A 55,089-nucleotide genomic window follows, 5' to 3' on the forward strand; every position below is an offset into this window, starting at 1 on the left:
GTTGGAACCTGGTGACGTCGGACGCTGCTGCAGAGGCGCAAAATTTCGGCCGCGATGAACACGTGGGCCATGCCGAGCGCTACAGCCGCGCCCGCGAGTTTCATAAGGTGGTGACGGGCCTTTGGGACAGCTGGGAAGACGACGCCTTCGTGCGCGACAAAGCCAGCGGCACCTACTACGAGCCGACGAAGCGGCATGTGCTCGATCATGTGGGCGAACACTTCCGGGTCAAAGGCCCGCTGAACGTGGCGCGCTCGCCTCAAGGCCAGCCGGTGATCGTGCAGGCGGGTTCTTCGGAAACGGGCCGCGATTTGGCGGCACAGACCGCCGAGGTGGTGTTTACCGCACAGACTTCGCTGGCCAATGCCCAGGCATTTTATGCTGATCTCAAAGGGCGCCTGGACGGGTATGGACGTCAGTCGGATTCGCTGAAAATCATGCCCGGCGTGTTTGTGGTGGTCGGGCACACCGAGGCCGAGGCCCAGGCAAAATTCGAGGCATTCCAGGATCTCGTGGAGCCCGAAGTCGGCGTTGCCTTGCTGGGGCGCATGCTGGGCAATTTCGACCTGTCAGGGTACCCACTGGATGGGCCGTTGCCGGAGCTGCCATTGACCGACAGCGGGCAACGGAGCCGTCAGCAATTGCTCAGTGATTTGGCTCATCGCGAACAGTTGACCCTGGGACAGCTGGGCCGGCGCATCGCCGGTGGTCGCGGGCATTACAGCCTGATCGGCACGCCCGCGCAGATTGCCGATGAGCTGCAAAACTGGTTCGAAAACGGCGCGGCGGATGGTTTCAATATCCTGGTGCCTCATCTGCCCGGTGGGCTGGAGGATTTCGCCCAGTGGGTGGTGCCTGAACTGCAACGGCGTGGCCTGATGCGCACCGAATACACCGGCACGACCTTGCGGGAAAACCTCGGTTTGGCGCGCCCGGAAAATCGCTTCAAGGAGACTCCGGCATGAAGATCCCGGCACTGTTGTTGGCCTTACTGATGACCCAAACCGCTTGGGCGGCCGAGCCGGACACCCTGCGCATCGGCTACCAGAAAGGCTCCATCGCTTTGGTCCTGGCCAAGGAACATGGCCTGTTGGAAAAACGCTTCCCGCAGACGGATGTGAAGTGGATCGAATTCCCCGCCGGCCCGCAGATGCTTGAAGCGCTCAACGTGGGCGCACTGGATGTGGGCTCCACCGGCGACATCCCGCCGCTGTTCGCCCAGGCGGCGGGCGCCGACTTGGTGTATATCGGCGCCGAGCCGCCCAAGCCCAGCGCCGAAACCATACTGGTGCGCAATGACAGCCCACTGCATTCGGTGGCGGATTTGAAAGGCAAGAAAGTTGCCTTCCAGAAAGGCTCCAGCTCCCACAACCTGATCCTGCGCGCGCTGAACAAAGCGGGCCTTAGCTACAAGGACATCCAGCCGGTGTACCTGCCGCCCGCCGATGCCCGCGCGGCGTTCGAACAAGGCAGCGTGGATGCCTGGGCGATCTGGGAGCCCTACTCGTCCCTCGCCTTGAGCCAGAGCCCCAGCCATGTGCTGGCCAATGGTGAAGGCTTGGGGTTGTCGGGACCGGTGTACACCGCGCGGCGTGAATATGCCCAGGCCAACGGTGGATTTATCCATGATCTGCTGGGTGAGTTGACCAACGCCGAAGCACTGACCCGCAGCCAGCGTGAGGACAGTTTGAAGGTACTGACAGCCTTCATGGGCCTGCCCGGTGACGTGATCGCCCGCTATATGGATAACCGCCCGCCATCGCCGATTTTGCCGATTGATGAGGGGATTATTCAGGCGCAGCAAGCGACGGCGGATTTGTTTTTCCAGAACCGGTTGTTGCCCAAGGCGATTGAGGTGAAGCAGGCCGTGTGGAAATCCGAAGTCCACTGAAATCAAAATGTGAGAGGGGGTTTGCTCCCGATGGCGGTGTGTCAGTCACTTGATGTTTTGACTGTTGCACCGCCATCGGGAGCAAGCCCCCTCCCACAGTTGAGTGGATTCCAGTCCGGCAATGTGTTGATCGTGAATGCGTAAAGATAAAGCTAAGTAACTGCCCCCCTAAAGATCAAAATGTGGGAGGGGGCTTGCTCCCGATGGCGGGGTGTCAGTCACTTGATGTTTTGACTGTTGCACCGCCATCGGGAGCAAGCCCCCTCCCACAGTTGAGTGGATTCCAGTCCGGCAATGTGTTGATCGTGAATGCGTAAAGATAAAACTAAGTAACTGCCCCCCTGAAGATCAACATGTGGGAGGGGGCTTGCACCCGATAGCGCTGAGTCAGTCACTTGATGTTTTGACTGTTGCACCGCCATCGGGAGCAAGCCCCCTCCCACAGTTGAGTGGATTCCAATCCGGCAATGTGTTGACCGTGAATGCGTAAAGTTAAAGCTAAGTAACTGACCCCCTGAAGATCAATATGTGGGAGGGGGCTTGCTCCCGATGGCGGTGTGTCAGTCACTTGATGTTTTGGCTGTTGCTCCCGATGGCGGTGTTTCAGTCACTTGATGTTTTGACTGTTGCACTGCAATCGGGAACAAGCCCCCTCCCACAGTTGAGTGGATTCCAGTCCGGCAATGTGTTGATCGTGAATGCGTAAAGTTAAAGCTAAGTAACTGACCCCCTGGAGATCAATATGTGGGAGGGGGCTTGCTCCCGATGGCGGTGTGTCAGTCACTTGATGTTTTGGCTGTTGCACTGCAATCGGGAACAAGCCCCCTCCCACAGTTGAGTGGATTCCAGTCCAGCAATGTGTTGATCGTGAATGCGTAAAGATAAAACTAAGTAACTGACCCCCTGAAGATCAAAATGTGGGAGGGGGCTTGCTCCCGATGGCGGGGTGTCAGTCACTTGATGTTTTGACTGTTGCACCGCCATCGGGAGCAAGCCCCCTCCCACAGTTGAGTGGATTCCAGTCCGGCAATGTGTTGATCGTGAATGCGTAAAGTTAAAGCTCAGTAACTGACCCCCTGAAGATCAACATGTGGGAGGGGGCTTGCTCCCGATGGCGGTGTGTCAGTCATTTGATGTTTTGACTGTTGCACCGCCATCGGGAGCAAGCCCCCTCCCACAGTTGAGTGGATTCCAGTCCGGCAATGTGTTGATCGTGAATGCGTAAAGATAAAGCTCAGTAACTGACCCCCTGAAGATCAATATGTGGGAGGGGGCTTGCTCCCGATGGCGGGGTGTCAGTCACTTGATGTTTTGACTGTTGCACCGTCATCGGGAGCAAGCCCCCTCCCACATTTTTAACGCGTCAGGCTTGAGTGCGGGTGCTTTTTTCGACGACGCACATCGGCGTACCAGAAACCGGCTCATTGATGATCTGCACCTGCACCTCAAAGACCTCCCGCATCAACTGCGCACTGATCACCTGCCCCGGCGCGCCATCGGCGACCAGATGACCGCCGTGCATCACCGCCAAATGATCGGCATAGCGGCACGCCTGGTTGATGTCGTGGAGCACGGTGATCACGGTCTTGCCTTCGGCGGCCAGTTCGCACATCAAGTCCATGAGTTCGACCTGATGACTGATGTCGAGATAGGTCGTCGGTTCATCCAGCAATACCACCGGCGCGTTCTGCGCCAGCACCATCGCCAGCCACGCGCGTTGGCGCTGGCCACCGGACAGATCCGCCAGGGCGCGGTCGGCCAGGTTGTCCAGTTCCAGGCGCTGCAGGGCCTGGTTTACCTGGGATTGATCGCTGCCGCTGAGGCGTCCCCACAATGAGTTGTGAGGACTGCGGCCGTAGGCAACCAACTGGCGCACGCTGACGCCTTCCGGCACCGGCAATACCTGGGGCAGAAACGCGATCTGCCGTGCCAGCTGGCGGGCGGACAAGGCGCTGTAAGGCTGGCCGTCGAGCGTCAGTTCACCCTGCGTAGGTTTGAGAATGCGCGCAAAGGCCTTGAGCAACGTGGACTTGCCGCAGCCGTTGGGCCCGATCAGCGCGGTGACTTTTCCCACCGGTGGCGCAAACGAAAGCCCCTGCACGATGCGTGTGCCGCCGTAGCCGATATCAAGCTCGCGGGCCTGGAGAATACTCATGTCATCAACCCTTGAACCGTGCCAGCAACCAAAGAAAATACGGTGCGCCAATCACCGCCGTCAGCACCCCGGCGGGGATTTCGCTGGGCGCGATCAACGTGCGCCCGAGGGTGTCGGCCAGCACCAGCAACAGCGCGCCGACCAGCATCGCCGCCGGCAGCAGGTACTGGTGATGCCCGCCCACCAGCCGCCGCGCCATGTGCGGTGCGACCAGACCGATAAACCCAATCGGCCCGATCACGCCTACGCCCAGGCTGGTGAGCAGCACCGCGCAAGCCATCGCCAGCCAGCGCGTGCGACTCAATGCGGTACCCAGGCTGTGGGCCGCTTCATCACCGAGGGCGATCAGGTTCAGCGGTTTGGCCAGGCATAGCCCCAACGGGATCAGCAGCAGGAACGGCAACACCAGCGCCACATGGTGCCAGTTGCGGCTCCACAGGCTGCCGGTGAGCGCGAGCAGCGCGGTGTTGATATCCAGCGGATGGGACAGGATCAGAAACTCGGTGACGCTGGACAAGGTCACCGCAATCGCCACCCCGGACAGCGCGAAGCGCACACCGGAAAAACTCACGCCGGTGTTGTACAACGCCAGCAGCAAAGCGCCGCCGGCACCGCCCAGGCAGGCCACCAACGGCAGCCAGGCAATCGGCAGGTGCGGCCAACTGATGATCGCCACGGTCAGCGCCAACCCCGCGCCTTGGGTCACGCCGAGGATTTCCGGCGAGGCCAGCGGGTTGCGGATCACGCCTTGCACGATCGCACCGGCCAGGCCGAAGGCTGCGCCTGCGAGGATGGCGATCAGGCTGCGCGGCAGGCGGTGGTTCCACACTTCGAAGTCGAGAGCGTCATGGGCCAGCAGGCGATCGAAGACGGTCGCGGGCTTGAGCCACAACGTGCCGGCGCTGAGGCTGACGAAGGTCGCCAGCAGCAACAGGCCGAGCAGCAACCACAGGCGAAAACGTGGGCGGATCATAGGGCGCGCCTGGCAAGAAACAGAAAGAACGGTGCGCCGATCAGCGCAGTGACTACACCGGCCGGGGTTTCCACCGGAAAGGCCACGGCGCGGCTGAGCAGGTCGGCGCCGAGCACGATCACCGCGCCCAGCGCCGCACTCAGCGGGATCAGCCAGCGGTAATCATTGCCGAGAAACTGGCGCAGGATATTCGGCGCAATCAAGCCGACAAAACCAATCGGCCCCACCGCGCAGACACTGGCGCCCACCAGCAACAGGCTGGCAATGAACACTTGCAAGCGCAGGCTGGTGATGCCCACGCCCAACGAGCGGGCGGCGTCTTCGCCAAGGTTGATCAGGTTCAGGCGTGGCGCACACCACAGCGCCCACAGGCCACCGATCAAGGTGCACGGCCACAGCAGTTGCACTTGGGCAGCGCCCACATTGGCGAGGGAGCCGGCCAGCCAGTTCAATACGCTTTGTGCCTGAGCCTCCACCAGAATCACCGTGAGCCGGGTCAAGGCAGCGCACAACGCCGCCACCGCCACGCCGGCCAATACCAAGCGACCTTGGGCCGTGGTCGGCGACCAGGCGCCACCGAGGCTGAACACCGTGACCCAGGCCAACGCGCCACCGATGCAGGTCATCAGCAAGGCGCCACCGGCAAACGGCGGTGCAACCAATCCTGTCGAAAACAACGCCAGCCCCAACGCCGCTCCCGCCGTCACGCCAAATAACGACGGCGAGGCCAGGCGGTTACGGGTGATGCCTTGCATCAGTGCCCCGGCAAGGCCCAGGCAAGCACCCACCAGCGCCGCACACACCGCGCGCGGCACCCGCAATTGGGCAACGATATAAGCCATATTGCCGCCGACAGCACCTTGATGAACCAAGCCATTCCAGGCATCTGTCGCAGTCAGGGTGAACGGTGACCAGCTGTACAACGACAACCAGAACAGCACGGCGCCGAGCAGCACAATGCCCGCCGCCGCGAGACTACGCGCCATGTTTATTGGCTCAGTACGGCGTTGCCGCCCTTGAGAATCGCCAAGGCGTCTTCGGCGATCTGCTCCGAAGCGAGCACGCCACGGTTGCGCGCCCAGCTGTCGCCATCCACTTCGGCCACATGCTTGTTACGCACGGCACCGAGCACTTGCCAGAGTGGCTGCTTGCTCCACGTGTCGACGATGCTCGGGCGACGGTAATGGCCGACCAGCAACCAACCGGGGTCAAGGGCCAGCAGTTGTTCCAGGCTGACGAATTCGGTGGGGGCGGCATTGGCGCGCACCGAAGGCACTTTCAGGCCGATGGCTTGGAGCACGCTCCCGGCGTACGAATCCGGGCCGTGCACCGAAAAGCTGTCTTCGCGGGCGACACCGAACAGCACGCTGGCACCGGCGGGAATCTGTTGGGCAATTTTTGTCAGGTTCGCGCGGTTCTGGGCGATGCGCGCTTCCATCTGCGGGCTTTTGCCCAAGGCCTTACCGATCAGCTCGGCGGACTTGAGGCTGCCCTCATAGTCCTCACCGCGCGAAGGCAGCAACAAGGTTGGCGCGATGCTGGCCAAGTCGCTGTACAGCGCTTGATGGCGATTGAGGTCGGCGACGATCAAGTCCGGCTTGAGCCGGGCGATTTCCTCGATACTCGGCTGCGAACGCAGGCCCACTGACGTCCACTGGCCGATGGCCTGGCGCACACGGGGCAAAACGCGGTTGGCGTCGCCATCATCCGCTGCACCGACGGGGGTCACGTCAACGGCAGCAAGGCTATCGAGAAAGGAGAACTCCAGCACCACCACACGCTTGGGCGCATCGGGCAGATGCACAGCGTGCTGGCCGTCGTTGAGATCGATGGGTGCAGCACTTAACAGGCTTGAAGAGAACGCCAGCAGGCAGGCAGCAAGGATGGGGATGGAGCGCAACAGTTGCATGAAGGGACCTCGGCGTTAAAACACCCCGGCTGGACCGGCTGGGGAAAACGGCGGGTACTATTCCATATCAGCGCGGCGTGATCAAAAAACATTCTCATTTGTGGGAGGGGACTTGCCCCTCCCCCATTTGATCGGCGTCTAGAAGTCGACGGTGGCAGAGAGCAGATAGGTGCGCGGTGTCGACAGGGTCAGCCCCGGCTCGCTGTCATCCGACGCACCCGCCGAGCTCCAATAGCGTTTATCGGCGACGTTCTCCACATTCGCCCGCAGGGTGATGTGCTTGTCGTCGACCTTGAACCCATAGCGGGCACCCACGTCGATACGGTTCCAGGCGTCGATTTCCTTGACGTTGGACTGGTCCAGGTACTGCGAGCTGGAGTGGATGCCACGGCTGGTCAGGGTCAGGCCTTCGAGCATCGGCACGTCCCACTCGGCGCCAACGTTGACGTTGTACTTGGGCGTGGCCGGCGCGCGGTTGCCGTCGTAGGTGCCATTGGTGGTGTCCTTGAGTTTGCTGTCGATGTACATCACGCCGCCGAGCAGGCGCACACCCTTGAGCGGCTCGCCGAACACACTCAGTTCCGCACCGGAGTTTTCGCGCTTGCCGTTAGGCCCGAACAGCCTCGACGTGGCGTTGGTCTCGTAGGCCGGTTGCTTGATGCGGAACACGGCGGCCGTCACGCCGAAGGCACCGGCGTCGTACTTGGCGCCCACTTCCACCTGGCGACTGACAAACGGCGGGAAGATCTCGTCTTCGTTGCGCGACGTGGACGGCGCGATCTTGCCTTGGCTCAAGCCTTCCATGTAGTTGGCGTACAGCGACAGTTTGTCGGTGGCCTTGAACAGCAAGCCACCGGATGGCGAGAGTTTTTCTTCGTCGTAGTTGGTTTTGCCTTTGACCCCATCGCTCCAGTCGTCGACTTTCACCCGCTGCCAGCGCGCGCCAAGGGTCAGCAACAAGCGGTCTTCGAAGAAGCCAAGGGTGTCAGACAGGGCCACGCCGCTGAAACGGTTTTCGGTGTAGACCTTCGCATCCTGGCGCGTGGCCGTAGACGGCGTCGGGGTTTGCACAGGGTTGTAGAGATTGCTCGTGCCTTCTGGATAACGCGCGCCACCGTTAGTGAAGTCCATATAGAAGTCGCTGAGTGCCAGGTTGACCTCATGGCTCACCGGCCCGGTATGGAACCAGTTGCGTACACCCGCCGTGGCCGTTCGCACGTTTTCATCACGGGTGAAATCCCGGGGCTGCACGCGGAAGTCACCGGCCGCATTGCTCACCGACACCGCATGGCGCAGGAACTCGTGATTACTTTTACGCGCGCCTACACCGCCGTAGAGCATCACCGAATCGCTCAGGTCATATTCGGCATTCACCGTGCCGAAGGTGTCCTTGGTGCGGGCCTTGCTCCAGGATTGCGCGTAATTGCGGCGCACATCGTTGGCGCTCGGTACCGGCGCGGCGGCCGCTACCTGCACACGTTCCTGGGGCGCATCGGTATCGCGTTCGGTGCGGCCAATATCGGTGGACAACCGCAGGCGCTCGCCCCGGAAATCCAGGCCCAGCACGGCCATCTCGCGGTCGACACTCTGGTGATCCCATTCGGTGTCGCCGGACTGCTTCACGCCGTTGAAACGCAGGCCGAACTTGTTGTCCTCGCCAAAGCGCCGGCCCACGTCCACCGCCCCACCGGCTTGGCTATCCGAGGCCCAGGTGCCGGTAAACGAGGTGATGTCCTTGTCGGTGGCGCGCTTAGGCACCACGTTGATGCCGCCGCCCACACTGCCACGCGGCGAGATGCCGTTGATCAGTTGGGTCGGGCCTTTGAAGATGTCGACGCGGTCGGCCATTTCCATGTCGATGGTGTAGGTCGGCAATACGCCATAGAGGCCGTTGTACGACACATCACTGTTGAACAGGCTGAAGCCACGAATGGTGAACTGCTCATAACGCCCACCGGCCGGGTTGGTGGCGCGTACCGAGGGGTCGCTGTTGATCAGGTCGCCGAGGGTGCGCGCCTGCTGATTCTTCACCGCATCGGCGGTGTAGGTGGTCATGCTGAACGGTGTTTCCATGAAGTCCCGCGTGCCCAGCAAACCTTGGGAACCACGGCGCGCCACTTGGCCACCGGCGTAAGTATCGCCGTCGTACAGGCCGGTGGTGCCGAGGATAGAGGTCGGCGCCAGTTCCAGGGTGCCGCCGTCCGGCGCTGGCACCAACATGTAGGCCTGCTCGCCCATGGGTTGCAGTTGCAGGCCGGAGCCTTGCAGCAAGCGCGCGAAGCCCTCCTCCACGCCGTACTCGCCGGATAAACCACTGCTGCTGCGCCCGCTGACCAGCGCGGGATCCACTGACAGGTTGACGCCCGACAACCCGGCAAAACGGGTCAACGCTGCGCTCAGGCTGCCGGCCGGCACCTGATAGCTGCGACGCGCCGCGGCGTCTTCGGCAAAGCTTGTAGGCACAAACAATGGGCTGGCGCTGAGGCTCAGCATCAGGCTCAGTTTGAGCAACGGGCGCAAACGCAAGGGTAGGACTGCGGACATTGGAGGAAGCTCTCGATTTTGTTCACTTGCCTGGAATGACAGGCGAGGTGAAAAAAGGGGACAGGCTTCGAGAGTTATTTTTTAGCCAATGGGCACTTCCAGCCCTACCTTGACCCGATCCAGCGCCACCAATGTCTTGAACCACTTCACGTTGGGGTTTTCGGCGAACAGCCGGGCGGCGAGATCCTGGTATTCCTGCATGCTGGCAACGTTCAGCACCAGCACGAAATCCGCTTCGCCGGTGACGTAATAACACTGCTGCACCTGGGGCACGGAGAAGCTGGCCTTGGTCGTCGACAGCGCGTCGATGCTGGTACGTTCGACGGAAACCTCGGCAATGATGGTGATCGGCTTGCCGGCCTTCACCGGATCCACCAGGGCCACATTCGCGATAATCACTCCACCCTCTTCCAAGCGCTTGATGCGGCGTTGCACGGCGGCGGTGGAGAGGTTGACCTTCTCGGCGAGAGTACGCAGGGGCAAGGCGTTGTCGCGCTGCACCAGGGCCAGGATGGACCAGTCGAAGCCGTCCAGGTCAAGCGTGTAAGAAGCGGGTTTGGCCATTCGGTGCGTGCTCGACGGGGTGAGAAATTTTATCGAAAACAGCCTCGATTCAGAGACCAATGACGACCAGGGCCTCAATACTATCCCAACTCCTTCAGCATGCAGAAATGGAGCGTCTCATGGGGTTTTTGATTCACCTGTCGCCGGTGTTTCCGGTGATGTCGAAGGGTTCCGTCGCCCCGCAGCGGCCGGGCATGCTGCGCCTTACCACACCGCGATATGGGAATCCGCACGTGGTTCGGTGCCGCCACACAACACGCCGCTGACCGGGTCACGCAGGATAATCTGCCCGCGCCCGTAATCGGTCAGGTCGCTGTCGGTCTGCACGGTATGACCACGCCGCGCCAGTGCATTGACCAGGCCCCGCGAGGCGCCGTGTTCGATGCCAACCTTCATGTCACCCAGCCATTGCCAGCGCGGCGCATCCAGCGCGGCCTGGGGGTTGAGGCCGAAGTCCACCAGGTTCATCACCATCTGCACATGACCCTGGGGCTGCATATACCCCCCCATCACGCCGAACGGGCCGAGTGCCTGGCCGTCCTGGGTGAGGAAGCCGGGGATGATGGTGTGAAAGGTCTTCTTGCCCGGTGCCAGGTGGTTGGCATGGGCCGGGTCGAGGCTGAATTCCTGCCCACGGTTCTGCAGCGCAATGCCGCTGTCGGGCAACACAACGCCGGAGCCGAAGCCGTGATAGTTGCTCTGGATAAACGAGACCATATTGCCTTCGGCGTCCGCCGTGGCCAGGTACACCGTGCCGCTGGCGTGGGGGTCGCCGGGTTTGGGCGGCTGCGCCTGCTCGCTGATCTGGTCACGGCGGCGGCGGCTGTAGTCGTCGCTGAGCAGGTCGGCCACCGCCACGCGCATGTGCGCGGGGTCGGTGATGTAGTGCAGCCCATCGCTGTAGGCAAGTTTCATCGCCTCCAGTTGGCGATGCCAGGTCTGCTGGCTGTCGCGGTGATCGAAGGTGAAGCCTTCAAGAATTTTCAGCGCCATCAACGCCACCAGGCCCTGGCCGCTGGGCGGAATTTCCCAGACATCCACGCCACGGTAGTTGATATGGATCGGCTCCACCCACTGCGCGCGGTAATCCTTGAGGTCGCTGGCGCGCAGGTAGCCCCCACTGGCGCGCGAGTGGGCGTCAAGGCGCTCGGCCAGCGCGCCGCGATAGAGGCTTTCGCAGCAGGTAGCGGCCAGTTCTTCCAAGGTGCGGGCCTGGGCCGTGTTACGGAAGATCTCACCGGCGCGTGGCGCGCGACCGTCGATCAGGAAGGTATCGAACCACGCGTCCAGCACTTCGTCACGGTGCGGGCTGAATTCGTTCATGGATATCTGCCATTGATGGGCGACCACCGGCGACAGCGCAAAGCCTTCCCGCGCCAAGGAAATCGCCGGTTGCAGCAACTCGGCGAACGGCAACTTGCCGAAGCGTTGCGACAACTCAGCCCACGCCGACGGGCAACCCGGTACCGTGACTGGGGTCCAGCCATACAGGGGCATCTGTTCATGCCCGGCGGCCTTGACCGCCTCAATACTCAAGGCCGCCGGCGCGTGGCCGTTGCCGTTCAGGCCGTGCAACTGGCCCTTGCACCAGACCAGGGCAAACGCATCGCCGCCCAGGCCGCAACCGGTGGGTTCTACCACCGTCAGGGCGGCGGCCGTAGCGATGGCGGCATCGATGGCGTTGCCGCCTTTTTGCATGATTTCGATACCGGCCTGAGCGGCCAGGGGTTGCGACGCGGCGACCATGCCGCGACGGGCAAACACGCTCTGGCGTTGCGACGGATAAGGGTACTCGTGAGCAGAAAATTTCAACATGGCAAACGCTCTTCAAAAAGGGTCATAACACGCGACTGAGAAAGGCCCGGGTACGCGGATGGCTGGGGTGGCTGAAGATCTGTTCCGGCGGCCCCTGCTCGATGAGCTCGCCCTGATCGAGCACCACCACGCGGTCGGCCACTTCACGGGCAAACCCCATTTCATGGGTGACCACCACCATGGTCATGCCCTCCTCCGCCAGTTCCTTCATCACCTGCAAGACTTCGCCGACGGTTTCCGGGTCGAGGGCACTGGTGGGTTCGTCGAACAACATGGCCTGGGGCTTCATCGCCAGCGCGCGGGCAATCGCTACCCTTTGCTGCTGGCCGCCGGAGAGCATTGACGGGTAATGGTTGGCTTTGTCGGCCAGGCCGACCCGCGCCAGCAAGCCGCGCGCCTGTTCCAGCGCCTGGGCACGCGGGGTGCCGAGCACCTGGATCGGCGCCTCGATGATATTTTCCAGCGCAGTCATATGGGGGAACAGGTTGAAGCGTTGGAACACCATGCCGATGTCCCGGCGCTGACGGGCGATGTTGCGCTCCGAATCGCGTACCAGGCTGCCGTCGCTGCGTTCGCGATAGCCCATGGCGCGGCCGTTGACACGAATGCGTCCGCCCTGGATATCTTCGAGCAGGTTGATGCAGCGGATAAAGGTGGTCTTGCCAGAGCCGGAGGCACCGATCAGCACCACCACTTCGCCCCGCCGCACTTGCAGAGAGATGCCCTTGAGAATCTGCAACTCGCCGAACGACTTCTGAACATCCAAAGCCTCAATGATCAGCTCTTCACTTTGGTGCGCCATGGTTAACGTCCCCTCAGCAATTTCAGGGTGCTGCGACCGAACATACGGCTGGCGGCCGGCGGTGGCGAGGAAGGTCGATCGGACTGGCCGAAGCGATTTTCGAGCCAGCGCTGGAAGAAGCCCCACAGGGTGGTCAGCGTCAGGAAATACAGGGCGACCACCAGGTACAGCTCGAACACGCGGAAGGTCGCCGAGGTGATCATCTGCGTGCTAAGCAATAGTTCCTGCACGCCGATCACGCTGACCAGGGTGGTGTTCTTGAGCATGACGTTGAACTCATTGCCCAACGGCGGCACGATCACGCGGAACGCCTGGGGCAGCACGATGCGCCGCATCAGTTTGGCAAAGCCCATACCCAGGGAACGCCCCGCCTCGTATTGGCCCTTGTCCACCGCGCCGATACCGGCGCGGATGATCTCGGCCATGTACGCACCTTCGTTGAGGCCCAGGGCGATGATGGCTGCCTGGATATTGCCGGGAACGATCAGGCCGAACAGCTCGATGTCTTCGAAGCGGAAAATCCCGCCGGCCGCCAGTGCGGTGTACAAAAACACGATCTGCACCAGCAACGGTGTGCCGCGCATCAACCACACGTAAAAGCGCACCGGCAGGTGCAGCAGCGGATTCTTCGACAGGCGCAACAGCGCCGCCGCCAAACCCAATGCACAGCCCAGCAGCATCGCCAATATGCTGATCAGGCAGGTCAGCCACAGCCCGGTGAGGTACACCCCACTGGGCTGGAGCAGGTACTGCCAGAACACATCCCAATTGAAATTCATCGTCGGTGCGCCTCAGTCGAGTGTGTCGCTGCTGACATGCCATTTGTTAAGCAATTGCACGTAGCTGCCGTCGCTGCGCATGTCGCTGATCACCTGCTCTACGGCGGCGGTGAGCTGCGGGTCGTCCTTGCGCATGCCCAGGCCGGTGAGGATGCGGCTGAACGCGGGCACACCTTCCTGGAACAGATCCGGGGCCATTGCGGCGTAGTAGCCGGCGGTTTCCACGGTGGTGCCGTATGCGTCGACCTGGCTGATGCGCAGAGCCTGAAAGGCATCGGTGTCGGTGTTGTAGACCACCAGTTTCATCGGCGGCTTGCCGGCCTTGGTCAGGCTTTCATTCTGGGTATCGAGCAGGGTCTTGATGGTCGAACCGTTGAGCACCGCGACCTTGTGCCCGGACAAGTCATCCAGGGTCTTGATGCCCTTGGGGTTGCCCTTGGGCACCACCACCGACTGGCTGGAATACATGTAGTTGACGATGTCGATCACCTGGCGCCGCTCGGGTTTGTCGAACAGTTGGTCAACGATCATGTCGCACTGCTGGGCGAGCAACGCCGGCACCAGCCCGGAGAACGGAATCACCCGCCATTGCACGTGCTTATCGCCCAGGCGTTTGGCTATTTCCAGCCCCAGATCGACAGTGAGCCCGCGCGGTTGCTGGGTTTCGTCGAAGGACACCAGGGGCGGTGAATCCATCCCCGAGCAGTAGGTGAGTTTGTCGACTTTCTGCAGGCGCTCCGGCACCTGGGGCGCAGCAAAAGCCCATTGGGTACAGAGGCCGAGGGAGACAGCCATCAGCAAGGCACGGCGTTTATGCATGACCAGACACTCCAGTTCGTTAAGTAACGGGGGCAGGACTCAACGTCAACACACGACAGCTTTCTTATTGTTCGGATTGCAGGAATTGGATCAGGGCGGGCACGGTGCCTTCGATGTGTTCGCGCACCACCGCTTCAGCGCGTGCCCCATCACCGGCGCGGATCGCCTCAAGGATCACCGCGTGTTCCTGACGTGCGCTGAGGGGTTTTTCGCCGTGTTGCAACCACAAGCGCATGGGCGCCTCCACCAGCGAGTACAGCGCAGAGATTTGCTTCATCAGGCGCGGGCGACCACTGAGGCTGCACAGGTATTCGTGGAAGGCACGATGACGGCTGACCCACACGGCGCTTTCATCGCGGTAGTCGTCCATCTCGTCGAGCAGTCGCTCCAGCGCGGCGAGTTGCCGCTCACCGATACGGCCCACCGCGACGCGCACCGCCAGGCCTTCGAGGGCGCTGCGCATCTCGAACACTTCGTGCAGTTCATCGATATCCAGGCCGCTGACGATGGCGCCACGGTTGGGACGCAAGGTCACCAGGCCCTGGGCGTCCAGGCGACGGAACGCCTCGCGCACCGGCATGCGGCTCATGCCGATCTCGCTGGCGATATCCTCAGCAATCAGCCGGTCGCCCTTGTGGTAGCGGCCACCGCAGATGGCGTCGAGGAGGAACTTGTAGGCCTCCTCCTCGGCGGTGAGAGGCTGGCGGTCAACGTAAGCGGGGGCGAACTGCATCGGCTGCACCTTTTGAATTTTTGTATCCAATTATCCATAGATGCAAAAATGCAGAATGCGTGCCAATCGTTCAGGGGGTAAGCCAAGTGATTGATTTGGATGAAATAGGTCGCAAGTGCCTGACGGCACGCGCAAAGACGGTGTAGGAATGTGCTACCAAATGGCTCAGAAAATGCCCCGTGCCGGGGCAGTGCGGTCGCCGGTAACAGCCACCTGCCCGTGCAGAATCAGACGGATTCGGCCGAATAGATGATGGTTTGTGCGGTGTCTTGCGCAACGGTCTGACGGGTGAAGTAGGTGTCGCCTTCGTCAGTCAGGATCTCGTAGTCGACGTTGCGGGTGGCGCTGGCGTGCTTGATGATCTTCAGCACGCGCTGGAATTTCACGCTCTGCGTTCCGTTCTGGCTGGGTCCGGTGAGGACGCTGACACTTTGAAACCATCCGGCGTGCTGCTTGTTGCTCAACAGGGCGCCGGTCATTGCTTCAAAACGTTCGAGCCGGGTGAAACCCCATAAAGTCTGCTCCTGCACGGTCGCATCCGGCGTGGCCGCGCCGGTAAACACAAACAGATTGATCGCCGGACTGTCTTCACAAAAGAAGTCATAGGGGACCAGGCCATCGACCATTTTCCTGCAGGGCACAAAGCCTTTTTTATGCACCTGAAACATCGCCACCTCCACTCAATCAATGGTGACCAGTCTAAAGAGGTGCGACGTACAGGGCGGTCAAGCCAATGTAATGTCGTGTAAAGATCGCGCGCTGTGCAGGTTAACCTCTACCGTCAGTCCCCCGGTCGGCTCGTTGCGCGCCACAATGTTGCCGCCATGCATTTGCACTGCCCTGGCCGCAATGGCCAAGCCCAGGCCAAAGCCCACGCTGGCGTCCCCTGCACCGCGCTCAAACGGGTTAAAAATGCTACGCAGCCGGCGGTTTTCGACGCCCGGCCCCTGGTCGGTGATGTGCACGCAGAGGCGGTTCCCATCGCTGCTGATCCGGGCCGACACCTGCACCGTGGTGCCAGGCCGTGTGTAGCGCACAGCGTTGCGGATCACGTTTTCGAAGCAGCGGTACAGCAATTCGCCGCTGACACAGGCAATAAATGGCGGACATGCCCCAAGGTGCACGCGGCAGCCTTTGATGCCGGCTTCGAATTGCGCATTCTCGACAATCATCCCCAGCAACTCGACGATGTCCACGGCGTCACGCTCAATGCTTTCGGGGCGCCCCTGCAGACGAGCCAGGGTGAGCAGCGCCTCGATCAGCGTGTCCATGCGCTCGGATTCGCGCTCGATGCGTTCGAGCATTTCCACGCGCGCCACATCCTGGCGCAACAACCCGATGGCGGCCTGTATGCGCGTGAGGGGTGAACGCAGCTCATGGGAGATATCGTGCAATAAGTGCTGCTGGGCCTCCACCAGCACTTTCAGTTGGTTGGCCATGCGGTCGCAGTCTTCGGCCAGGTCGACGATTTCATCTCGGCGCTTGCCCATGGCGGGCTTGACCCGGGTTTCAAAACGCCCTTGGGCCGCGTCGCTCATGGCCCGCTTAAGATGAGCCAGGGGCCAGGCCAGGTAATACGCCATATAACCGCTGAACAACGCACTCATCAGCGTACCGATAATCAGCGGGATCTGGCGCCAGGGCCTGCCGTGATCGTCGGGGGCATGGGTGGACTTGACCGACAGCGACAGCCCTTCCTTACTGATGATTGATCGCTCATAGACCGGGTTCAGCACCGTTGAACCGGCCACCAGGTGGCCCGCGCTGTCATACACCCCAATGGCCTCGTCCGAGGGATGCTCCCACACGTTAAGCAGTTGGGTGGCCGCTTCGACACCGAATTGCTCCAGCAGTCTTTCTTCGCTGGTAAGAATGGCTTCCACGTGCGGATCACCCGCGCGAAAACTGCCCAATTCAATCACGCCGACCCCCGCCAGGAACGTCAGGCTGGTGGCCAACCAGAAGGCCAGGAACAGCTTCCAGAACAGCAGGCTGGGCTTGGTCATTCGGCAATCAACAGGTAGCCGAGGCCGCGCACACTTTGAATCCACGCCTTGGCATCCGCGCGTGGCCCGAGTTTTTGCCGAATGCTGCTGATGTGCACGTCGATACGCCGGTCGTAGCGGGTCAACGGGCAACCCAAGGCGTTCAACGACAGGTCCTTTTTACTCACCACCTGCCCGGCACTGCGGGCGAGCTCTTCGAGCAGGCTGAACTCGGTGCTGGTCACGCCCAGCTCAACCCCTTTCCATATTGCCTGGCGCTTGCCCGGCCACAACACCAGCGAGCCGGTCTTGATCATCTCCGAGGTCGGCTGGCCGGCTGGCTGCACCCTGCGCATGATGGCGCGCAGGCGAGCGACCAACTCACCGGGTGAGCTGGGCTTGGGTACATAATCATCGGCACCTAGTTCCAGGCCGGTGATGCGGTCGATGTTGTCGCCACGGGCGGTGAGCAAGACCACCGGCACCTGGCTGACGGCGCGAATGCGCCGGAGCACCTCGATCCCCGAGCGCTGGGGCAGCATGACGTCCAGCACCACAATGCTGTAGCGCCCCGACAACGCCTCTGCTTCACCCTCCTCGCCCGTGTGCACGGCGGTCGCAGCAAATCCTTCGCGCTCCAGGTATTGGCTCAGCATTCCAGTGAGTTCCTGGTCATCGTCGACTAACAGTACGGAGATCATCGCGAGCTCGTCAGTGGGTGGTCGCGCATTATTGGCCCTGGCGCGTTTTTGCAGGCCAACCTTTACCTAACTTGACATTCGGTTAACCGCACCAAACGCCGCAAGCTCTTAAGCTGCCTGTTCACCCGTCCGGCTGCGCCGGCGCTGTATTCTGGAAAAGATCTTGATGAATTTTTCGCGCCTGCTCTGCTCGGTTGCGCTGCTGCTCAATACCTCACTGGCGCTCGCCCAGGGTTTCAAAATCTCGGATATCCGAATCAACGGCCTGCAACGGGTCTCTGCTGGCAGTGTGTTTGGCGCATTGCCGCTGAACGTAGGCGATGAAGCGGATGACCGGCGCCTGGTGGACTCGACCCGCGCGCTGTTCAAGACCGGGTTCTTCCAGGACATTCAACTTAGCCGCGAAGGCGACGTGCTGATTATTAATGTAGTTGAGCGGCCTTCGGTTGCCAGTATCGAGTTCGAGGGTAACAAGGCGATATCCACCGACGACCTGATGAAAGGCATGAAGCAGTCCGGCCTGGCTGAGGGCGAGATTTTCCAGCGAGCCACGCTGGAAGGCGTGCGCAACGAATTGCAGCGCCAATATGTTGCCCAGGGCCGCTACTCGGCCTCGGTCGACACTGAGGTCGTGCCCCAACCGCGCAATCGCGTGGGCGTGAAGATCAAGATAAATGAAGGCGAAGTGGCGTCGATCCAGCACATCAATGTGGTGGGCAATACAGCATTCCCGGATGAAGCACTGATCGACCAGTTCACGCTCAAGACCAGCAACTGGCTGTCATTTTTCAAGAACGACGATAAATACGCTCGGGAAAAACTCTCCGGCGACCTCGAACGGCTGCGCTCCTACTACCTGGACCGTGGGTATATCAACATGGATATCGCCTCGACCCAAGTCTCCATGACCCCGGACAAAAAACACGTGTATATCACCGTGAACATCCAGGAAGGTCAGAAATACAGGGTCCGTTCGGTGAAGCTGAGTGGTGAGCTGAAGGTGCCTGAGGATCAGGTCAATTCGCTGCTGCTGGTACAAAAGGGCCAGGTGTTTTCGCGCAAGTTGATGACCACCACTTCGGAGCTGATCACCCGTCGCCTGGGAAACGAGGGCTATACGTTCGCCAACGTCAACGGCGTTCCGCAGGTGCATGAGGAAGATCATACGGTTGACGTTACCTTCAGCGTCGACCCCGGCAAGCGGGCTTACGTCAATCGGATCAACTTCCGTGGCAACACCAAGACAGACGATAAGGTGCTGCGCCGTGAGATGCGCCAGATGGAAGGTGGCTGGGCGTCAACCTACTTAATCGACCAATCCAAAGTGCGCCTTGACCGTCTGGGCTTCTTCAAGGAAGTGAACGTGGAAACGCCGGCGGTGGCCGGTGTGGATGACCAACTGGACGTGAACTACGCCGTGGAAGAACAGGCGTCTGGATCGATTACCGCCAGTGTCGGCTTTGCCCAAAGTTCGGGCCTGATCCTCGGCGGCTCGATCAGCCAGAGCAACTTCCTGGGCACCGGTAATTACGCCAGCCTGGGGCTGACCCGCTCGTCGTACCAGAGCAAATACAACATCGGTTTTACCGACCCCTATTTCACTCCCGACGGCGTGAGCCTGGGCTACAACGCGTTCTACAGCAAGACTGACTACAACGACTACTACGATGATGGCGTTTCCTATTACGCAATCAATAGCTTTGGCCTTGGCACAACCCTGGGCTACCCGATCAACGAAACCTCTCGCCTGAGTTTTGGCCTCACGGCGCAACACGACAGCATTGAACCGGGCACCTACAGCGCAGACGAGATCTACGACTTCGTCGACCGCGAAGGCAAGGAGTTCACCAACTTCAAGGCCAACCTGGGCTGGTCGGAATCGACGCTGAATAAGGGTGTACTGGCCACCCGCGGACACTCACAGAACCTCAACGTGATGGTGACAGTGCCCGGCAGCGACCTGAGCTTCTACAAGATCGACTACTCGGGGCAGACCTTCCTGCCTATCACCAACAGCACGTCGCTTCGCTTCCATACCAAGCTTGGCTACGGCGGCGGCTATGGCTCGACCGATAGCCTGCCCTTCTACGAAACCTACACGGCAGGCGGCGAAGGTAGTGTGCGTGGTTTTGAAAGTGGCACCCTCGGCCCACGCAACACCCCGGCCACCGGCGCCTACTCCAGCGCCGGCCAGGCGTACTACACCGACCGCGACACCGAGGCTTTGGGCGGCAATATCCTGATAACCGGCGGGGCGGAATACCTGTTCCCGGTGCCGTTTATCAAAGACAACAAATCCGTACGGACCTCAGTGTTCTGGGATGTAGGCACGGTGTATTCGGACAAGTGCTACCTCAGCACCACCCAGGGCTGTGGCAGCGTGGATTTGAGCCAGATGGCCAGCTCGGTAGGCGTGGGCGTGACGTGGTACAGCCCTTTGGGGCCGCTGAGTGTGAACTTGGCGTATCCGATTCGAACGCCGGAGAATGCGGATAAGCAGGTGTTCCAGTTTTCCATGGGGCAAACGTTTTGATACCTGCGCGTTAGGCCTGATTGAGCTTCTCCTTCGCCGAGATGGATGCGCCGGATATGGGAAATTTTTCCAGCCCAGCAAAATCACCGCGCCTGCGCTGCTACCCTGGGCTGATTAAACAAAAGGGGCGCGACGACGAATGGACTCATGGAAGGCAGCAACCATCGCAGGCCTGGCGTTATTTGCCACTCAAGCGATGGCAGGAGAGATCAAGAAACCCGGCGACCGCGCCATGTTCTGGACGACATCGGGGCCCACCTTCTTCAGCTCCTTCGCCAGTGATGCGACAAGCCATCCCAGCAAATATTTCGGCGCCGCCAAGGCCGACGCACTGGCGTTTATCGGTTCAGAGGGCGAGATCCGCGGCGCCCAGTTTGAGCAGGCTTCCAGGTACTATCACTCGACCTACAGCCCACCGTTCATGCCTGATATGCAATTAGCACAGGTCATCGCCACAACGTACTGAGCGAAGCTCTCGGTATAGCGCTAAGCGGTGATGGACGAGGTTTGCTGCCGAGTAAGAAATTCATGCATGAAAAAGCCCAAGTGTTTCCACTTGGGCTAAGTCATTGAATTATATGGTCGGTACGGAGTGATTCGAACACTCGTCCCCTAGCACCCCATCTCCTTTTTCATACTTCTTGAAAGCTTCCAAAGTTTCACTCTGGATTTTTCCAAGCGAGTATTTACTTGAGCTCCAGCGGTGTTCTGCTCTAAGTGAGTCCAGTAACGTCCATCAAGAGCCGGCGTTTTTGTGGGGGGAAAAGTAGGGGGAGTCCGTTTCATCGCCAAAATCACCATAAAGGACTCGAGTCGCTGACCGCCAATGATGCCGGCCGGGATCCTCAGGAAGGATGGCAATCCGAGCCGTTCTTTTCATACCAGTCGAATGAGCAGCAAGACCAAGAGCACGTTCAATACGGTAAGCACACTCAGTCCCGCAAGCACACCGCCAGCGCCCCAGGTCTGCAACAGGTATCAAGCAAGAACTCGGTATGCCCAAGCTGAACGTACGGTACAACCTGGTGACATCACAGACGCGTATCCCACTGGTGCAAAACGGCACTGTGGACCTGGAGTGCGGCTCCACAACCAATACCGCCGAGAGAGCTCGGCAGGTCGACTTCTCGGTCGGCATTTTTGAAGCCAGCACCCGCCTGTTGGTCAGGAAGGATTCGGTTTACAAGGACTTTCAAGATCTCAACGGCAAGAACGTAGTGACTACTGCTGGCAGCACTGCCGAGCGGATGCTCAAGGTCATGAATGCCGAGAAAAAGATGAACATGAACGTAATCTCTGCCAAAGACATTGGCGAGTCTTACCAAATGCTCGAGTCCGGCCGCGCCATTGCGTTTATGCAGGACGACGCATTGCTGGCGGGCGAGATGGCCAAGGCGAAGAAACCGGAAGATTGGGTGGTGACTGGCACCCCGCAATCCAACGAAATCTATGGTTGCACAATGCGTCGGGGTGATCCGGATCTCAAAAAAGTCGTGGATGACTCGATCAAGTCACTTTTTGTCTCGGATGAAATCAACGCCATCTACGGTAAATGGTTTACTCAGCCCATCCCTCCCAAAGGCTTGAATCTCAAATTCCCCATGAGCGCAGAGCTCAAAACAATCATCGCCCAACCCAACGACCAACCGGCGCCGGAAAAGGCTCTTTAAGGGCCGTCGCGTCGTTGAGTGCGAAGACGGTCATCGAATGACGGCAGCCGACTGCAAGGCTGCTGCCCGATCGTCTCTATGAGAGTGCATCGAGCTATCAACGACCGAGCTCAGATAGTGCGTTTGCTTTTATGGATATCTCGAAGTGCATGCCACGCCAAGTAGAAGACACCCGTGCGTCCGCAGAACAAGCCGACCGTAAACCCTGATGCGGCACCAGCAAGGGCGAGCATTCCCACAGTGGCCGAGAATTCTGGATGTACGGCAGCTTGATAACCGATGAAGTATTTCACGGCAAAAAAGAGAAGCGAGATACCAAGAACTTTCCATGTCCCAGGAACGATCAGGTGCTTGCCCTCCTCGTCCAAAGTCAGTCCGCGTCGAGGAAATAGTGCAAATGCGACTAAGCCACCTAAAAGCATTCCCGTGACCCAACTGCCCACGGTCAACTCAACGCGGTCCGCGTAGCTGAGAGAAAGGAGTGACCAGACCACCAAAACAACCGGTGTGATGATCAGCGACCGCTGACTTTCACGACTGGTTTTCCTGGCACTCAAACCGTAGTAGCAGACCAAGAGAAATGCGCCGTAAACCCACAGTGGCGTGCCTTCCAGAGCATCGAGCATTGTTCAGCTTCCTTGCCAAAGTTTATTGCCGGATGCTGGCACAGCCTCAGATACGTTGCCACTTATTTGAAATAAGACGAGCCCCCTCAAGAAGCGATATTCCGGCCCCTTCCCCACCTCTAATACGTCAGCACTCCTCCCCCGCGCCCATCGGCAACCAGCGGGAGGCATGAGTGTTGACGAATACAGGTGAACAACCCGCCACCTTGGAGGCGACCATGAACGCAGCATTGAAGATTTGCCAGGAGCGTTTCGACGCTAAGTTGCCTCCAGAGGTCAGCGACGCGAATCCGGAACAGGAGTGGCTTGAACATTCTGCGGAACAGTTGGTGTATGGCATGGACATCAAGTGGAAGCGTCGCCACGGCCAACCGCAGGTGGTGACGTTTGATCGGTAGTGCACTTACCTGCAGGGCATCCTGAATCAGCGCCAGATCGACGGCCTGGACGAGCGTGATTCGTTCGCTCGACTGTTCCTTTCCTCGATCCTTGGCAGTCAGGCGGATTCACGCGGGCACGCTGCGGAACTGATGGGCGAATAGCGTCCCATCGAAGCCGCGGAACGAATCGCCATGGATTTGCTCAGGCCCTACGCCTTTGACGCGGTTGCAGCAGAACGGGAAGAGCTCGAAGACGACGTGGATGGCAACCTATGAGCGCTCACATCCTTATCGACGACGCGCTCGAAATCCTCAAGCACGCTGCAAGCACTCAGGAAGAGGCGGTAATTGTTCAGCGGATGATCACTCAGTTCCTCGTTGATCAGTCGCTAACTCTCAAAGAATTCGACCACTACTGCGCACGCCTCGCCCTACTTGGTGCACCGTAAACCAGATCGGCTGAAACAGAAGCAAGCACAGACAAAGGACCACTGGACGAAGGTTGAGGAGCGGTATTTGACGCGAGCATTCAAGGAGGCCAGGGAGGCGGCGAATTGCTACGCGGGATGGAAGGAAGAGGAAATGCCGGGCTTTCACGAAGTGCGAGCGCTGTCGCTGCACCTGTACAAGAAAGCCGGAAAGGATGGGCAAAAGATCGCTGGCCATGCGAGCGAGGGCATGACCAAAAACTACCAGCGGGACCATGAGGAAATCATCTGGTCAGAGGCGATTCCGGACCTGAATATCAGCGAAATCACTGTGTAGTTTTGCGCCAGTTTTGCGCAGGCACAAAAAAGCCGATCTATCTGATCGGCTCAAGTGTCTGATATTACTCAGGAATAATGGTCGGGACGGAGTGATTCGAACACTCGACCCCTAGCACCCCATGCTAGTGCGCTACCGGACTGCGCTACGCCCCGACTAGGCGTTTTACTGGATTCGCTTCTGAACGAAGCGATCAGGAATATACCGCAAGCTTTTGAAATGTGGAAGTATTTTAAAAGCCTGTATTACTTCTTCAAAACCACCAGCACATCTTCGAGTTCGGAGATCATCTGGCGAATCATTTGCTTGTATTGGGTGGTATCGTCTTTGGCCTCATCACCGGACATGCGCTGGCGAGCGCCGCTGATGGTGAACCCCTGGTCGTACAGCAACGCGCGGATCTGTCGGATCATCAGCACATCCTGGCGCTGATAATACCGACGGTTCCCAGTGCGTTTGACGGGGTTAAGTTGAGGAAACTCCTGCTCCCAGTAGCGCAACACATGCGGTTTTACCGCACAGAGCTCGCTGACTTCACCAATGGTGAAGTAGCGTTTGCCTGGGATGACGGGTAGCTCGTCGTTATGACTTGGTTCCAGCATAAGCCTCAACTCGGGCCTTCAACTTCTGCCCTGGACGAAAGGTGACCACACGGCGAGCCGTGATCGGGATTTCTTCTCCCGTTTTTGGATTGCGGCCAGGCCGCTGGCGTTTGTCACGCAGGTCAAAGTTGCCGAAACCGGACAACTTGACCTGTTCGTTGTCTTCCAGAGCGTGTCTGATTTCTTCAAAAAACAGCTCGACCAATTCCTTGGCCTCGCGCTTGTTCAGACCCAACTCTTCGTACAGACGTTCCGCCATCTCAGCTTTCGTCAAAGCCCCCATACGTCACTTCCTTAACGTGGCGTTCAACCTTTGTTCGAGCGAGGTGAGGATATTTTGTGTCGTGGTATTCACCTCATCGTCATTAAGAGTGCGCGATGGATGCTGCCAGGTCAAGCCAACTGCAAGGCTTTTTCTATGCGGATCAATGCCTTTACCTTGATAGACGTCAAATAGCCTGAGGTCTGTCAGCCATTCCCCTGCATTTTCACGGATAACATCCAAAACGGCAGTGGCGGCAACTTCACGGTCAGCGATCAGTGCCAGGTCGCGGCGCACTTCTGGGAAGCGCGACAGCTCGCTGAATTTAGGCATCTTGCCCGAGGCGACTTCAGCCAGGACCAACTCGAAAACGAATACTGGACGGTCGAGACCGAGGGTTTTCGACAATTCTGGGTGGATAGCACCGACGAAGCCTACCAAGCGACCTTCACGTTCAATACGTGCAGTCTGCCCTGGATGCAGCGCCGGGTGGCTGCCAGGAACGAAGGTGAACGCATCCAATGCACCAGCAAAGCCAAGGACGGCTTCCACGTCAGCCTTGACGTCGAAGAAGTCCACAGCATCGCGGCCCTGCGCCCAGCCCTCGGGCAAGCGACTGCCGCAGACAACACCGGCCAGCATCGGCTCTTGCTTCAAACCGTCCAACTGACCAACGAAACGTAGACCACTTTCAAACATGCGCACGCGGTCTTGCTGGCGGTTCAAGTTGTGGGAAAGGGCCTTCACCAGACCAGGCCATAGAGACGAGCGCATCGCGGCCATGTCGTTGGAGATCGGGTTGGCCAGCAACAGGGGCTGGACACCAGGGTTGAACAGTTCGAACTGTCTCGGATCGATGAAGCTGTAGGTCACCGCTTCCTGGTAACCACGGGCAACCAGCAGACGACGCAACTCTGGCAAGTGCGCACGCGCCTCGGCCTTGGGTTGCGGTGCCAGGCGCGCTTGCGGATAACGAACCGGCAGGCGGTTGTAACCGTACAGACGAGCCAACTCTTCGATTAGATCGACTTCCAGGCTGATATCGAAGCGATGGCTTGGCACTTCAACATGCCACTGCCCTTCCCCGCCCGCAGAGATGTTCAACCCGAGGGCCGACAACAGTTGCTCGATTTCAGTCGGTGCGATGACCAGGCCAAGCATTTGCTCAACGCTCTTGGCGCGCAGGGTGATCGGCGCAACGCACGGCAGATGCTGTTCGCTGACAATCTCAGTGATCGGGCCGGCTTCGCCACCGGTGATTTCCAGCAGCAGGCCAGTGGCGCGCTCCATGGCTTCACGGGCGAGCTTCCAGTCTACGCCACGCTCGTAACGGTGCGACGCATCAGTGTGCAAGCCATAGGAACGGGCCTTGCCAGCGATGGCGATTTGGTCAAAGAATGCGCTTTCAAGGAAGATGTCGCGAGTGGTCGCGGAAACACCGCTGTGCTCGCCACCCATTACGCCGGCGATCGCAAGAGCGCGGGAATGGTCAGCGATCACCAGGGTGTCGGCGCGCAGGCTGACTTCCTGGCCGTCGAGCAGAACCAGCTTCTCGCCTTCTTCAGCCATGCGTACGCGGATGCCGCCATTGATTTCGGCGAGATCGAAGGCGTGCAGCGGCTGGCCCAGTTCAAGCATCACGTAGTTGGTGATGTCGACGGCAGCGTCGATGCTGCGTACGTCGGCGCGGCGCAGGCGCTCAACCATCCACAGCGGAGTTGGCTTGGACAGGTCGACGTTGCGAATTACGCGGCCCAGGTAACGTGGGCAGGCAGCTGGCGCCAGCACCTCAATCGGACGCACTTCATCGTGTACCGCAGGCACGGCGGCAACTACTGGACGGGTAACCGGGGCGTTGTACAGCGCGCCCACTTCACGGGCCAGCCCAGCCAGGGACAGGCAGTCGCCACGGTTTGGGGTCAGGTCGACCTCGATGCTGGCGTCTTCCAGTTCCAGGTAGACACGAATGTCCTGGCCAACAGGCGCATCCGCCGGCAGCTCCATCAAGCCGTCGTTACCTTCGCCTACCTGCAGCTCCGCCTGGGAGCACAGCATACCGTTGGACTCAACGCCGCGCAGCTTAGCCTTCTTGATCTTGAAGTCGCCTGGCAGTTCGGCACCGATCATGGCAAACGGAATCTTCAGACCCGGACGCACGTTTGGCGCTCCGCACACAACCTGGAAAGTTTCCGCCCCGTTGCTGACCTGGCACACACGCAGTTTGTCGGCATCAGGGTGCTGCTCGGTGCTCAGCACTTCGCCCACAACCACGCCACTGAAAACACCGGCGGCCGGCGTTACGCTATCGACCTCAAGACCGGCCATCGACAGACGAGCAACCAGCGCGTCGCGATCTACCTGCGGGCTTACCCAGCCGCGCAGCCATTGTTCACTGAATTTCATCCTGCTCTCCTAAAGATTCGTTACGACTAGCGAAATTGCGCGAGGAACCGCAAGTCGTTGTCGAAGAACAGACGCAAGTCGTTCACGCCGTAACGCAGCATGGCCAGACGCTCAACGCCCATGCCGAAGGCAAAGCCCGAGAACTCTTCCGGATCGATCCCGGACATGCGCAGCACGTTGGGGTGAACCATGCCGCAGCCCATCACTTCCAGCCAACCAGTCTGCTTGCAGACTCGGCAGCCTTTACCGCTGCACATCACGCATTCCATGTCGACTTCAGCGGAAGGCTCGGTGAACGGGAAGAACGATGGACGGAAACGTACCGCCAGCTCTTTCTCGAAGAACACTCGCAGGAACTCTTCGATGGTGCCTTTGAGGTCGGCGAAGTTGATATCGCGATCAACCAGCAGGCCTTCGACCTGATGGAACATCGGCGAGTGGGTGATATCGGAGTCGCTACGATAAACGCGACCTGGGCAGACGATGCGGATCGGCGGTTTGTTCGCTTCCATGGTGCGGACCTGTACCGGTGAGGTATGGGTGCGCAACAGCATGTTCGCGTTGAAATAGAAGGTGTCGTGCATCGACCTGGCCGGGTGATGGCCTGGGATGTTGAGCGCCTCAAAGTTGTGATAGTCGTCTTCGACCTCAGGGCCTTCGGCAATGCCATAGCCTATATGGGTGAAGAACTGCTCGATACGTTCCAGAGTCCGGGTGATCGGATGTAGACCACCCGAGGCCTGGCCACGGCCAGGCAAAGTTACATCAATAGACTCGGCGGCGAGTTTGGCCGCGAGATCGGCCTCCTCCATCGACGCCTTGCGCGCATTGAGAACCTCTGTGACGCGCTCCTTGGCAACGTTAATCAGCGCGCCGACTTGCGGGCGCTCTTCGGCTGGCAAATTCCCCAGGGTCTTCATCACCTGAGTCAATTCACCCTTTTTGCCAAGGTAGTGAACCCGGATTTGCTCCAGGGCATTGATATCTTCAGCGCTTTGCACAGCCTCAAGAGCTTGAGCGACGAGCGCGTCCAGGTTTTCCATGTACAGACTCCAGATACAAAATAGGGGAAGAGCTTGAAGGCTCTTCCCCTATTTATGACGTTTACCACCTTGGGCTACAGGAGCAGCCCAAGGTGACTGTCGGGGGTACTTAAGCCAAGGAGGCTTTAGCTTTCTCGACAATCGCAGCAAACACCGCTTTTTCGTTCACGGCCAGTTCAGCCAGAACCTTACGGTCGATTTCGATGGACGCTTTTTTCAGGCCAGCGATGAAACGGCTGTAGGACAGACCGTTAACACGCGCACCGGCGTTGATACGAGCGATCCACAGAGCGCGGAACTGACGTTTTTTCTGACGACGGTCACGGTAGGCGTATTGGCCTGCCTTGATTACCGCTTGTTTGGCAACACGGAATACGCGTGAACGCGCGCCGTAGTAGCCTTTAGCAAGTTTCAGAATTTTTTTGTGACGCTTACGGGCCATGACGCCACGCTTTACACGAGCCATGAGTTACTTCCTCTATTCTTGATCCAAAATTAACGAAGGCGCAGCATGCGCTCGACTTTTGCCACGTCAGACGGATGCAGCAAGCTGCTACCGCGCAGTTGACGCTTACGCTTGGTCGACATTTTGGTCAGGATGTGGCTCTTGAAAGCGTGCTTATGCTTGATACCGTTAGCAGTTTTCAGAAACCGCTTAGCAGCACCACTTTTAGTCTTCATCTTTGGCATGTTCGGATACTCCGCATTCAGTTGATAAACATAATCAGAAGGCCTGCCGTGCCCTGTTGATTACTTCTTCTTTTTCGGGGCGATGACCATGATCAGTTGGCGTCCTTCCATCTTAGGATGCTGTTCGACCGAACCGTACTCAAGCAAGTCAGCTTCAACCCGCTTGAGGAGTTCCATCCCCAGCTCCTGGTGGGCCATCTCACGGCCGCGGAATCGCAAGGATACCTTGGCCCTGTCCCCATCACTCAGGAAACGTACCAGGTTGCGCAGTTTTACCTGGTAATCCCCTTCCTCCGTCCCTGGACGAAACTTGATTTCTTTTACTTGAATCTGCTTTTGGTTCTTCTTCGCCGCGGCAACCTGCTTCTTCTTTTCGAAGATCGACTTGCCGTAGTCCATCACCCGACAAACAGGTGGGATTGCATCGGCGGAGATTTCCACCAAGTCCAGCTTGGACTCTTCTGCAATACGAAGCGCTTCATCAATCGAGACGATGCCAATCTGCTCGCCGTCAGCGCCAATTAACCGAACCTCGCGTGCCGAGATATTCTCGTTGATCGGGGCTTTCGGTGCAGCTCGTTTATCTTGTCTCATTTCACGCTTAATAATAATTACTCCGAATCTGGGCGACCACGCCGGGAAACCGCTTGCGCGAGGAACTCAGCGAACTGGGCGACGGGCATAGAGCCCAGGTCAGCACCTTCACGAGTACGCACAGCGACAGTCTGCATCTCGACTTCCCGATCTCCAATAACCAAAAGATAGGGGACCTTGAGCAAAGTATGCTCGCGGATTTTAAAGCCGATCTTTTCATTTCTCAAGTCGGACTTGGCACGAAATCCGCTTTCGTTGAGAGTTTTTTCAACTTCAGCGGCAAATTCTGCCTGTTTATCAGTGATATTCATGATCACTGCCTGGGTCGGAGCCAGCCACGCGGGGAATGCACCCTCGTAGTGCTCGATCAGGATCCCGACGAACCGTTCGAACGAGCCGAGGATCGCCCGGTGCAGCATAACCGGGTGCTTACGACTGTTGTCTTCGGAGACGTATTCGGCTCCCAGACGGATCGGCAGGTTAAAATCGAGCTGCAGGGTACCACACTGCCAGACGCGGCCAAGGCAATCTTTCAGCGAGAACTCGATCTTCGGACCGTAAAACGCGCCCTCCCCCGGCTGCAGGTCGTACGCAAGCCCCGCACTATCAAGCGCTGCGGCCAGTGCCGCTTCGGCGCGATCCCACAGCTCGTCGGAACCGACACGCTTTTCCGGACGAGTGGACAGTTTCATCTCGACGTCGGTGAAACCGAAATCGCGATAAACGTCCATGGTCAGCTTGATAAACGCAGCGGATTCAGCCTGCATCTGCTCTTCTGTGCAGAAGATGTGGGCGTCGTCTTGAGTGAAACCGCGCACGCGCATGATGCCGTGCAGCGCACCCGACGGCTCGTTACGGTGGCAAGCACCGAACTCGGCCAGGCGCATCGGCAACTCGCGGTAGCTCTTCAAGCCCTGGTTGAACACCTGCACATGGCATGGGCAGTTCATTGGCTTAATGGCGTAGTCGCGGTTTTCCGACTGGGTGGTGAACATATTGTCGGCGTAGTTGGCCCAGTGCCCGGATTTCTCCCACAGGCTGCGATCAACGACCTGCGGGGTCTTGATCTCCAGGTAACCGTTATCACGCTGCACCTTGCGCATGTACTGCTCAAGCACCTGATACAGGGTCCAGCCGTTCGGATGCCAGAACACCATACCCGGCGCTTCTTCCTGGAGGTGGAACAGATTCAGGCGCTTGCCGATCTTACGGTGATCGCGCTTTTCAGCTTCTTCGATGCGCTGGACATAGGCGGCCAGCTGCTTCTTGTCAGCCCAGGCAGTGCCATAGATACGTTGCAACTGCTCATTCTTAGCGTCGCCGCGCCAGTAGGCGCCGGACAGCTTGGTCAGCTTGAATGACTTGAGGAAGCGTGTGTTCGGCACGTGCGGACCACGGCACATGTCGACGTATTCTTCGTGGTAGTACAGGCCCATGGCCTGCTCGTCCGGCATGTCTTCCACCAAACGCAGCTTGTAGTCCTCACCACGGGAAGTGAACACTTCGATGACTTCGGCGCGCGGGGTGACTTTCTTGATGACGTCGTAATCTTTCTCGATCAGCGCGTGCATGCGCTGCTCAATGGCAGCCATGTCGTCCGGAGTGAAAGGACGTTCGTAGGCGATGTCGTAATAGAAGCCTTCTTCGATAACCGGACCGATTACCATCTTCGCGGTTGGGTACAACTGCTTGACCGCATGGCCAATCAAGTGCGCGCAAGAGTGGCGAATGATCTCCAGCCCCTCTTGATCCTTGGGCGTGATGATTTGCAGACTGGCGTCAGAGGTGATCAGGTCACTGGCATCAACCAGTTTGCCGTCGACCTTGCCGGCCACAGTAGCCTTTGCCAGACCGGCACCAATGGATGCGGCGACCTCGGATACGGATACAGCATGATCGAATGAACGTTGACTGCCATCGGGAAGAGTAATAGTTGGCATGGCGCCTCCTCTCCTAGTGGTGACCCCTACCAAAGGTCACGTGGGTTGGGATGAGCCAGTACAAGATCCAATACCAGGCCGTTCAGTGATGAACGCCTGCCTTACAGCGGCAGGAGCCTTTCGGCCAACCGATAATCGAACCAGAGTGACTGGAGTGAACAAAAAGAACATGGCAAGGCGGCAAATGGCGCGCCCGGGAATAGCCAGGGGAGCGATGCTAGCACAGATGAACGGTCATCGCGCCGGCGCCAGGCCAGGTAACTACTAATTCCAGCCTTTATAGCTGCAAAACGGAACTTGAGCTGTACGCACTACCTCAAACCCACTGAGAATCGCTGTTTGTCCTCGACCCAAAGGAGCATCCCATGATGCGTTTTACTTCTACCCTCGCTCTCGCCGCTACCCTGAGCCTCCTTTCCATCGGCGCGCAGGCTGCTGCGCCCTCCAATTGGCCGGCCGGTGCCCGTGACAGTTTCATCAACGACTGCAGCGCGGCCGCCAGCCAGAACGTTGACGTCAAAACGGCCAAAGCCCACTGCGAATGTGGCGCCGACAAGATCAACGCCGAATTGAGCAGTTCCGAAATCAAGGAATTGATGACCAATCCGAACGCCAGCGCACCACTTAAAAACAAAGCGGTGGCTGCAATTTCATCCTGCAAAGTCGTGAAGAAAAAGTAAGATCGGCGCCAGATCAGACGGCCGCTCTGCTGGAAAAATCGCCCGAAAACTGCCATTTCTCACAAATTACGCAGCTTTTACGGCTTTTTTTAACAGCTGATATTTCGCGCCAAAGCCCCGTAGACCGGGGCTTTCAGCCGACCTAAGCACTAAATGCAACGCTATTGATTGGCAAACAATGCCTTGGGGGGGCTCCCAAGCCGAACATTTCGACTATGATAGCCCGGTGTGCCCAGTTGGCCTGAGCAGCACAGCACTACTGAAAATATATGTTTCTTGGAGATACACCATGTCTAATCGCCAAACCGGCACCGTTAAATGGTTCAACGATGAAAAAGGCTTCGGCTTCATCACTCCTCAAGGTGGCGGTGACGACCTGTTCGTACACTTCAAAGCTATCGAAAGCGACGGTTTCAAAAGCCTGAAAGAAGGCCAAACCGTTTCCTTCGTGGCTGAGAAAGGCCAAAAGGGTATGCAAGCTGCACAGGTTCGCGGCGAGTAATTCTCCGCTGAGCTAAAAAAACCCCGTCCATGTGGCGGGGTTTTTTATGGGCGCTGCAAAAGCAGCGATCAGCCGCAATTGACGCGAGTGATCACCAAGTTGTCGTCAGCGTTTAGGTTCAAGCGGTCGGAGCGGTATTCCAAAGTGATCATATCGTTGGGCTTGAGGATGCGAGCATTCTGCGCACCGGCACGGGCCCGGGCTTGCTCCAGCAACTGAGGCGAAGCTTTCTGGCCGATTGTGAACTCGGCAGCCTTTGACTCACAGCGGCTATGACCTGCATCGGTCACTGCGGCGTCTTTGGCTGGCTCAGAGGTACCCGGGGTGCTGCAACCCGCCAACGCGAGTGCTGCCAACAAAGTACCGAATGATGCGAGCTTCCAAGGCATGAAGCCTCCTATTGAAAAAATGAACAGAGATCGTGCGACAACCGTCTTGCAGATTGGTTTCAAGACGTAAATCGCCGTCGGGCAAGTCTGCCTGACTATCAGCAGGCATTCGCCCGATCAATCGTGACCAGATATGAACATAATCAGTAGACGTCGATGTAGTCAAAAGGTGGCTTGGGCCAGTTTTGCTTCAGCGCGTTGAAAACCTGTGTGACCCAGACCTCGTCGCTGGCAGCGACATTTCCGACGTAACCGGAGCCCTTTGCCCAGGTCTCAAGACGAAACAACAGGCCATCTATGTCAGTGCCCCCGACTACCCCAGATGATAGGTAGGCGATACCGGCCTTGGTCACACGCAGTTGAGTATGTTCGTCATCACTGGCACTGGCGATCAATTGGCGCACGGCGGCCAGGGTGAGATTCTCGGGGTCATTCAAATCGATCTGCACGCGGTATTCCCCGGCAATTAAACAGGAGCACAGTGTCGCACAGCACTTGCTTCATGCCTAAGTAGCAGTGCCAAACGCCGCGCAAAATGCTTAACTGCGCCCGGTAAAACCGCGCCCCAGCGCATTACCCAGTATTTCAGCTCGTGAGACCTCCATGACCACCGTAACGCTCCAAGCCGACATCAAAGCCAAGTGGCCCCAAGGACAAAGCTCCTACAGCCCCGGAAGCCCAGAGGAACTGGCAATCATCGGTATAGACCTGCTGGTCAAGGAACTCGGCACTCAGGCGGCACAAGCCTTCATTGGCCAGGTATTCGAGAAATACCCGGCCGATCACATGGGAGCACACAACCCCGAGCGCGAATAAGAACCGGCCGACGAACGTCGACCGGCAATCGGTTTACTTCAGCCGCGCAAGGCGCTCAGTCAGCAGATCGAAGAAGCCCTGAGCGTCGCCGTTCTCAACCCAGAACGCATTCTTTGGTTGTTTCAGACCGTCGTACCAATCGACGATGGTCTGCCCGAATGTCGGGCCTTCACGGCTGTCCACCACCACATTGACCTCGCGACCACTGAACAGCGAAGGCTTGAGCAGGTACGCAACAACGGTGGCGTCATGTACCGGGCCGCCCGGGATGCCATAGTGCTCCATATCGCCTTTGACGTATTCGTTGAGAATATCGCCGACGACCTTGCTGGCGTTGTTCTTGAGGTCGGCAATCTTTTTCAGACGCGCCTCACTGGTCAGTACCTTGTGGGTCACATCCAGCGGCAGGTAAGTCAGCTTGACGCCACTCTTGAGCACAATCTCTGCAGCAATCGGATCGGCGAACAGGTTGAACTCGGCAACCGGCGTGATATTGCCTCCATTGAAGTGCGCGCCGCCCATCACTACCACTTCTTTGATGCCCTGGGTGATTTCCGGATCCTGAGTCAGTGCCAGCGCCAGGTTGGTCTGCGGACCCAGCATGGCGATAGTGATGCTGTGAGGCTTGGCAGCACGAAGGGTCTTGATCAGGTAATCAACGGCATTGCCTTCGGCCAGGCCCTTTTTAGGCTCATGCACGGTGACGCCGGAAATGCCCTCCTTGCCATGGATGTTTTCGGCATAGATCGGTTTGCGCAGCATCGGCGCTGGTGCACCGGCGTAGACCGGAATGTCCTCACGCCCCGCCCACTCGCGGGCCAGGCGCGCGTTACGCGAGGTCTTGTCCAGGCGCACGTTACCGGCGACGGTGGTCAGCGCACGGATGTTCAATTCGTCCGGGGAAGCCATGGCGAAGAGCAAGGCCACTACATCGTCGGCACCTGGGTCAGTGTCGATGATGAGGTCGATTTTTTCCGCCGCGTGGGCGCTTGCAGCAGTGAGCGCGGACAAAAGCAGGACACTCCGAAACAGATTTCTCAGGATTGGAAGACCACGTTGCATAAAACACTCCTTGTCGTTGGGGAACTCTAGAACGTTACGCCGGACACCAGCGCGATATTGCAGTAAGGCTGGCATTCGCCGGTGCGCACAACCGCGCGCGCCTGGCGACTCAGTTGCTTGAACGCTTCATGACTGAGCAGACGTCGCTCGCCGAGGGCGGCCTGTTCACTCAGCACGTTCAACTGCGCCAGCGCAGGTGGCTGCTTGAGCAGGATTTCTTCCGCCAGCACGTGGCTTTCCACCTGCATCTCACTGAGCACGATACGCAAAGTGCTGATGAAATCAGGAATACCTTTTGTAAGCGCCAGGTCGATCAACTCGACGCCGGGCGGCACCGGCAAACCAGCATCGCCGATCACCAGAATGTCGCCATGGCCCAGGGAAGCGATCAGCCGCGACAGAGCGATATTGAGCAGAGGGGTCTTTTTCATAAAGGTACAAAACCTTGAACGTCATGCAGCGTAGGAATGGAAGGTTGCGCACCCGCACGTGTGACTGACAATGCCGCAGCGACCTGACCAAAACGTATGGCCTCGGCTTCGCTTTTACCGCTGGCAAGGGCCGCCGCAAAACCACCGACAAAGGTATCGCCAGCAGCCGTGGTATCCAACGCCTTGACCTTGGGCGCCACCAAGTGCTCAAAGCCACTGCCATCCGCAAACAATGCACCTTGGGCGCCCAGAGTGATGATGACTTTGCCGGCACCGGCTTTAATCAGTTGCGTGGCAGCCACTTTGGCACTGTCCAGAGAGTCGACTGTCACACCGCTCAATGCGGTGGCCTCGCTTTCGTTGGGAATCAGATAATCGACCGAGGCATACCACTCGGCGGGCAACGGCGCGCTGGCCGGCGCCGGGTTGAGGATCACGGTCTTGCCCAGTTCACGACCGCGCTTGAGCGCATAGGCCACGGTAGCCATCGGCACTTCCAGCTGGCAGATGATCACATCGGCGGCCTGCAGCACCGCATCAGACGCCTGCAGTGACGCGGGCGTCAGCTCGCCGTTGCTGCCGGCAACAATCACAATCGCATTCTGGCTGCTGTCATCCACCACGATCAACGCCACGCCACTGGAACCGTCCACGGTACTGACGGCCTGGCAATCGATACCTTCCACCAGCAATGCGTCACGCAACTCAGTGCCGTAGGCATCGGTGCCGACACAGCCAATCATCGCCACACTCGCACCCAGTCGCGCCGATGCAACGGCCTGGTTGGCACCCTTGCCGCCCGGCACCGTGGAAAAAGTTTGGCCAATCAGGGTCTCACCGGCACGGGGCAGCCGGCTGGCGCGGGTGACCAGATCCATGTTCAAGCTGCCTACTACCACTACTTTTGCTGGCATACATCAGTACTCATCAATTCGGTTCAGCGGTATTGCGCGAACACACCGGCGACGGGCGCCGTCGACTCGCGCAATACGATGCTCGGCGTCACGATGCGTTGATCGATCGGCAGTTGGGGTGTTGCAATTCGTCGCAGTAAAAGCTCGGCGGCCGTCTCGCCCAGTTGCAGGATCGACTGGCCGACCGTGGTCAGGGCCGGGTACACATAGCGGCCCATTTGAATATCATCAAATCCGATCACCGACAGCTCGCCGGGCACGCGGATATTACGCTCAGCTGCAGCACGCAATACGCCGAAGCCGATCATGTCGTTACTGGCAAAAATCGCGCTGGGCGGGTTCTGCGCCAGCAATTGCACGGCAGCAGCATAACCGCCGGTGCTGGTGAAGTCGCTTTCCCGGGTGCGATTGGGCGCAACGTCCACACCGGCCTCGCGGAGCGCGCGCTGGTATCCCGCCAGGCGCATTTGCGCGACACGGGTGTGGGCCGGGCCGCCGATACAGGCGATGTCCCGATGCCCCAGCTCAAGCAAATGCCGGGTCGCCAGGTAGGCGCCCTCTTCATGATCGATGCGCACCAGATCGACATCAATGCCGTCCAGCGCCCGGTCGACAATCACCATGGGCGTGCGCACCGCGCTCAACCCAGCGGCGAGGCCGCTGTCATCACCACCCACCGAGGTCACGATCAAGCCGTCGATGCGCTTTTCCAACAACACCCGCAAATAGCTGCGCTGTTTTTCAGCATTGTCGTCGGAGTTGCAGAGGATCACGCAGTAGCCGTTACGCTCGCAGTAATCCTCGATGCCTCGTGCCAGCTCCGCGAAATACGGGTTGAGGCTGTTGGGTACCAGCAAACCGATGGTGGCCGTGGTCTTGGCCTTGAGCGAGCGCGCGACGGCGCTGGGCACATAGTCGAGCTGCTTGATGGCCGCTTCGACCTTGACCCGTACCGGCTCACTCACTGGGCGCGTCTTGTTCACCACATGGGACACGGTGGTGTAGGAAATCCCTGCAAGCGCCGCCACATCCTTGATCGTTGCCATGGTTCAGCCCCGCCGACTAGCACGTTGGCTGCGGTACGTATCGAGAACCACTGCAATCACGATCACAGCACCGGTGATGATGCGCTTCGTGGGCTCCGTGGCGCCGATCTGTGCCAGGCCAGCGGCCAATACCGAGATAATCAACACGCCAAAGAAGGTACTGATTACCGAACCGCGCCCGCCCATCAGGCTGGTGCCGCCGATCACCACCGCGGCGATCACTTGCAGCTCCAGACCGGAGCCAGCGTTCGGGTCCGCTGCTTCCAAACGCGAGATCTGGAATAACGCCGCGACACCGGCCAGCAGGCCCATGAGACTGAACACCAGAATCTTGTAAGGCTTGGGATTGATACCGGCCAGGCGCACGGCCTCTTCGTTGGTGCCGATACCGATCAGGTAACGACCGAACACGGTGCGGGTCAATACTAGCTGCGCAGCGATGATCACCAGCAAGGCAATGATGAACGACGGCGAGATACCAAACGCAATCGGGTTGGACAGCCAGGCAAACGAATCACCGATGTAGGCGGTGCGCGAACCGGTCATTTGGTACGCAACGCCCCGCGCCATTTCCAACACACCGAGGGACACGATAAACGACGGGATCCGCCAGGCCACGGTGATCGAGCCGGTGATGGTGCCGGCCAACGCGGCGCAGCCCATGCCGAGCAGAGCGGCCGGCAACACGCTCCAGCCCCACCCAAGAATCGCCACGCTGACTGCCGACGCCGCCAGGGCCAGCACCGAGCCCACCGACAAGTCGATACCGCCGATGATCAGGATGAACGTCATGCCCACCGCCAGCACCATCAGGTCCGGGATCTGGTTGGCCAGGGTGCTGAAGGTGTCATAGGACAGGAAGTGGTCACTGAGCACCGAAAACAGCGCAATCATCGCGAGCAAGGCGCCCGCTAGCCCCAGGTAGGTGCCCAGTCCGTAGAAGTTGCCGCCCGCTTTACCGGAGGTAGTTGTGGTTTTCATGGGGTATCCCTAAGCACTGCGTCATTGAGCAGCGCATCACGTTTCTGATAGCCGGCAAAGGCGGCGGCGAGCAATTCGTCCTGGGTCCAGCTGTCACGCTCAAAGGTCTCGATCAGACGCCCGGCAGACAGTACGCCGATGCGGTCGCAGATCAGCATGAGCTCACGCAGGTCGCTCGATACCACCACCAGCGCTTTGCCCTGGCGGGTCAATTCGCCGAGCAAGGCATAAATGTCGAACTTGGCACCCACATCAATTCCGCGGGTGGGTTCGTCGAACAACATCACCGAGCAGTCGCGCTCCAGCCAGCGGCCAATCACCACTTTCTGCTGATTGCCGCCGGACAGTTCCGACACCAGTTGCGCCGGGCTGGAACTGCGGATGCGCATGGCGTCGATCTGGCGCTTGGCCAACGCGGTTTCATCGCGGCTGTTTACCACGCCGCCGCCAGAGATTTCCGGCATGTTGCCCAGGGCAATATTGGCACTGATGGACTGAGTCAGCAGCAGGCCTTCACCCTTGCGATCTTCAGTGATCAGGGCGATACCATGCCCTACTGCATCCACGGGAGAGCGAATGCTCACCACCTTAGCCGGTGAGCCCAGGGCCACGGTGCCGCTGTCGGCCAGATCGGCACCAAAGATCAGACGCAGCAATTCGGTACGGCCAGCGCCGATCAGGCCGGAAATGCCATAGATCTCGCCGGCACGCACTTCAAAGGACACGTCACGGACTTTGTCCGAGCGGCTCAGGCCTTTCACAGTTAGGGCCGGGCCGCCGATGCTGCGCGGCCCCAGGTCGATGTGTTCACCCAGCTCGCGCCCCACCATCAAGGTGACCAATTGCTCACTGTTGTAATTGGCCATCGGTTCGACGCAGACCAGCTTGCCGTCGCGCAATACCGCAATGCGCTGGGCAACACGGGCCAACTCTTCCAGCCGGTGCGAAATGTAAATAATCGCCACGCCCCGGGCCTGAAGGCGGGTGATTTGCTCAAACAGCATCTCGACTTCACGCGCGGTGAGCATGGCCGTGGGTTCGTCGAGGATCAGTACATGGCAGTCGCCAATCAAGTTACGGGCGATCTCAACCATTTGCTGGTGACCGATGCCCAGGCTGCCGACCAGCGTGTCAGGGTCGATGGCGTCCAGGCCAACTTGGGCCATGGCCTCGATCGCGGCTTTGCGCAGTTGCTTGCGGCTGATCCAGCCACAGTGGCTGGGCAGGTTATCCAGGAACAGATTTTCGGCCACGGTCAGCGTCGGCAGCAGGTTGAGTTCCTGCATGACCATGCGCACACCCAACGCTTCAGCCTGGGTACGGCTGGCAGGACAGTAATCCTGACCATTGAATTGCATGTGCCCGGTGGTCGGCGTGACCAGCCCGCCGATGATCTTGGACAGGGTGCTTTTGCCTGCACCATTCTCGCCGGTCAGCGCCAGCACTTCCCCACGGTTGAGCGTGAGGGTGATGTCGGACAGAACCGGTTGGGCATAGGTCTTACCGATACCGCTGACCGAGAGGACAGCGTTCGGGGCGGAAGATGACATAGGAAAATCTCCAGGCGCCCGCTCAGGACGAGCGGGCGCTGTTGGGTGCCGCCAGAATTACTTCTTGAGGACGAGTTCGACCGGGGTTTCGATCACGCCGTCTTTGGCATCGACTTTCTCACCCTTGACCAGCTTAAGGGCGTTCTGGATACCGAATACCGCTTGCTGGGCAGCTGCCTGGTCGGCGGTAGCCAGTACGCGGCCGTCCTGCAACATCGGCTTGATCGCTTCGATATTGTCGTAACCCACGACCATTACCTTGCCCGCCTTGCCTGCCGCACGCACCGCGGAGACAGCGCCCAGGGCCATATTATCGTTACCGGCCAGCAAGGCCTTGAGGTCCGGGTATTCGCTCAGCATGGCCGAGGCGACTTTCTGGCCCTGGTCGATTTCCCAGTTGCCGGATTGAGTGGAAACGATCTTCATACCGGCAGCGTCCATCGCATCTTTGTAGCCGGCGGTGCGCTGCTGGGCGTTGGTGGTAGTCGGTACGCCTTCGATGATGCCGACCTTGTCACCTGCTGCCAGTTGCTTGGCCAGGTAGTCGCCCACGAGCTTGGAGCCCTTGCGGTTGTCGGGGCCAACGAAGGGAATATCGAGATTTTTGCTTTTCAGTACACCGGGGTCCAGGCGGTTGTCGATGTTGACGACCTTGATGCCGGCGTCGGAGGCTTTCTTCAGTACGGTGACCAGTGCCTTGGAGTCAGCAGGCGCGATGACGATGGCGTTAACCTTGGCGAGGATCATTTGGTTGACGATATCGATCTGCGCGCTGGTATCAGTTTCGTTCTTGATGCCGTTGGTGATCATGTCGAAATCGGCGGCATGGTCTTTCTGGTAAGCCTTGGCACCGTCCTGCATGGTGACGAAGAATTCATTGGCGAGAGATTTCATCACCAGGCCGACCTTGGGTTTGGCGGCGGCGTCGTCAGCAAAGGCAGAGGACAGAGGTAAAGCGGCGGATGCGGCAGCAAGCACAGCGACAGCAAGAAGACGTCCAGCGAATGGCAGCTTCATGGGTTCACTCCGATCTTATGATTATTGTAAGCAACGCTTGCACCGAAGAGTCCTTCGGCAGCCATCCCACACGGGTGGCTGATACGATCTTTCAGAGCACTCAGGGAGCACCGTGTCAAACATCTCGCAAACGTTTGCGTTAATCAAACTATGAGAACCTTGTCGAGATTTGTCAACGGTAGAACACAGCCTTTCATCTAAGGCCTCTAGCCTCTGTCCTCCCGTCCAGCGAAAGGACGTTATTAAACATTCCCTCCAACGCTTCGTTCTCTGAAACGACAGACCTCTTCATGCGACTCAGTATTTCCCGATGATCATCTTCGGACAACCGAACGCAATCATGCAGCGTGTTCGGAAAGCCGGACAGACGCATTGCGGGATCTGCCATAAGAACGACAATTATTGTTATAAATCAGCAAGTTAATTTATATCCAAGAACTTAATCAGCCTGGTACAAATCCTGCTCCTACCCAGCACCTCGTGGCATTCAGAACCGCCCGGGCGCTCTAGATGAACCTGCTACAGCACTCATCAAAAACCAGAGAGAAAAACAATGAAATCTGCACTGAAGAACTTTGTTCCGGGCGCGTTAGCCCTTCTGCTGCTGTTCCCTGTTGCCGCTCAGGCAAAGGAAGTTGAATCCAAGACCAAACTGGCCAACGTGGTAATTCTCGCCACCGGTGGCACCATTGCCGGCGCTGGCGCCAGTGCGGCCAACAGCGCTACCTACCAGGCGGCCAAAGTCGGTATCGAGCAATTGATCGCCGGTGTTCCTGAACTTAGCCAGATTGCCAATGTGCGTGGCGAGCAAGTGATGCAAATTGCATCCGAAAGCATCAACAACGAGAACCTGCTGCAACTGGGTCGCCGCGTCGCGGAGCTGGCTGACAACAAAGACGTGGATGGCATCGTGATCACCCACGGTACCGACACCCTGGAAGAGACCGCCTACTTCCTGAACCTGGTGGAAAAAACTGACAAGCCAATCGTGGTAGTTGGTTCCATGCGCCCAGGCACCGCCATGTCGGCCGACGGCATGCTCAACCTCTACAACGCCGTGGCTGTAGCCGGCAGCAAGGACGCGCGCGGTAAAGGGGTGCTGGTGACCATGAACGACGAGATCCAATCGGGTCGCGACGTAAGCAAGATGATCAATATCAAGACCGAAGCCTTCAAGAGCCCATGGGGCCCAATGGGCATGGTGGTTGAAGGCAAATCCTACTGGTTCCGCCTGCCTGCCAAGCGCCACACCATGGATTCGGAATTCGACATCAAGAACATCAAAAGCCTGCCGGACGTCGAAATCGCCTACGGCTACGGCAACGTAAGCGACACAGCCTACAAAGCCCTGGCCCAGGCTGGTGCCAAGGCAATCATCCACGCGGGTACTGGCAATGGCTCGGTATCTTCCAAAGTGGTGCCTGCCCTGGTGGAACTGCGCAAGCAAGGCGTGCAGATCATTCGCTCCTCCCACGTGAATGCCGGCGGCATGGTGTTGCGTAACGCTGAACAGCCTGACGACAAATACGACTGGGTTGCTGCCCTCGACCTGAACCCGCAGAAAGCGCGGATTCTGGCAATGGTTGCCCTGACCAAGACCCAAGACAGCAAAGAGCTTCAACGGATTTTCTGGGAATATTGATTCCTGACTGAACCTTGTATGTGGCGAGGGAGCTTGCTCCCGCTCATGTACGCAGCGCCCGAAAGCTTCTTTTTTGGGCCGCTTCGCGGACCAGCGGGAACAACTTCCCTCGCCACAACAACCTACCTATCCCTCTCCCCCCGCCCTACACCCAACCCCTTAACTCGCCGCCAGACGAATCTCTTAAATTTTAAGCAGTTGCGAAATTGCCCACACTTAAATACTGTATGCACGTACAGCTTATTAAGGAATGCTCCGTGGCAAAGTCATCTTCCGCAGTACCTACCCCGCCCGATGCCTACACACGCCTGGCCATTCGCGTGCAAAAAATCATCAACTCCACCAATGCCCAAAAAGCCAAGGCAGCCCTGATCTTCCGCTTGCCGGAGGAACCAGAGGACGATTGGCAGCGCTTGTTGGAGGAGATTGCAGAGAACGACAACGTCACCCTAGCCTACCGGGATGACGGTGGCGTGCAGATTTTCTGGGTTGTGCCGAAGGAAGATTGATTGAATGAGTACCCGTTTTATTGCTGTGTGTTGCCTGTTTTTTGCCGTTACCGCTCACGCTCAGGCGCCCCGAACCTTCAGTGAAGCCAAAAAAGTTGCCTGGACACTCTACGCCCCGCAATCCACCGAGTTCTATTGCGGCTGCAAGTACAGCGGCAACCGCGTTGACTTGAAAGCCTGCGGATATATCCCACGCAAAAACGCCAACCGCGCCGCACGCATCGAGTGGGAACACATTGTTCCGGCCTGGCAGATCGGACATCAGCGCCAGTGCTGGCAGAATGGCGGGCGCAAGAACTGCACGCGCCATGATGACGTGTTCAAGCGTGCCGAAGCAGACCTGCACAATTTGGTGCCGAGTATCGGCGAGGTCAATGGAGACCGAAGCAACTTCAGCTTTGGCTGGCTGCCGGTGCAACGCGGGCAGTACGGTTCATGCCTGACCCAAGTGGATTTCAAGGCCAAGAAGGTGATGCCGCGACCTTCCGTACGCGGGATGATCGCGCGAACCTACTTCTACATGAGCAAACAATACGGCTTGCGCCTGTCGAAACAGGATCGTCAGTTGTACGAAGCCTGGAACAAAACCTACCCGGTCCAAGCCTGGGAGCGCCAGCGTAACCAGACGGTGGCGTGTGTGATGGGGCGTGGCAATGAGTTTGTCGGCCCGGTCAACCTGAAAGCCTGCGGTTGAAGATGGGCGGCGCTGCCGCCCAATCGGCCCGTTACTGCGCAGGCTGGTGTTCGATGATCTCAGACACCGTGTCAGTTTTCTTGGCACGAGCCATCTTTTCGTTAAGCAAGGTCTGCTTTGCCTCGGCTTCGGCCTTAGTTGCGAACGGCCCCAACAGCACTTCGTCCTTGCCGTCGACCTTCACGATATAAAAATTAAAACCATGTTCCAGCAACCAGGCGGTCAGGTCGGTGATCGCCTGCAGTTTGTGGTCCGGCGGACCTACTCGCAGGTCCCACTCTTGGGCGGCAATCGCGCCGGTTTGTGGCTGGCTTTCGGTCACGGCAGGCTTGGCCTGGGGGGCGTCGACGCGTTTGCCTTCACCGCAACCGGCCAGTGCCAACACCGCAATTGCCATCGCTACTTTACGCACTGCCCTGCTCCTCTAAGGATAAAGAGGCAACTTTATCATTCACTGTCTATTCTGGCCGTCATAAACGTTGGCTTAAACAATGCGAATGATGTATCCCAGACCTGTATGATGCCGCCATGGGAATTAATGTCGCCTCTATGCGTCCTAAAAGAGGCAGTCACAGGGAAGCGCTTAGCAGTAAGCTACACACATCCGACACCTGCCCTGTCTGAAACATGTGTCCTAAAAGCAATCAAGGAGAAGTCCATGCTTATACTCACCCGCAAAGTCGGTGAAAGCATAAACATCGGTGATGACATCACGATCACCATCCTGGGCGTCAGCGGCCAGCAAGTAAGAATCGGCATCAACGCCCCCAAGGATGTTGCCGTGCATCGCGAGGAGATCTACCAGCGCATCCAGGCCGGCCTGACCGCTCCGGATAAAAACCAGACGCCTTGAGGCGCACTCAGTAGCCAGCCCTTTCGTTCATGTAACGGCTGGCGAAAGCCTATTGGACTGTTCTTGGGCTGAATGAGTGATTAGCGTCGTCCAAAGTCCATGCGCCCCAAAGATGAAATTATCCTCGCGTCTGGAACTTGTTCCACTATCCAAAGCCGAATCTCCTGACTGACATACTTCCATCCGTGTGGACTCAGGAGCACGTCGATGAGGCCTATTACCGCGCAGCCATTTTTTTCCAGATCCTGGATGATTGCCCTGCTGATTGGGCTGGCCTTTGTGGGCGTAGAATATGGCCTGCGGCTGGAAGTCGAAGGTTCGGACCCCGCCTATCCTAAGTCCTGGTTTGATTTGGCACTGCTGCTGTGTGCGTACCTGTTCATGTTCTGCCTCAAGCCTATCCAGAAAGCATTGCAGCGTCAGCTGTGCCGGCGGGCCGAAAATAGAACTGGCGGCTGACCAAGCGAACCAAGCCGAGACCGGATGCGGACTCGGCTTTTTTGTGTCAGCCCACTGCGCTCTGCAGGTACAACAAGCCATCAGCGCTGCGATGCACCTGCAACTGTTCATACCCTTCAATCGATGGATGCTCCGTGAGCATGGGCTTGAGGTGCGTCGATGTTACGACCAGCACATCCGCACCCGCCGCCTCCCCCGCACGAATCCCCACCGTCGCATCCTCAAACACCAGACAATCCTGCACCGGCACACCCAAGCGTTGTGCACCCAGCTCATAACAGGCGGGGCTCGGTTTGCCGATGGCCACATCCTCGGCCGTTATCAACACCGCCGGTGGCGCGATACCCGCTGCCTGCAACCGACGCAATGCCAACGCCTTCGGCGCAGAGGTGACCAATGCCCACTGATCACCAGGCACGCTATTGAGAAACTCGACGGCACCGGGAATCGCCACGACGCCTTCTACATCGTTGATTTCAGCGTCGGTAATCCACTGCGCTTCAACTTGCGGGTCGACGCCGGGCAATGCCTGGCGCGTGATAGTGTCAATCGCCCGCGCACCATGAATGGTGGTCAGGAAGGCTGCCACGTCCAGCCCATGGCGTTCAGCCCAATTGCCCCACACACGTTCGGCAGCGGCAATGGAGTTGAGCAGGGTTCCATCCATATCGAACAGGAAGGCGCGGTAAGGGCGGGCTGATACAGCTGAACCTCGGATAGACACTGCGGGGTTTCCTCGTAAGCTGAAACGAATAATCGGCCCGATGCAATCTACGGATCACCTACTGGGTTGTAAACGCTGACGCCCCAACAGCCAGCCAATCATTACGAATTTGTCATCATCCTGTTGGCTGGCTGTTTGAAGTACGGGGTTACCGTGAGCGCACTGGCACGACTCAACTACCCAGTGCAGGCCATGGCCTGCGCCAGTGACAATTGATCGAGCTACACTGGCGCCACGTATTGAATCAAGGCATTTCACATGAACATCCTCGTTGTCGAAGACGAACCCAAGGCCGGTAATTACCTCCTCAACGGCCTGCAGGAACTGGGCTACTCCGTAAGCCTGGCACGGGACGGCGTGGACGGCCTGCACCAAGCACTGGAAACGCCGTTCGACGTGATCGTGCTGGATGTAATGATGCCGAAAATGGACGGTTGGGAAGTACTGCGCCGCCTGCGTAAAGACTCCGACACCCCAGTGCTTTTTCTGACAGCTCGCGACGATATTGCCGATCGCATCAAGGGCCTGGAGCTGGGTGCCGATGATTACCTGATCAAGCCGTTCTCTTTCGCCGAGCTGGTAGCACGCTTACGCACCCTGACCCGTCGCGGCCCGATCAGGGAAGAAGAACACCTGCAAATCGCAGATTTGCACATCGACGTACTGAAACGCCGCGTCACTCGCGCCGGTACACGCATCACCCTGACCAATAAGGAGTTCGCACTGTTGCACCTGTTCGCCACCCATCAGGACCAAGTGCTGTCGCGCTCGCTGATCGCCTCGCGGGTATGGGACATGAACTTCGACAGCGACACCAACGTGGTGGACGTGGCCGTAAGGCGCCTGCGCCTGAAAATCGACGACCCGTTCACGCTCAAGTTGATCCACAGCGTGCGGGGCATTGGCTACCGTTTCGATACCCAACCATGACCCACCGTCGCCATTATTCCCTGACACTGCGCCTGGCCCTGATCTTCGCCCTGCTCGCCTTTGCACTGCTCGCTACCGTCGGCGTGGCGCTGTACCGCGAGTTGGAGCGCGAGCTGATCCGCCGCGACGATGTGCAATTGATTTCCCGCGTGGATCAACTACGCAACCTGCTTAACGACAGCAACACACTGGACTTGATCAAGACCAAGCCGGAACTGTTCCAGAATATGTTGGGCAACCGCGAATCGGTGCTGAGCATCGCCGCACCCGGCCAAAAACCGCTGCTGCTGGTAAACCCCGCCAACATCGATCTGCCAGCAGTCGAGCCGGTCCCCAAAGGCCACATCCTCACGCTGAGCGATGTGCAGCATCTGCCGGGCGTAAATGGCGTGCCCTTTTCCACCTTGGCCGCATCCATAGACTCCGGCGACCTGGGGAGCCTGCAAGTCACCAGCGGGCGCTTGATGACCGAGCGTACCGCCATGCTCGCCAGCTATCGGTTGAGCGTGTACGTCCTGGCGAGCATCGCCGCGATCTTCCTCGCACTGGTGGGCTACCTGTTGGTGCATCGCGGCCTCCTACCGTTACGTCGACTGGCCCGACACGCTCAAGGGATCGGCGTCGGCAACCTGGCCGAACGCATCGACAGCCAGGGAGTACCAAAAGAACTGCTGCCGATGATCGAGTCGTTCAACACCATGCTTGAGCGCCTGGCCAAGGGTTTTGCGCAACTGGGCCAAGTATCCACCGACATGGCCCACGAACTGCGCACGCCGATCAACAACCTGCTGGGGGAAACCCAAGTTGCCCTGCAACAGAACCGCAGCATCGAAAGTTATCAGCAGCTCTTGGCCTCCAATGTCGAAGAGCTTGAGCGCCTGGCGCGAATGCTCGACAACATGCTGTTCTTGGCCCGCACCGACCCGGACAGCGCCCTGCGCCAGCGCCAGGCACTCAGCGCCGCCGATGAAGTGGCCCGCATCGCCGATTACTTTGAAGGTTTGGCAGGCGATGCGGACATCAGCATTCGTGCCGAGGGTGAAGGCGTGATCTGGGCCGAACCGATGCTGCTGCGCAGGGCCCTGGCGAACCTGTGCGCCAACGCCATCAAATACGGCGCACCGGGTTCCGAGTTGTTGATCCAGGCGATTGCGGACGCCGAGGGCATCCACCTGCGAGTCAGCAACCAGGGGGAAACCATCCCTGCCGTGCATTTATCGCGACTGTTTGAGCGGTTCTATCGGGTGGATGAATCAAGGGAACGTTCGGCCCAGTCCAATGGCCTGGGCCTGTCGATTGTGGCGACCATCATGCAGTTGCATCACGGCCGGTACAGCGTCAGCAGCAAGGACGGCGTGACCTGTTTCGAACTGTTTTTCCCTGGCCGCGAGGCGTAAACAATCGCCTCTTGCCGTCACCGGCAAGCCGAAGTGTCATCCCTGGGGCGGCGTCAACTGACCTGACCGCCCACTTCCACCACGTCTACCGGCGTGTTCCACGCCGTAGCTACTGCGACGCGCAACCCATCGACCAAGCTCGACAGCGCCATCAATGGCTGGTTGGGAACGTGAATAAAACCACTGCGAACATCCGTGCCCGCAAGCACGTGCTGCAAACGGTAGAACACCTGATTGCAGACAAACGTGCCCGCCGTCTGGGACACCGCCGCGGCTATCCCCGCCCCACGCACCGCCTTGACCATGGCCTTGATCGGTAGCGTCGAAAAATAGGCCGCCGGGCCATCCACGACAACTGCCGTATCGATGGGCTGATACCCCAGGTTGTCGGGGATACGCGCGTCGTTGATATTGATCGCCACCCGCTCGATGGAAATCTCGCCGCGCCCCGGCGCCAGACCAGTGGCGATAACCATGACCGGACGCAGTTCATTGATCAGTTGCACCAGACACTCGGGGGCGGTGGTGAACGCACAGGGCAGCCGACGCGCAACAATCTGCACATCCTCGGCGAGCTGCACGCCGTCCAATTGGCACGCGGCCTCCCAGGACGGATTAACCGAATCTTGATCAAAGGGCTCAAAGCCCGTCAGCAGTACGGTACGCATACAAGACCTCACATCAACAGGTAGAGCAGCACAATATTGACCACCAGCATCATCAGCGCCGTCGGCAACTGGGCCTTGATCACTGCGTTCTTGTCCGGCAATTCCAGCAACGCCGCCGGCACGATGTTGAAGTTGGCGGCCATTGGCGTCATCAGGGTCCCGCAGTAACCGGAGAACATGCCGATGGCGGCCATCACTGCCGGGTTGCCGCCGTAAATGCCCACTAACACCGGCACACCGACGCCGCCAGTCATCACCGGGAAAGCGGCGAAGCCATTGCCCATGATCACCGTAAACAGTGCCATGCCCAACACATACACCATCACCGCGACCAACTTGAAATCCAGGTTGATGTAAGTGGTGGTGACGTGGGCGACAGCCGTGCCGACGCCCGCTTCATTGAACAGCAGCCCGAGCATCGCCAGCATCTGCGGCAACACCATGGCCCAGCCCAGGGCTTCGGTGAGGCGGCGTGATTCGCGCAAGGCCTGCACCGGCGTATCGCGGGTCAGCCAGCAGGCCAGGCCGAGAGCGATCAGACAGCCGATACCGAGAGACACGAAGGTGGTGTTTTTCGGATCCAGCAACGGTATACCGCCGATCTCGGTGTGCTTGAGCAATACCGAGCCGATTACCGTGGTCAGGGGAATGGCCAGCGCCGGTATAAACAGCTTGTGGCCCAGGCGGCCAGCACTGGCGCGCGAGGCCTTGTCGTGCAGCTCGACATGGGTGCCACGGCCCACGCCGCCGAACCCTGCTATCAATGCCATCACCACCACACCCGCACCGATCACCACCGATGGCAGGCGCTCGCCCACCAGAAACGGTATGGCAAACAACAGCCAGAACAAAGCACTGGACCAGCGCTTGGGATGGGTTCGGTCCAACAGAATCATGCCTGCGGTGATCAGCAGCAGCACACCAGCCAGCCAGTAGAGGTATTGAATGGAAATAATCATTGGGAGGCCCCTGCCGGCGTGGCGACGGGAGCCATCTCACGCGTCAATCGTCGATCAAACCGATGCAAGCGGATCGCGTGGATGATGAAGGCGCAGATCGCCGTCGGGATACCCCACACCGCGATGTGCAGCGGCTCGACATCAATCCCCGAGCCCAGCAGGAACGTGTGCATCAATGCAATGGCGCCAAACGCAACGAAAATGTCTTCGCCAAAAAACAGCCCGACGTTGTCCGTCGCCGCGCACATGGCCAGCACTTTATGCCGCAACTTGTCCGGCAGCTTGCCGTAGCGCTTTTCCGCCGCACCTTCGGCCATCGGTGCCAACAGCGGGCGCACCATCTGCGGGTGCCCGCCCAGGCTGGTCAAGCCCATGGCGGCGGTGGATTCACGCACGAACAGATAGATGATCAGCAGACGCCCGACAGTGGCACGCTCAAACCGTGCAATCCAGTTTTGCGCATGCAAGCGCAAGCCATGGCGCTCCAGCAAGCCGATGACGGCCAGGGGCAACAACAGGATCAATTGCAGGGCACGGGTCTGAAGGAAGCCATCACCCATGGTGGCGAGGATTTTTTCCAGCGGGAAGTGGGCAGCAAGCCCGGTGGCAATAGCCGCAGCGGTGACCACCAACAGCGGATTGAAACGTAAAACAAAGCCAACCACGATCACAAGTACGCCGATCAACGGCCATAAGTTCACAACAGTTTGCATGGCGGAGAGGTCCTTAAGTGCGCGCTGCGGCGCCATTACAGCAGGATGTGAACAAAGGGTTCACAGCAGGAAGTGGCGTGCAGTCGGCTCGGTTTTTTTATTGTTGACCCGTCAGGGCGAGCGTCAGTGGCAGCAACTGTGCTGCCTGAAAGCGGAAGGTGTCCAACAAGAAAAATTGTTGCTGCGAACCAATAAATTTTGTCGGCGACTGGAGTCCACACCGTTAACAACCTGTAGACAGTCCGCGACAGATTCGCGCATCGTGGCGCCGCGTGCTCATGGCGCCTTCATTACAACTTTAAATATGGAACGGCTGAGACCGACGCCAAGCAGCCATCCCTCATCCAACAAGGGGAAATACCGGTGACCTCATCCACAGCCGACACCGGCCTCAGCACGCAAACCCGCCTGATCGCCCTGGTGGTCGCCGTGACTTTTTTTATGGAGAACCTCGACGCCACGGTGATCGCCACCGCGCTGCCAACCATGGCCGCGGCATTCGGCGTGACGCCGGTCGACATGAACATTGGCATCACCGCCTACATTCTTGCCGTGGCGATCTTCATTCCGCTGTCCAGCTGGATCGCCGACCGCTACGGTGCACGCCGGGTATTTGCTGGCGCGATCATTGTTTTCACCCTCGCCTCGCTGCTCTGCGGGCTCAGCCAAAGCCTCGAAATGTTCGTATTTGCCCGCGTCCTGCAAGGCATCGGTGGCGCACTGATGGTGCCGGTCGGGCGTCTAGCGGTGCTGCGCAATACCGATAAAAAAGACTTGGTGAAGATGGTCGCAGTGATTACCTGGCCTGGCTTGGTGGCGCCGATTCTTGGGCCGCTGGCGGGTGGACTGATCGTGACTCATGCATCGTGGCCATGGATCTTCTACGTGAACCTTCCATTGGGCGCCCTGGCCTTGGTCGCGGCACTGTGGCTGGTACCGGAAGGCCGCGAGGCGGATGTGCGCAAGTTCGATACGAAGGTTTTTTTACTGCTGGCAGGCGCCTGCGTGGCCCTCTTGGGCGGGCTGGAATGGCTGGGCAGCCAGGCAGGCGAAATGCTCATCCCGGGCGCAGCGCTGGTTGCGGCAGGTTTACTGCTGACGGTATGGGCCGTGCACCATTGTCGGCACTACAGCGCTCCCCTGTTGCCGCTCGATACACTGTCCATCAACACCTTCCGCGTGAGCATCTACGGCGGCTCACTGTTTCGCCTTGCCATCAGCGCCCTGCCTTTCCTGCTGCCCCTGCTGTTTCAGGTCGCATTTGGCCTGTCGCCAGTGGACGCGGGGCTGTTGGTACTTGCGGTGTTTGCCGGCAACCTGGCGATGAAACCCTTCACCACCGCCATCATGCAACGCTACGGCTTTCGCAGAGTGTTGTTGGTCAATGGGGTAATCGGTGTGGTGTCTATAATGGCGTGCGCGCTGTTCACGGCACAGACGCCGTTTTCGCTGATTGCGGCCGTGTTGTTTGTGGGCGGGCTGTCACGTTCAATGCAGTTCACTTGTTACAACTCGATTGGCTTCGCAGATGTGCCCAAGGCACGCATGAGCGAAGCGTCGGCGTTGTTCAGCCTGTCATTCCAACTGGCCATGGGCATGGGCGTGACAGTGGCTGCGCTGTTGTTGCGCGCATCCATGACCGTGCAAGGCCATGAGGTTCAGGCGCAGCCGGTGGATTTCCGCGTGGCGTTCATCGGGGTGGCGTTGCTGGGGATGTGGGCGCTGGTGGATGTGTATCGATTGCCCAAGGGTGCAGGAGAAAGTGTGCTGAACCGCGGATAAAAACGGCGGTTCAACACACTTTTCTGCGATCAGGCGGTGGTGCTGACCATCGAACCGGACGCGCTGCCCCCCTCATCCGTGACGGCCTGCAATAGCGCCGAAGTTGCCGTCTGCAATGCGGCAGCAGTGCCTGCAATTTGCGTTTGAGCCGCGGCTATAGCGGCAGCCTTGGCGTCTGCGCTCTGGCTACTGGACTGAGCCTTCTGAAGGGCCTGCTGCTGTTCTTGAAGCTGCTGCTGCAACTGCTCGATCTGTTTTTTCAACTCTTTGACCCGATCGGACTCCTGCGAGCTCGATGAGGCCAGGCCGCCGCCCGCGCCGGCCGCACCTTTAGTTTCACCGCTCGCGCCAGCGGAGGAACTGCTGGCGGTACGTGCACTTTCGGTGGTGGCGGTATCCGTCGACGTGACAGTACTTGGAGTGCTTGCTACGGAAACGGTAGTGCTAATGTTAATAAGCATGCCAAATATCCGACGTTCAGAGATTTGAGAATGCATCGGCCTGCCAGGCAATTACTTTAGACAAGCCTTGCACGTTTAGTCGCAGCAGCAAAAAAAAGCCCAACACAATGTTGGGCTTTTACTGGTCACGCCAATGCGATCACTGGCGAGGAATCCGAACAAGGATCTGCTTGCCCTTTTCCTCGATGGTGATGTCGATCTCATTTCCGTTATCGAGCAAGGCGCTCGCACGATAGAGACCACTTTTAATCTCGTCGTCAATCGTCACGGCAACGCACGATGACGTTTGGTAAAACTGCTTATGAATGATGTCGGTGACAATTGGGCATGCCGCTTCTTCGATAGCGGACTGGCCACCGAACATTCCCAGCACGACCGATACAACGAACGCCGCCACCCAACCGTAAAAATAGTGCTTTTCCTGCTTCAAAAGCGCCGCTCGCTTCCAAAGATAAACAGGAACAATCAACGCCCACCAGCTTTGTGGCGCGGCATGACCGGCTGCTTTCAAACGCTTTTCGTCGACAACACACAGGGCTACGTTGAAGATCACAAAAACCCACCAAATACTCATACCGGAAAAGTATTCGATCAACCCACCCGCCAACTGGACGCCCGCCAACGCCCATACAAATCGGTTGTCTATTTCTGTTGCTGCAAGAGGTGGTGGGCCCGAGGGGCGTGGAATGCTTTGGGCCAAGTCAGTGTCTTTCAGAGCGACCCAATCGCCCTCGCCCGGCCATACTTTTGTTTGCGCGCTGATAGTGTTCGAACTCAAGAAACCTTGCATTTGCTCAAACGTAAAAGGTCCCTGTCGCGAACCGCTCAGCGCGTAATACCACTCTACACCCGACATGTTGCTTCTCCCTGTTTTAACATCACCCACCCAAAAAGATGGCACTACGACAGTATCGACACCCCGTCAAAGATCTTGAGATTTCAGCTGTAGAAAGTGAACGCGCAAGGGCTGGCATTGCAAAAAAGGAATCCAAGCCCGAACTGGCTGGATTGGCACGGATGAGGGAATGAAGAAGACTATCTAGTGAGAGGCAGGCAACGAAATGATACTTTTCAAATCGCAGACAAAAAAAAAGGGCCCACCTTTTCGGTGAGCCCTTCTAGACCGCCCAGCAGAGCGGATTTTGTTTGGTAGGCGCGATTGGACTCGAACCAACGACCCCCACCATGTCAAGGTGGTGCTCTAACCAACTGAGCTACGTGCCTGCTGTGAGGCGGCATTCTACGGAATTCCGGAGGGGTGTCAACATCTTTTTTGCAGCTAAGCCTATGAATATGCGAATTTTTTATTTGCGACCAACCTACCTGCATTTTTTGGGTGGCTGGCAGGCAATTTTCAACTCAGGTAGGATCGGCGCACTCGTAAAAAATATAAAACAGAGGTTCCAGGATGGCGAACACCCCCTACCCACAGTCGTATTACGCCGCTTCCGCGAATGCCGTTCCGCCGCGCCCGATGCTGCAGGGTGAAGTCGAAACCGATGTGTGCGTGATTGGTGCCGGCTATACCGGCCTCTCAAGTGCGCTGTTTCTCCTAGAGAACGGCTTTCGCGTGACCGTGCTGGAAGCTGCCAAGGTGGGCTTTGGCGCGTCAGGCCGCAATGGCGGGCAGATCGTCAACAGCTACAGCCGCGACATCGATGTGATCGAGCGCAGCGTAGGTCCTCAGCAAGCTCAGTTGCTGGGGCAGATGGCGTTCGAGGGCGGCAGGATCATTCGCGAGCGGGTAGCCAAGTACCAGATCCAGTGCGACTTGAAGGACGGCGGCGTGTTCGCCGCACTCAACAGCAAGCACATGGGCCACTTGGAATCGCAGAAGCGCCTGTGGGAGCGCTACGGCCATACTCAGCTGGAGTTGCTGGACGAGCGTCGCATCCGTGAGGTGGTGGCCTGTGACAACTACGTAGGCGGCCTGTTGGACATGAGCGGGGGCCACATCCATCCGCTCAACCTGGCACTCGGCGAAGCCGCGGCCGTAGAATCCCTGGGCGGCACGATCTACGAGCAATCGGCGGCAGTGCGTATCGAGCGTGGCGCCAATCCGGTCGTGCACACAGCCCAGGGCAAGGTCAGGGCCAAGTTCATCATCGTCGCGGGTAATGCCTATCTGGGCAACCTGGTACCGGAGCTTGCAGCCAAGTCGATGCCCTGCGGTACGCAAGTGATCACCACTGCACCGCTTGGGGATGAATTGGCCAAGACCCTTCTGCCGCAGGATTACTGCGTAGAGGACTGCAATTACCTCCTCGACTACTACCGCCTCACCAGTGACAAACGCCTGATCTTCGGCGGCGGCGTGGTATATGGCGCGCGCGACCCGGCGAATATCGAAGCGATCATCCGCCCGAAGATGCTTAAGGCCTTCCCGCAACTCAAGGATGTGAAGATCGACTACGCCTGGACCGGCAACTTCCTCCTAACCCTGTCGCGCTTGCCGCAGGTGGGGCGCCTTGGCGACAACATCTACTACTCACAGGGCTGCAGCGGCCATGGCGTGACGTACACCCACTTGGCGGGCAAGGTACTGGCGGAGGCATTGAGAGGCCAGGCAGAGCGTTTTGATGCGTTTGCCGACCTGCCGCATTACCCGTTTCCGGGCGGGCAACTGTTGCGCACGCCGTTTGCGGCGCTGGGGGCGTGGTACTACGGCTTGCGCGACAAGCTGGGATTCTAACAATGCCGCAGGAGCCGGCTCGCCGGCTCTAGCAACACAC

General features: G+C 58.7%; 57 protein-coding genes, 2 tRNA genes and 2 pseudogenes. 20 read left to right on the forward strand and 41 right to left on the reverse strand.

Going from position 1 to position 55,089, the window contains the following annotated elements; all coding sequences use genetic code 11:
- The coding region (locus G9Q84_RS24180; RefSeq protein WP_181644203.1) for an NtaA/DmoA family FMN-dependent monooxygenase at nt 1-965 on the forward strand (965 nt) is incomplete at its 5' end.
- Nucleotides 962-1,891 (forward strand): sulfonate ABC transporter substrate-binding protein, encoded by a 930-nt coding sequence (locus tag G9Q84_RS24185; protein WP_032887227.1) that lies wholly within the window; start codon nt 962-964, stop codon nt 1,889-1,891. The genes G9Q84_RS24180 and G9Q84_RS24185, both read left to right, overlap by 4 nt.
- A 1,363-nt stretch (nt 1,892-3,254) precedes the next feature.
- Here the strand turns inward: G9Q84_RS24185 and fecE are convergent.
- From fecE to G9Q84_RS24255, 14 genes are all read right to left on the reverse strand, one after another.
- Nucleotides 3,255-4,046: a Fe(3+) dicitrate ABC transporter ATP-binding protein FecE gene (fecE, locus tag G9Q84_RS24190; protein WP_095185603.1), complete on the reverse strand. Its 792-nt coding sequence runs from the start codon at nt 4,044-4,046 to the stop codon at nt 3,255-3,257.
- 4 nt (nt 4,047-4,050) lie between these two features.
- Complete coding sequence (locus G9Q84_RS24195) at nt 4,051-5,019, reverse strand: iron chelate uptake ABC transporter family permease subunit (RefSeq protein ID WP_032886918.1); 969 nt, start codon at nt 5,017-5,019, stop codon at nt 4,051-4,053.
- Nucleotides 5,016-6,005 carry an iron-dicitrate ABC transporter permease FecC gene (gene fecC, locus G9Q84_RS24200; RefSeq protein ID WP_095185601.1) on the reverse strand — a complete coding sequence of 330 codons (990 nt, stop codon included), beginning with the start codon at nt 6,003-6,005 and terminating at the stop codon, nt 5,016-5,018. Before fecC ends, G9Q84_RS24195 begins: the two co-directional genes overlap by 4 nt.
- A 2-nt stretch (nt 6,006-6,007) precedes the next feature.
- Nucleotides 6,008-6,928 carry a Fe(3+) dicitrate ABC transporter substrate-binding protein gene (locus tag G9Q84_RS24205; RefSeq protein ID WP_032886920.1) on the reverse strand — a complete coding sequence of 307 codons (921 nt, stop codon included), beginning with the start codon at nt 6,926-6,928 and terminating at the stop codon, nt 6,008-6,010.
- 138 nt (nt 6,929-7,066) lie between these two features.
- A complete protein-coding gene (locus tag G9Q84_RS24210) occupies nt 7,067-9,472 on the reverse strand; it encodes a TonB-dependent receptor (RefSeq protein WP_181644204.1) in 2,406 nt (801 codons plus the stop codon).
- An 81-nt stretch (nt 9,473-9,553) separates the two neighbouring features.
- Nucleotides 9,554-10,036: an Lrp/AsnC family transcriptional regulator gene (locus G9Q84_RS24215; protein WP_032886925.1), complete on the reverse strand. Its 483-nt coding sequence runs from the start codon at nt 10,034-10,036 to the stop codon at nt 9,554-9,556.
- Between the two features lie 204 nt (nt 10,037-10,240).
- Complete coding sequence (locus G9Q84_RS24220) at nt 10,241-11,851, reverse strand: gamma-glutamyltransferase family protein (protein WP_122752879.1); 1,611 nt, start codon at nt 11,849-11,851, stop codon at nt 10,241-10,243.
- A gap of 22 nt (nt 11,852-11,873) precedes the next feature.
- On the reverse strand, nt 11,874-12,653 hold the full coding sequence (locus tag G9Q84_RS24225) for an amino acid ABC transporter ATP-binding protein (protein ID WP_095185598.1): 780 nt from the start codon (nt 12,651-12,653) through the stop codon (nt 11,874-11,876).
- A 2-nt stretch (nt 12,654-12,655) separates the two neighbouring features.
- Nucleotides 12,656-13,432 carry an amino acid ABC transporter permease gene (locus G9Q84_RS24230; RefSeq protein WP_032886933.1) on the reverse strand — a complete coding sequence of 259 codons (777 nt, stop codon included), beginning with the start codon at nt 13,430-13,432 and terminating at the stop codon, nt 12,656-12,658.
- A gap of 12 nt (nt 13,433-13,444) precedes the next feature.
- Nucleotides 13,445-14,251 (reverse strand): ABC transporter substrate-binding protein, encoded by an 807-nt coding sequence (locus tag G9Q84_RS24235; RefSeq protein WP_181644205.1) that lies wholly within the window; start codon nt 14,249-14,251, stop codon nt 13,445-13,447.
- A gap of 64 nt (nt 14,252-14,315) precedes the next feature.
- A complete protein-coding gene (locus G9Q84_RS24240; RefSeq protein ID WP_032886938.1) occupies nt 14,316-14,984 on the reverse strand; it encodes a GntR family transcriptional regulator in 669 nt (222 codons plus the stop codon).
- A 227-nt stretch (nt 14,985-15,211) separates the two neighbouring features.
- Complete coding sequence (locus G9Q84_RS24245) at nt 15,212-15,652, reverse strand: hypothetical protein (RefSeq protein WP_181644206.1); 441 nt, start codon at nt 15,650-15,652, stop codon at nt 15,212-15,214.
- 57 nt (nt 15,653-15,709) lie between these two features.
- On the reverse strand, nt 15,710-16,990 hold the full coding sequence (locus G9Q84_RS24250; protein WP_095185596.1) for a HAMP domain-containing sensor histidine kinase: 1,281 nt from the start codon (nt 16,988-16,990) through the stop codon (nt 15,710-15,712).
- On the reverse strand, nt 16,987-17,670 hold the full coding sequence (locus G9Q84_RS24255; protein WP_032886945.1) for a response regulator transcription factor: 684 nt from the start codon (nt 17,668-17,670) through the stop codon (nt 16,987-16,989). The genes G9Q84_RS24250 and G9Q84_RS24255 overlap by 4 nt, the downstream gene beginning before the upstream one ends.
- 166 nt (nt 17,671-17,836) lie before the next feature.
- Between G9Q84_RS24255 and bamA the strand changes: the two genes are divergently transcribed.
- The 3 genes and pseudogenes from bamA to G9Q84_RS24270 all read left to right on the forward strand — a co-directional run.
- Nucleotides 17,837-20,203: an outer membrane protein assembly factor BamA gene (bamA, locus tag G9Q84_RS24260; protein WP_181644207.1), complete on the forward strand. Its 2,367-nt coding sequence runs from the start codon at nt 17,837-17,839 to the stop codon at nt 20,201-20,203.
- Nucleotides 20,204-20,342: 139 nt separating this feature from the next.
- Nucleotides 20,343-20,669: a DUF2388 domain-containing protein gene (locus G9Q84_RS24265; protein ID WP_181644208.1), complete on the forward strand. Its 327-nt coding sequence runs from the start codon at nt 20,343-20,345 to the stop codon at nt 20,667-20,669.
- Between the two features lie 511 nt (nt 20,670-21,180).
- Nucleotides 21,181-21,873, forward strand: a pseudogene (locus G9Q84_RS24270) (transporter substrate-binding domain-containing protein); the annotation flags it as partial.
- Between the two features lie 110 nt (nt 21,874-21,983).
- Here G9Q84_RS24270 and G9Q84_RS24275 read toward each other — a convergent pair.
- Entirely contained in the window at nt 21,984-22,499 is a 516-nt protein-coding gene (locus G9Q84_RS24275) for a hypothetical protein (protein WP_181644209.1), read from the reverse strand.
- A 218-nt stretch (nt 22,500-22,717) separates the two neighbouring features.
- Here G9Q84_RS24275 and G9Q84_RS29445 point away from each other — a divergent pair, with 218 nt between their 5' ends.
- The 3 genes and pseudogenes from G9Q84_RS29445 to G9Q84_RS24290 form a co-directional block, all read left to right on the forward strand.
- Nucleotides 22,718-22,897: a hypothetical protein gene (locus tag G9Q84_RS29445; RefSeq protein WP_242461478.1), complete on the forward strand. Its 180-nt coding sequence runs from the start codon at nt 22,718-22,720 to the stop codon at nt 22,895-22,897.
- Nucleotides 22,898-23,151: 254 nt separating this feature from the next.
- Nucleotides 23,152-23,328, forward strand: a complete 177-nt coding sequence (locus G9Q84_RS24285) for a hypothetical protein (RefSeq protein WP_095185582.1) — start codon at nt 23,152-23,154, stop codon at nt 23,326-23,328.
- A pseudogene (locus G9Q84_RS24290) lies at nt 23,303-23,644 on the forward strand (site-specific integrase); the annotation flags it as partial. The gene G9Q84_RS24285 and the pseudogene G9Q84_RS24290, both read left to right, overlap by 26 nt.
- Before the next feature lie 78 nt (nt 23,645-23,722).
- On the opposite strand, the gene G9Q84_RS24295 reads toward G9Q84_RS24290, so the two are convergent.
- The 9 genes from G9Q84_RS24295 to thrS all read right to left on the reverse strand — a co-directional run bounded on the left by G9Q84_RS24295 (nt 23,723) and on the right by thrS (nt 31,178).
- Nucleotides 23,723-23,799: transfer RNA gene (locus G9Q84_RS24295), tRNA-Pro, on the reverse strand.
- A gap of 90 nt (nt 23,800-23,889) precedes the next feature.
- Nucleotides 23,890-24,246: a MerR family transcriptional regulator gene (locus G9Q84_RS24300; RefSeq protein ID WP_003219935.1), complete on the reverse strand. Its 357-nt coding sequence runs from the start codon at nt 24,244-24,246 to the stop codon at nt 23,890-23,892.
- Entirely contained in the window at nt 24,227-24,529 is a 303-nt protein-coding gene (gene ihfA / locus G9Q84_RS24305; protein ID WP_002553164.1) for an integration host factor subunit alpha, read from the reverse strand. Before ihfA ends, G9Q84_RS24300 begins: the two co-directional genes overlap by 20 nt.
- A gap of 3 nt (nt 24,530-24,532) precedes the next feature.
- On the reverse strand, nt 24,533-26,911 hold the full coding sequence (gene pheT / locus G9Q84_RS24310; protein ID WP_181644210.1) for a phenylalanine--tRNA ligase subunit beta: 2,379 nt from the start codon (nt 26,909-26,911) through the stop codon (nt 24,533-24,535).
- A gap of 26 nt (nt 26,912-26,937) precedes the next feature.
- Complete coding sequence (gene pheS / locus G9Q84_RS24315) at nt 26,938-27,954, reverse strand: phenylalanine--tRNA ligase subunit alpha (protein WP_032886973.1); 1,017 nt, start codon at nt 27,952-27,954, stop codon at nt 26,938-26,940.
- A 109-nt stretch (nt 27,955-28,063) separates the two neighbouring features.
- Nucleotides 28,064-28,420 (reverse strand): 50S ribosomal protein L20, encoded by a 357-nt coding sequence (gene rplT / locus G9Q84_RS24320; protein ID WP_003192488.1) that lies wholly within the window; start codon nt 28,418-28,420, stop codon nt 28,064-28,066.
- 29 nt (nt 28,421-28,449) lie between these two features.
- The gene (gene rpmI / locus G9Q84_RS24325) at nt 28,450-28,644 is read right to left on the reverse strand and encodes a 50S ribosomal protein L35 (protein ID WP_002553160.1); all 195 of its coding nucleotides are present in this window, start codon (nt 28,642-28,644) and stop codon (nt 28,450-28,452) included.
- Between the two features lie 60 nt (nt 28,645-28,704).
- Complete coding sequence (gene infC / locus G9Q84_RS24330) at nt 28,705-29,256, reverse strand: translation initiation factor IF-3 (RefSeq protein WP_015884933.1); 552 nt, start codon at nt 29,254-29,256, stop codon at nt 28,705-28,707.
- Nucleotides 29,256-31,178, reverse strand: coding sequence for a threonine--tRNA ligase (gene thrS / locus G9Q84_RS24335; protein WP_095185580.1), 1,923 nt, complete (start codon nt 31,176-31,178; stop codon nt 29,256-29,258). Before thrS ends, infC begins: the two co-directional genes overlap by 1 nt.
- Before the next feature lie 365 nt (nt 31,179-31,543).
- On the opposite strand from thrS, the gene G9Q84_RS24340 reads away from it, so the two are divergent.
- Together G9Q84_RS24340 and G9Q84_RS24345 are read left to right on the forward strand one after the other, a co-directional pair.
- Entirely contained in the window at nt 31,544-31,858 is a 315-nt protein-coding gene (locus G9Q84_RS24340) for a hypothetical protein (RefSeq protein WP_081797709.1), read from the forward strand.
- 289 nt (nt 31,859-32,147) lie between these two features.
- The gene (locus G9Q84_RS24345; RefSeq protein ID WP_003234260.1) at nt 32,148-32,360 is read left to right on the forward strand and encodes a cold-shock protein; all 213 of its coding nucleotides are present in this window, start codon (nt 32,148-32,150) and stop codon (nt 32,358-32,360) included.
- A gap of 68 nt (nt 32,361-32,428) precedes the next feature.
- Here the strand turns inward: G9Q84_RS24345 and G9Q84_RS24350 are convergent, their stop codons facing one another.
- Nucleotides 32,429-32,749, reverse strand: coding sequence for an I78 family peptidase inhibitor (locus G9Q84_RS24350; RefSeq protein WP_032886976.1), 321 nt, complete (start codon nt 32,747-32,749; stop codon nt 32,429-32,431).
- A 143-nt stretch (nt 32,750-32,892) separates the two neighbouring features.
- On the reverse strand, nt 32,893-33,198 hold the full coding sequence (locus tag G9Q84_RS24355) for a hypothetical protein (RefSeq protein WP_181644211.1): 306 nt from the start codon (nt 33,196-33,198) through the stop codon (nt 32,893-32,895).
- A gap of 154 nt (nt 33,199-33,352) precedes the next feature.
- Here G9Q84_RS24355 and G9Q84_RS24360 point away from each other — a divergent pair, with 154 nt between their 5' ends.
- A complete protein-coding gene (locus tag G9Q84_RS24360; RefSeq protein ID WP_032886978.1) occupies nt 33,353-33,565 on the forward strand; it encodes a hypothetical protein in 213 nt (70 codons plus the stop codon).
- A gap of 33 nt (nt 33,566-33,598) precedes the next feature.
- Here G9Q84_RS24360 and G9Q84_RS24365 read toward each other — a convergent pair whose 3' ends face one another.
- The 7 genes from G9Q84_RS24365 to G9Q84_RS24395 are packed head-to-tail and all read right to left on the reverse strand — an operon-like array spanning nt 33,599 to nt 40,566.
- Nucleotides 33,599-34,627 carry a nucleoside hydrolase gene (locus tag G9Q84_RS24365; RefSeq protein ID WP_032886980.1) on the reverse strand — a complete coding sequence of 343 codons (1,029 nt, stop codon included), beginning with the start codon at nt 34,625-34,627 and terminating at the stop codon, nt 33,599-33,601.
- Nucleotides 34,628-34,653: 26 nt separating this feature from the next.
- A complete protein-coding gene (gene rbsD / locus G9Q84_RS24370; RefSeq protein ID WP_032886981.1) occupies nt 34,654-35,058 on the reverse strand; it encodes a D-ribose pyranase in 405 nt (134 codons plus the stop codon).
- Complete coding sequence (gene rbsK / locus G9Q84_RS24375; RefSeq protein ID WP_099602676.1) at nt 35,055-35,972, reverse strand: ribokinase; 918 nt, start codon at nt 35,970-35,972, stop codon at nt 35,055-35,057. Before rbsK ends, rbsD begins: the two co-directional genes overlap by 4 nt.
- A 23-nt stretch (nt 35,973-35,995) precedes the next feature.
- A complete protein-coding gene (locus tag G9Q84_RS24380) occupies nt 35,996-37,018 on the reverse strand; it encodes a LacI family DNA-binding transcriptional regulator (RefSeq protein ID WP_032886984.1) in 1,023 nt (340 codons plus the stop codon).
- 3 nt (nt 37,019-37,021) lie between these two features.
- Entirely contained in the window at nt 37,022-37,999 is a 978-nt protein-coding gene (locus tag G9Q84_RS24385; protein ID WP_032886985.1) for an ABC transporter permease, read from the reverse strand.
- Nucleotides 37,996-39,549, reverse strand: coding sequence for a sugar ABC transporter ATP-binding protein (locus tag G9Q84_RS24390; RefSeq protein ID WP_095185576.1), 1,554 nt, complete (start codon nt 39,547-39,549; stop codon nt 37,996-37,998). The genes G9Q84_RS24385 and G9Q84_RS24390 overlap by 4 nt, the downstream gene beginning before the upstream one ends.
- 57 nt (nt 39,550-39,606) lie before the next feature.
- A complete protein-coding gene (locus G9Q84_RS24395; protein ID WP_032886989.1) occupies nt 39,607-40,566 on the reverse strand; it encodes a sugar ABC transporter substrate-binding protein in 960 nt (319 codons plus the stop codon).
- A gap of 553 nt (nt 40,567-41,119) precedes the next feature.
- On the opposite strand from G9Q84_RS24395, the gene G9Q84_RS24400 reads away from it, so the two are divergent.
- From G9Q84_RS24400 to G9Q84_RS24410, 3 genes are all read left to right on the forward strand, one after another.
- On the forward strand, nt 41,120-42,208 hold the full coding sequence (locus G9Q84_RS24400; protein ID WP_032886990.1) for an asparaginase: 1,089 nt from the start codon (nt 41,120-41,122) through the stop codon (nt 42,206-42,208).
- A 257-nt stretch (nt 42,209-42,465) separates the two neighbouring features.
- Complete coding sequence (locus G9Q84_RS24405; protein ID WP_095185575.1) at nt 42,466-42,717, forward strand: DUF1654 domain-containing protein; 252 nt, start codon at nt 42,466-42,468, stop codon at nt 42,715-42,717.
- A 4-nt stretch (nt 42,718-42,721) separates the two neighbouring features.
- Complete coding sequence (locus G9Q84_RS24410; protein WP_181644212.1) at nt 42,722-43,411, forward strand: endonuclease; 690 nt, start codon at nt 42,722-42,724, stop codon at nt 43,409-43,411.
- 31 nt (nt 43,412-43,442) lie between these two features.
- Here G9Q84_RS24410 and G9Q84_RS24415 read toward each other — a convergent pair whose 3' ends face one another.
- Nucleotides 43,443-43,808, reverse strand: a complete 366-nt coding sequence (locus G9Q84_RS24415; protein WP_164558403.1) for an SPOR domain-containing protein — start codon at nt 43,806-43,808, stop codon at nt 43,443-43,445.
- Nucleotides 43,809-44,069: 261 nt separating this feature from the next.
- On the opposite strand from G9Q84_RS24415, the gene csrA reads away from it, so the two are divergent.
- Both csrA and G9Q84_RS24425 read left to right on the forward strand, forming a co-directional pair.
- Nucleotides 44,070-44,264 (forward strand): carbon storage regulator CsrA, encoded by a 195-nt coding sequence (csrA, locus tag G9Q84_RS24420; protein WP_003192511.1) that lies wholly within the window; start codon nt 44,070-44,072, stop codon nt 44,262-44,264.
- 207 nt (nt 44,265-44,471) lie between these two features.
- On the forward strand, nt 44,472-44,723 hold the full coding sequence (locus G9Q84_RS24425; protein ID WP_099602674.1) for a hypothetical protein: 252 nt from the start codon (nt 44,472-44,474) through the stop codon (nt 44,721-44,723).
- Nucleotides 44,724-44,769: 46 nt separating this feature from the next.
- Here the strand turns inward: G9Q84_RS24425 and G9Q84_RS24430 are convergent, their stop codons facing one another.
- Nucleotides 44,770-45,447, reverse strand: a complete 678-nt coding sequence (locus tag G9Q84_RS24430) for an HAD-IA family hydrolase (RefSeq protein ID WP_181644213.1) — start codon at nt 45,445-45,447, stop codon at nt 44,770-44,772.
- A 258-nt stretch (nt 45,448-45,705) separates the two neighbouring features.
- On the opposite strand from G9Q84_RS24430, the gene G9Q84_RS24435 reads away from it, so the two are divergent.
- Nucleotides 45,706-46,377 carry a heavy metal response regulator transcription factor gene (locus G9Q84_RS24435; protein WP_032886997.1) on the forward strand — a complete coding sequence of 224 codons (672 nt, stop codon included), beginning with the start codon at nt 45,706-45,708 and terminating at the stop codon, nt 46,375-46,377.
- A complete protein-coding gene (locus G9Q84_RS24440; protein WP_181644214.1) occupies nt 46,374-47,774 on the forward strand; it encodes a heavy metal sensor histidine kinase in 1,401 nt (466 codons plus the stop codon). Before G9Q84_RS24435 ends, G9Q84_RS24440 begins: the two co-directional genes overlap by 4 nt.
- A 53-nt stretch (nt 47,775-47,827) precedes the next feature.
- On the opposite strand, the gene pcp is transcribed toward G9Q84_RS24440, so the two are convergent.
- Genes pcp through G9Q84_RS24455 form a run of 3 tightly spaced genes read right to left on the reverse strand, consistent with a single transcriptional unit; the run spans nt 47,828 to nt 50,114 of the window.
- Nucleotides 47,828-48,442, reverse strand: a complete 615-nt coding sequence (gene pcp / locus G9Q84_RS24445) for a pyroglutamyl-peptidase I (RefSeq protein ID WP_181644215.1) — start codon at nt 48,440-48,442, stop codon at nt 47,828-47,830.
- A gap of 8 nt (nt 48,443-48,450) precedes the next feature.
- A complete protein-coding gene (locus tag G9Q84_RS24450) occupies nt 48,451-49,401 on the reverse strand; it encodes a DUF979 domain-containing protein (protein WP_032887000.1) in 951 nt (316 codons plus the stop codon).
- Nucleotides 49,398-50,114 carry a DUF969 domain-containing protein gene (locus tag G9Q84_RS24455; RefSeq protein ID WP_181644216.1) on the reverse strand — a complete coding sequence of 239 codons (717 nt, stop codon included), beginning with the start codon at nt 50,112-50,114 and terminating at the stop codon, nt 49,398-49,400. Before G9Q84_RS24455 ends, G9Q84_RS24450 begins: the two co-directional genes overlap by 4 nt.
- A 357-nt stretch (nt 50,115-50,471) precedes the next feature.
- Here G9Q84_RS24455 and G9Q84_RS24460 point away from each other — a divergent pair, with 357 nt between their 5' ends.
- Entirely contained in the window at nt 50,472-51,896 is a 1,425-nt protein-coding gene (locus tag G9Q84_RS24460) for an MFS transporter (protein WP_181644234.1), read from the forward strand.
- Between the two features lie 29 nt (nt 51,897-51,925).
- On the opposite strand, the gene G9Q84_RS24465 is transcribed toward G9Q84_RS24460, so the two are convergent.
- The 3 genes from G9Q84_RS24465 to G9Q84_RS24475 all read right to left on the reverse strand — a co-directional run bounded on the left by G9Q84_RS24465 (nt 51,926) and on the right by G9Q84_RS24475 (nt 53,581).
- Nucleotides 51,926-52,357, reverse strand: a complete 432-nt coding sequence (locus G9Q84_RS24465; protein WP_181644217.1) for a hypothetical protein — start codon at nt 52,355-52,357, stop codon at nt 51,926-51,928.
- A gap of 139 nt (nt 52,358-52,496) precedes the next feature.
- A complete protein-coding gene (locus G9Q84_RS24470) occupies nt 52,497-53,213 on the reverse strand; it encodes a DUF4339 domain-containing protein (RefSeq protein WP_050442833.1) in 717 nt (238 codons plus the stop codon).
- Between the two features lie 291 nt (nt 53,214-53,504).
- Nucleotides 53,505-53,581, reverse strand: a tRNA-Val gene (locus G9Q84_RS24475).
- Between the two features lie 184 nt (nt 53,582-53,765).
- Here G9Q84_RS24475 and G9Q84_RS24480 point away from each other — a divergent pair.
- The gene (locus G9Q84_RS24480) at nt 53,766-55,049 is read left to right on the forward strand and encodes an NAD(P)/FAD-dependent oxidoreductase (RefSeq protein ID WP_032888253.1); all 1,284 of its coding nucleotides are present in this window, start codon (nt 53,766-53,768) and stop codon (nt 55,047-55,049) included.
- Nucleotides 55,050-55,089: the final 40 nt, after the last annotated feature.

The organism is Pseudomonas sivasensis, from assembly GCF_013778505.1.
GTDB lineage: Bacteria > Pseudomonadota > Gammaproteobacteria > Pseudomonadales > Pseudomonadaceae > Aquipseudomonas > Aquipseudomonas sivasensis.

What these genes read in the sequence shown, in the direction of transcription:
- pcp (WP_181644215.1), bottom strand. Translation starts at nt 48,442, where the DNA reads ATGCGTACCGTACTGCTGACGGGCTTTGAGCCCTTTGATCAAGATTCG.
- G9Q84_RS24300 (WP_003219935.1), bottom strand. Translation starts at nt 24,246, where the DNA reads ATGCTGGAACCAAGTCATAACGACGAGCTACCCGTCATCCCAGGCAAA.
- thrS (WP_095185580.1), bottom strand. Translation starts at nt 31,178, where the DNA reads ATGCCAACTATTACTCTTCCCGATGGCAGTCAACGTTCATTCGATCAT.
- G9Q84_RS24410 (WP_181644212.1), top strand. Translation starts at nt 42,722, where the DNA reads ATGAGTACCCGTTTTATTGCTGTGTGTTGCCTGTTTTTTGCCGTTACC.
- G9Q84_RS24365 (WP_032886980.1), bottom strand. Translation starts at nt 34,627, where the DNA reads ATGCAACGTGGTCTTCCAATCCTGAGAAATCTGTTTCGGAGTGTCCTG.
- G9Q84_RS24195 (WP_032886918.1), bottom strand. Translation starts at nt 5,019, where the DNA reads ATGATCCGCCCACGTTTTCGCCTGTGGTTGCTGCTCGGCCTGTTGCTG.
- G9Q84_RS24435 (WP_032886997.1), top strand. Translation starts at nt 45,706, where the DNA reads ATGAACATCCTCGTTGTCGAAGACGAACCCAAGGCCGGTAATTACCTC.
- G9Q84_RS24205 (WP_032886920.1), bottom strand. Translation starts at nt 6,928, where the DNA reads ATGCAACTGTTGCGCTCCATCCCCATCCTTGCTGCCTGCCTGCTGGCG.
- G9Q84_RS24345 (WP_003234260.1), top strand. Translation starts at nt 32,148, where the DNA reads ATGTCTAATCGCCAAACCGGCACCGTTAAATGGTTCAACGATGAAAAA.
- G9Q84_RS24240 (WP_032886938.1), bottom strand. Translation starts at nt 14,984, where the DNA reads ATGCAGTTCGCCCCCGCTTACGTTGACCGCCAGCCTCTCACCGCCGAG.
- G9Q84_RS24340 (WP_081797709.1), top strand. Translation starts at nt 31,544, where the DNA reads ATGATGCGTTTTACTTCTACCCTCGCTCTCGCCGCTACCCTGAGCCTC.
- G9Q84_RS24450 (WP_032887000.1), bottom strand. Translation starts at nt 49,401, where the DNA reads ATGATTATTTCCATTCAATACCTCTACTGGCTGGCTGGTGTGCTGCTG.
- G9Q84_RS24230 (WP_032886933.1), bottom strand. Translation starts at nt 13,432, where the DNA reads ATGAATTTCAATTGGGATGTGTTCTGGCAGTACCTGCTCCAGCCCAGT.
- csrA (WP_003192511.1), top strand. Translation starts at nt 44,070, where the DNA reads ATGCTTATACTCACCCGCAAAGTCGGTGAAAGCATAAACATCGGTGAT.
- rbsD (WP_032886981.1), bottom strand. Translation starts at nt 35,058, where the DNA reads ATGAAAAAGACCCCTCTGCTCAATATCGCTCTGTCGCGGCTGATCGCT.
- G9Q84_RS24425 (WP_099602674.1), top strand. Translation starts at nt 44,472, where the DNA reads ATGAGGCCTATTACCGCGCAGCCATTTTTTTCCAGATCCTGGATGATT.
- G9Q84_RS24265 (WP_181644208.1), top strand. Translation starts at nt 20,343, where the DNA reads ATGGACTCATGGAAGGCAGCAACCATCGCAGGCCTGGCGTTATTTGCC.
- rplT (WP_003192488.1), bottom strand. Translation starts at nt 28,420, where the DNA reads ATGGCTCGTGTAAAGCGTGGCGTCATGGCCCGTAAGCGTCACAAAAAA.
- G9Q84_RS24220 (WP_122752879.1), bottom strand. Translation starts at nt 11,851, where the DNA reads ATGTTGAAATTTTCTGCTCACGAGTACCCTTATCCGTCGCAACGCCAG.
- G9Q84_RS29445 (WP_242461478.1), top strand. Translation starts at nt 22,718, where the DNA reads ATGAACGCAGCATTGAAGATTTGCCAGGAGCGTTTCGACGCTAAGTTG.
- G9Q84_RS24245 (WP_181644206.1), bottom strand. Translation starts at nt 15,652, where the DNA reads ATGTTTCAGGTGCATAAAAAAGGCTTTGTGCCCTGCAGGAAAATGGTC.
- G9Q84_RS24465 (WP_181644217.1), bottom strand. Translation starts at nt 52,357, where the DNA reads ATGCTTATTAACATTAGCACTACCGTTTCCGTAGCAAGCACTCCAAGT.
- G9Q84_RS24185 (WP_032887227.1), top strand. Translation starts at nt 962, where the DNA reads ATGAAGATCCCGGCACTGTTGTTGGCCTTACTGATGACCCAAACCGCT.
- G9Q84_RS24390 (WP_095185576.1), bottom strand. Translation starts at nt 39,549, where the DNA reads ATGTCATCTTCCGCCCCGAACGCTGTCCTCTCGGTCAGCGGTATCGGT.
- G9Q84_RS24250 (WP_095185596.1), bottom strand. Translation starts at nt 16,990, where the DNA reads ATGACCAAGCCCAGCCTGCTGTTCTGGAAGCTGTTCCTGGCCTTCTGG.
- bamA (WP_181644207.1), top strand. Translation starts at nt 17,837, where the DNA reads ATGAATTTTTCGCGCCTGCTCTGCTCGGTTGCGCTGCTGCTCAATACC.
- G9Q84_RS24350 (WP_032886976.1), bottom strand. Translation starts at nt 32,749, where the DNA reads ATGCCTTGGAAGCTCGCATCATTCGGTACTTTGTTGGCAGCACTCGCG.
- rpmI (WP_002553160.1), bottom strand. Translation starts at nt 28,644, where the DNA reads ATGCCAAAGATGAAGACTAAAAGTGGTGCTGCTAAGCGGTTTCTGAAA.
- pheT (WP_181644210.1), bottom strand. Translation starts at nt 26,911, where the DNA reads ATGAAATTCAGTGAACAATGGCTGCGCGGCTGGGTAAGCCCGCAGGTA.
- pheS (WP_032886973.1), bottom strand. Translation starts at nt 27,954, where the DNA reads ATGGAAAACCTGGACGCGCTCGTCGCTCAAGCTCTTGAGGCTGTGCAA.
- G9Q84_RS24400 (WP_032886990.1), top strand. Translation starts at nt 41,120, where the DNA reads ATGAAATCTGCACTGAAGAACTTTGTTCCGGGCGCGTTAGCCCTTCTG.
- G9Q84_RS24215 (WP_032886925.1), bottom strand. Translation starts at nt 10,036, where the DNA reads ATGGCCAAACCCGCTTCTTACACGCTTGACCTGGACGGCTTCGACTGG.
- G9Q84_RS24395 (WP_032886989.1), bottom strand. Translation starts at nt 40,566, where the DNA reads ATGAAGCTGCCATTCGCTGGACGTCTTCTTGCTGTCGCTGTGCTTGCT.
- G9Q84_RS24380 (WP_032886984.1), bottom strand. Translation starts at nt 37,018, where the DNA reads ATGGCAACGATCAAGGATGTGGCGGCGCTTGCAGGGATTTCCTACACC.
- G9Q84_RS24235 (WP_181644205.1), bottom strand. Translation starts at nt 14,251, where the DNA reads ATGCATAAACGCCGTGCCTTGCTGATGGCTGTCTCCCTCGGCCTCTGT.
- G9Q84_RS24285 (WP_095185582.1), top strand. Translation starts at nt 23,152, where the DNA reads ATGAGCGCTCACATCCTTATCGACGACGCGCTCGAAATCCTCAAGCAC.
- G9Q84_RS24225 (WP_095185598.1), bottom strand. Translation starts at nt 12,653, where the DNA reads ATGGCGCACCAAAGTGAAGAGCTGATCATTGAGGCTTTGGATGTTCAG.
- G9Q84_RS24255 (WP_032886945.1), bottom strand. Translation starts at nt 17,670, where the DNA reads ATGATCTCCGTACTGTTAGTCGACGATGACCAGGAACTCACTGGAATG.
- rbsK (WP_099602676.1), bottom strand. Translation starts at nt 35,972, where the DNA reads ATGCCAGCAAAAGTAGTGGTAGTAGGCAGCTTGAACATGGATCTGGTC.
- G9Q84_RS24440 (WP_181644214.1), top strand. Translation starts at nt 46,374, where the DNA reads ATGACCCACCGTCGCCATTATTCCCTGACACTGCGCCTGGCCCTGATC.
- G9Q84_RS24470 (WP_050442833.1), bottom strand. Translation starts at nt 53,213, where the DNA reads ATGTCGGGTGTAGAGTGGTATTACGCGCTGAGCGGTTCGCGACAGGGA.
- G9Q84_RS24480 (WP_032888253.1), top strand. Translation starts at nt 53,766, where the DNA reads ATGGCGAACACCCCCTACCCACAGTCGTATTACGCCGCTTCCGCGAAT.
- G9Q84_RS24210 (WP_181644204.1), bottom strand. Translation starts at nt 9,472, where the DNA reads ATGTCCGCAGTCCTACCCTTGCGTTTGCGCCCGTTGCTCAAACTGAGC.
- G9Q84_RS24385 (WP_032886985.1), bottom strand. Translation starts at nt 37,999, where the DNA reads ATGAAAACCACAACTACCTCCGGTAAAGCGGGCGGCAACTTCTACGGA.
- fecE (WP_095185603.1), bottom strand. Translation starts at nt 4,046, where the DNA reads ATGAGTATTCTCCAGGCCCGCGAGCTTGATATCGGCTACGGCGGCACA.
- G9Q84_RS24360 (WP_032886978.1), top strand. Translation starts at nt 33,353, where the DNA reads ATGACCACCGTAACGCTCCAAGCCGACATCAAAGCCAAGTGGCCCCAA.
- G9Q84_RS24415 (WP_164558403.1), bottom strand. Translation starts at nt 43,808, where the DNA reads ATGGCAATTGCGGTGTTGGCACTGGCCGGTTGCGGTGAAGGCAAACGC.
- G9Q84_RS24455 (WP_181644216.1), bottom strand. Translation starts at nt 50,114, where the DNA reads ATGCAAACTGTTGTGAACTTATGGCCGTTGATCGGCGTACTTGTGATC.
- fecC (WP_095185601.1), bottom strand. Translation starts at nt 6,005, where the DNA reads ATGGCGCGTAGTCTCGCGGCGGCGGGCATTGTGCTGCTCGGCGCCGTG.
- ihfA (WP_002553164.1), bottom strand. Translation starts at nt 24,529, where the DNA reads ATGGGGGCTTTGACGAAAGCTGAGATGGCGGAACGTCTGTACGAAGAG.
- G9Q84_RS24275 (WP_181644209.1), bottom strand. Translation starts at nt 22,499, where the DNA reads ATGCTCGATGCTCTGGAAGGCACGCCACTGTGGGTTTACGGCGCATTT.